Raw genomic sequence first — 57,671 nt, forward strand, 5'->3', positions numbered from 1 at the left:
TCGGTGCATCGTGGGTGAATTCCCGCTTCCGCCACTTCGCTACCGTTTTTGGATTAATCCCATGCCGCTTGGCCAGAACATTCAGACTCTCTTGACTATTTTGTATCGCTCGACGTACCGCCGCTGTCGTGCGGGCGCTTCCGTGTAATATCTGTCCCATAAATCATCCCTCCGTAGCTGGTTATATGTTACACCAGCACACCGTGGGACTAAACACCTAGGGAACAAGGTAAGTGGTAGTAGTTTTTGCTGTCAGCGTGTTGTGTCAGTAATAGCTAATGCTTGAATATGATAATAGAAATAGTTATAATTTATATGATTATTATCATATAAATTATAAAAATAAAAAGGAGTTAACTAAGGATGGATGATCGGGAAATTCTGCTTCAGGCACCAAACCCCAATTATCTTGCTGCGCGTCGCCGGACTTTGCGACAGCTTCTTGAATCCATGCTGTTCGAGAACATTCTTGAGTATTCGGAGAGGTTGCTTTCGATAGGTTGTTCCGAGTACGCCATTAAAGCGATAGATGCCAATGGAAAATCTGTCAGTTATTTAACCAAGGGAGTGAGGACTGTCAGTTACGGCAGAATCAGGTTACAAGATCCTGTCATCAGAATATCAGAACAATCGAGGGGTGAGGCGCTATCGATTGCCTTATTCCTTGGAGAGATCGCACCAGAAATTGATGGGGAAGAGAATAAATACAGCTTTTTTATCTCTGAATTGAACAATACAGTTGCAAAAAATGCGGAAGCATTAAGATTTAATTCAAATCTGAAGATTGCGGATTTGAATACATCAGATTCTGTTTTTGATGCTTATGAAACGGCGGTATTCAATGGGCATCTATATCACCCTTGCTACAAATCCAGAATGGGATTCAATCTGGAGGAGAATCAGGAATACACCAATGATTTTGGTAGTCTGATTAATTTGACATGGCTGGCGATCCGTAGAGATCGGGCAAAAATCTATACACTTGATGGATTGAACATTGACAAGTTGATTGCAGATGAATTGCAGCAAACATATCTGGATGAATTTGCCCGAATCATCATCAATGCTGGCAAGCGAGTAGAAGATTATATTTATCTACCAGTACATCCGTGGCAATGGAAGGAAAAGATTGTATTTGAATATGTAGATGATATTGCCAATGGAGATGTAATATTCCTGGGAAGTCATACAGATAAGTACAGTCCACAACAATCCCTAAGATCTCTCTCCAATCAGACCAGGAAGAGTGCCCATACAGTCAAGATTGCATTATCAATCATTAATACATCTGCTGATCGTCTGCTTTCCCCGCATAACGTTGCCAATAGCGCAATAATTTCCCAATGGCTTGCTTCCATACTGCAAAGCGATCTCTATCTGAAGGATGAATTGAGGTTTAATTTTATCAAAGAGGTGGCTGGTATTTATGATGACAAATCTCATCTGCCTGAAATAGTAGAAAGAAGAAAATTCGGGTTAATCGGTACGATATGGCGGGAAAGCATCCATACGTATCTCCAGCCGGAAGAATTTGCCATACCTGCTACGGCACTGTGTTTTCTGGATTCTCAGAACAAGTCCGTATCGGATGACTGGATTGCTGCATATGGATTGCAGGCATGGACAGAAAAGTTGCTCGATGTTTTGCTCAAGCCATTCATACATTTGCTGTATGCACACGGTATCGGGTTTGAGGCGCATGCGCAAAATACTATTCTGTTCTTCCGGGATGGATTGCCTGTCAGGGTGGCAGTTAGGGATCTGCCGGGAGGAATCAGATTTGCGCGTGATTATCTTCAGAAGCCGGCATCCTGCCCCATGTTGCTGGATGCTCCGAAATATCGGTTGACTCCCGGTGAAAGATCCGTACTGGATGCCACTCCGCAGGAGTTGGTTTGGTATCTGCATGATGCGATATTTTTTGTCCATCTGGCTGAAATTGCCCGTTTCCTGCATATGCATCAAGGGCTTGATGAATCCGAGTTCTGGAAAATGGCCTCTCGTGTCATTGAAGATTACCAGGACAAATTCCCTGAGTTGGATAAGCGATACAACGCGCTGGATTTATTTCAGACTCAAATCAGATTGAGCCAGTTTTCCAGAAAGAAAATATTTGCTGATACTAGCGAAAATGCTTATCAGCATGTGATGAATCCCCTGAAACGTAGCTTCTGATTCCAGCCTGACAATTGATTTGTCATGAAAGCAAGGAATGCTATGCGACGTAACGGGTATTTCCTAAAACTGGTGACCGCAGGCCATTTCTCGGCCATGTTTGCTGCATTCAGCATTCCGCCATTCTTATCCACGATTCTGACAGGCAGTTTCCCGGATGGCCTGTCATATCTGGGGATATGCTATGCAGCGCCAGTGCTTGCAGCATTCCTTGGTTACCCGTTGCGTATGGTGCTGACTACAAGAATCGGGGAAAGGAAAGCCCTTATTGCGAGTCATATCGCATTGGCAGTCATCATGTCAGGAATGTCAGTGGCTGATAGTCCTGCCATGTTTTTGTGCGGACTGATTCTGCAAGGTTTCGTGGCACCGACATTTGCTACTTCCAGCAGCTATTTGGCGTGTCGACTCAATCAAGATGAGCTTGTGACGGGAATCAGAGCGTTGCAGCTAATTACCAGGGTTGCTGCAGTGCTTGGGCCTTCACTACTGGGAGGTGTCATTCTTTATTTCAGCAGGCCATTACAGGTTTATCTGCTCTTGGCCCTTTTGCTGCTGATTACTGCTTTTCTGCTGACATTATCACTACCGAGCGAATCAGAAAATTCTCAAAAGAAAGCAACAGGAAAGGATCTGATGCGAAGTGGAAATGGATATCAGCTATGGAAGCCATATATTGCGCAGGTGCTGATTTTATTTTCAGCATCACTTTATGCACCCCATTTCATTACGTATTTGCAGACAGAAGTGAAGGTCATACCAGATTCGCTTTTGGGGACTGTGTTCTCAATACCCAGTATTGCGTATTTATGCAGCGTTCCTTTATTGCAGCCTATCAGGAAACTAAGAAATGTGACTCTGTTATGCACTGGATTCATGCTGGTGATGCTCGGACTGATAGGGCAATGGCAATGCCAGCAATGGATGATGGTGATTATTTGCCAAGCTGGCATCGGGATGGGCACTTTTATCTCTTTTACAGGAATCAATCTATATCTGGTCAGTGTGACGCAAATCCTGGGTGCTACCAAAACATTCTTTCGTTTCGAGTTGACTGGCCGGTGCGCCATGGCAGCAGGGGCGATTACAGGTGATTTTCTGGTAGGTATTGCAGGTATCAAAGCACCATTTCTGGTATCGAGCGCTTTGATGATCTGTGCCTTAGTATTTTTCTTCTCAATCTGTTCACGATCTGAGACTCAACAATCATTTTAAGGAGGCTTTATGGCAGTGCCTGCATATAAATTACCGCAAGTATCCGCTTCTTATGTCATCGCAGGGCAGCGTTGTGCAGAAACGCTATTGAATTGTTATTGCAGGGAAGTTGGAATGCCAGAGAAGGCAACCCGAATATGTAATCTTAGAGATATTGGCAGTTGGCCGGTTTCAATCAGGCTGGCTCTGGCGGGTAAGCAGGTGCTGGAAATATCCATGTCGAGAATAAAGGCTCGAATCATTGTGGCGGTCGAAAGATATTCTGATACGGCTAATTTTATATATCTTTCTTCGATATATTCCAAGAAAACGGGGGAATCATGGATGCACCAAGATTGGAAAGGTCTGGCGCACCTGATTATTCATGATCTGGCGATCAAGCATAATGAAAGTTTTAATGAAGAATTGCTGGATCAGATTGAAGATAGCGTCAGTGTTACTGCCGAGATTCTTGAAGATGATCGAAGAGATACATTGCCAGAGAATCCTCTGGAAGCATATCTCTGTTCTGAGCAATCCTTGATCTACGGTCATCCTTTCCATCCTGCACCAAAAAGCAGACAAGGCTTCAGCCAAAATGATCTCAGGAAATATTCTCCCGAGTTCGGTCAGGGATTTCCTTTGCATTATTTTGCTGTCCATGAAAATTTTGTTTATCAGAAAACGACCATAGAATCTGATTGTGCGGAAATCATTGCTCAAATGGCACCTTCCGAAATCAGGCCAAATCTTCCTTATATTCTGGTTCCTTGTCACCCATGGCAAGCCAAATGGTTATTGGACAATCCTCTTGTCCGGTCGGCGATCAGTCAAGGGAAGTTGAAAAATATTGGCTCAGCCGGAAAACATTTTTATCCTACATCATCAATACGTACTCTGTATCAACCGGAAAACCCCTATTTCTACAAATTCTCATTACACGTCAGATTGACCAACTGCATTCGCAAGAATGCAGTTTATGAGCTGGAGAGTGCGTTACAGATCAATAAAATCATGGCAGGGGTCATGGAGTCCATTTCTGAAAAATTCCCAGGCGTGTCTATTTTGGCAGAACCCGCATTCTTGTCTGTCGACTTGAAAGAGCCAGATGAGAATACGAGTAGGGAGGTTACAGAGGGGTTCGGAGTGATATTGCGTAAGAACTTCGATAAGCGACATCTGGATAACGGAGTTACGCCCTTATTGGCAGGGGCGCTGTTTGGGAATCATACACTTGGATGCGCTTATTTACGCGACATCATTTCCGCCCTGAGCGAGGCTGAGGGGCAGAATTCGGAAAGTACTCGTATCCGGTGGTTTTCTGCTTATGTACAGAAAGTCATGTATCCGATCCTCGAATGCTATTTTGCGCATGGCATAGTTTTTGAGCCGCATTTGCAGAATGTAGTGATCGGACTTTCTGATAACAGACCCACTCATGTCTATCTGAGGGATTTTGAAGGTGTCAAGCTGATTCTGGAATCATACCCGGAGGATAAGCTTTCCGGAGTCAGTGCGCGAACCCACGAAAGTCTTTGGTATTCCTCTGAACAAGGCTGGAATCGGATTTGTTATTGCCTATTCGTCAATAATTTTTGTGAGGCAATCCATCAGATCAGTCTGGGTGATGTGCATCTGGAACGCTTACTGTGGCAAGAGGTAAAGCATCATTTGAAGCATTATCAATCCCGTTACGGAACAGCGCTTTCAGAAGGGAGAATTGACGGGTTGATCAATGGCCATGCATTCCCGAGCAAGGCGAATCTGAGCAACCGATTCAGGATGCAGGCTGACAAATTGGCCGGATATATGCCTCTGATTAACCCGATGGGGAGGTTGTCATGATGTTTGATGCTGAAAAATTCATATCGGTCATCCATGATTTGGCTCATCCGGATAAATCGTTATGCGCCTATTTGTATGATCTTGGGGCACTTGCATCTCATGCGAGAAATATCAAGAGTAGCTTACCGGACAGAGTGAATTTCTTTTATGCGATCAAGGCTAATTCTGACCTGCCTATATTATCTGCGTTGGCAGAACATGTAGATGGTTTTGAAGCCTCTTCTGGGGGGGAGATTCAATGGGTGCGGCAGAATTTTCCAGATGTGCCTTTGATATTCAGCGGGCCTGGGAAGCTAGATACAGAACTCGAATTGGCCATCTTGAACAATGTGACTGTGCATATCGAGAGTCGGTTTGAATTAGAAAGATTGTTGCACATTGCAAGACACTATCAACAGCCAGCGGAAATCTTGTTGCGGGTGAATCCTCATTTTGAAGATTTACGAGCAACTTCTCTCATGATGGGGGGGAAACCGACTCAATTTGGCATCAGTGTGGAGCATTTGTCAGATTGCCTGAAAATGGTGAGGGATAACAGTGATTGTCTGTATTTCCAGGGGTTCCATTTTCACTTACTTTCACATCAATTAGATGCCGCTCAACATTTACGCCTGTTATCTGCCTATATCGAACAGGCAGTGAAATGGAAAGAGGAATTCAATCTTGTTATAGATCACATTAATGTAGGAGGTGGGATTGGTGTCAATTACAAAGACATCGATCAGCAGTTTGACTGGTGTCATTTTTCGCATGGCTTGAACAATCTGCTGATTGGAGCCGCTAAAAACATTCCAAAAATCCGGTTTGAGATGGGTCGGTATGTTTCTGCTTTCTGCGGCGTATATGTAGCAGAAGTGATCGACATCAAAACATCGGGGAATGGAACATATGTCGTAGTGAAAGGAGGTACGCATCATTTTCGTACACCTTATGCCCAAAATCATAGCCATCCATTCAAAGTTATTCCTGTCTCGACCTGGAAGAAACCATATTCCAGACCTGGTTTGAGGCATGGGAAGGTCAATATTGTGGGGCAATTGTGTACCCCTAAGGATTTATTGGCTTTTGATGAAATGGTGGGTGAAATTCGAGTGGGAGATATTGTTCTGTTTTCGCATGCAGGAGCATATGCCTGGCATATATCCCACCATGATTTTCTGCGTCATGCTCATCCCCAGCATATCTATTTGCCAGCTTAGGCTGGCGTACCCCCCATTTATTTCATTATTTTTCAACACTATCAAAAATTATAATATGTCGAACAATAAAATGTATGGAGTCAGCGTCATGGTCGGTGCCTTGCTAGGTACTATGCCGATGGAGGGATTGGCTATAGAGGATGAGAGTGAAAAGGCAGGAGCAGTGACGGAGTTGCCCGTGATCGAGGTGCAGGGAAGTACCAGGAGGGGACCAGATGAATTGCCTAGTATGTATACGGGAGGACAGCAGGCACGAGGGGCGCGCGTAGGATTACTGGGTAACAAAGATTTGATGGAAACCCCCTTCAGCATAACGAGTTATACGGCACAAACGATCAAAGATCAGCAAGCACGAACAGTGGCGGATGTGATGTTGAATGATGCTTCTGTCAGATCCGTCAATCCGTCTTCCGGGCGCTTTGAGCAATTCAGTATCCGTGGCTTTACGGTGCTCAATAGTGAGGTGGCATTTGGTGGATTGTATGGCATTGTGCCGACTTATTCCATACCGGTGGAAGCGACAGAGCGTGTGGAAATCATTAAAGGACCGAATGCTTTACTAAATGGTATGGCGCCAAGCGGTGGGGTTGGCGGAACAATCAATGTCGTGCCTAAGCGAGCAGTTGACAGGCCAGTAATCCAGCTTACCGGTTCTTATCTCTCCGATAGTCAATTTGGCGGTCATGTGGATATTGGGCGGCGTTTTGGCAAGGACAATCGTCTAGGTATCCGGCTTAACAGTGTTTATCAGAATGGTGATACCCCATTCAGACATCAATCCATACGGCGTAACATCCATACTCTGGCACTGGATTTCCGTGGAGAAGCGTTACGTTTGTTCGCAGATGTTGCCTATCAGGATCGCCGTGTAGAGGCCCCATTGGAGCGGGTTGGGGTGGTTAGTGGAGTGAAGCCTCCGTCAGCTAGACGTGTTGATTCTGGTATGACGCCATCGTGGACTGATGCGAATGTTCAAGATATTTATGGCGTATTTAGAGTGGAATACGATATCTCTCCGGTTTTCAATGCCTATGCAGCCATTGGTGCGAGGCGGGGAGACAACGATTTTATGCGGGCTACAGTGAGCGTAAAGAATGCCGGTGGGGATTTCATGACGCAACCCTTCCAGTATTTGTATAAGGAAAATGCGCTGTCGGCAGAAGCTGGCCTGCATGCCATGTTTGAAACTGGTGCTATCATGCATGCGATCAATTTGGGTATGAGTGATTTCCGATTGGAATATGGGAATGCGCGGCAGAGTTTTGACAGTATCCAATCCAATATTTTTAATCCAGTTGAACATCCTGAGCCAGTTACGGGCGGCTTGTCTCATCATTTACCAATTGTGAATAAAACGCATCTGTCGAGTATTGCGCTGACCGATACCCTATCCATACTGGATGAACAGATACAGTTGACTTTGGGAGCCCGCATACAGCAGGTGGAGGTGAATGGCTATAGTCCAGTCACCGGTGCCAGGACAAAACATTATAATAAAGATGCTGTAACACCTGCGGTGGGGCTGCTGGTCAAACCGTGGAAGAAAGTCTCGCTGTATGCCAACTACATCGAGGCGCTTACCCAAGGACCAACGCCTGCCGCCGGGGCTGTCAATATCAATGATATTTTTCCACCGTCCAGAACCAAGCAGGTGGAAGCAGGTATCAAGATGGATTTCGGCAAGCTGATGACGACGGTCAGCCTGTTCAAAATCAGGCAGCCCAGCGGATTCACCAATCCCGCAACCCTTATTTTTGCTGTGGATGGTAAGCAACAGAATCAAGGGGTGGAAATGAATGTGTTTGGTGAGCCATTTTCCGGTGTCCGTATCCAGGGAGGGGTAATGTATCTTGATGGTGAATTGACCAAGACAGCAGGGGGTCTCAATGATGGAAACACTGCGCCAGGCGTACCCAAGGTAGCTGCTAATCTGGGTGGTGAATGGGATATCAGAGTTATTCCCGGGTTGACACTGACAGCGCGCTCCATCTACACGAGTGCGCAATATCTGGATGCTGCGAATACCCAGAAAATTCCCTCATGGGTGCGGTTTGATCTGGGCGCGAGATATGCGATAAGGCATATTGCAACTCCTGTGACGATCCGTGCCAATATTCTGAATGCATTCGATAAACAATACTGGTCATCTGCAGCAGCCAGTGGTTTGACATTGGGAGATAGGCGCACGTTGATGTTGTCGGCAACGGTGGATTTCTGACTGCCATGACATCTACTATTCGTTCAGGTGTGCGATCCAGATCATTTTGGGTAAGGTTACATCGTTATGTCGGGCTGGTCATTGCCGTTTTTCTAATTGCGCTGGGATTGACTGGCAGTGTGATTGCTTTTGAGCGCGAACTAGATGCCTGGTTAAACCCAGAGTTGTTTCATGTGCCAGAGCGTGCTGTGCCAGTGTTGTCGCTGGATACACTGGCCAGACATGCGCAGCAGTTTGATCCTGAGGCTGAGATTATCACGATACGGATCAAGCGTGACCATGGAGAAAGTATCAGGGTTGACCTGAAAACGGAGCAGGGCACGATGCGGGAGCTGTTTTTGAATCCGTTTAGTGGTGAGGCACTGGGAGCGAGGGTGCGCGGCGCGTTTGTCATGGATCGAGCACATGTTATTCCCATGGTGTATAGGTTGCATACTAATCTTTACCTGCCGGGGCGCTGGGGTGTTTGGTTGCTGGGCGGCATTGCCCTTATCTGGATGGTGGATTGTCTCGTTGGTTTTTATCTGACACTCCCTCCGCCATTGAGATCAAAGGAAAAGAACAATTCTTGCAGAAACTGGTTGTCGCGCTGGAAACCATCGTGGAGCATCAAGAGACAGGCTGGTCAGGTCAGATTCAATTTTGATCTGCACCGAGCAAGTGGCCTGTGGTTGTGGCCTGTGCTCTTCATGATGGCAATGAGCGGCACGTATTTCAACCTGAATGCGGAGGTATTCAGGCCAATCGTAGGATTGTTCGGGGATTTGACACCTGATCCACGTAAAACGCTGCCCGGGACGTTGCAATCAGGTGTTGACCCAGTATTGGGTTTTTCAGATGCGGTATTGGTGGTGCATCAGTGGTTGCCGGCTGGAAATGATAATCTGGAATTGTCGTTTGTGAGGTATATGCCTGCCCTGAATGTATATCGCGTGGCTTTTGATCAGAAGGGGAGGGGAAGCGAAGTGTTTGCGATCAAAACGGAGCAGGTGTTCATTGACGGTAACGCCGGTACATTGACAGGGCGCCGAGGGTATGACAGTGGTACCAGAGCGGATCGTTTTCTTGCTTGGCAATTCCCAATACATAGTGGACAGATATTAGGTATATATGGACGTGTACTGATATGCATCACGGGAATATTGACCGCAATGCTAACCATGACGGGTGTTGTTATCTGGCGCAAGAAATGCAAGAGCAGGAGGATCAAGTAAATGCTATACAACCCGGGTTTTTCTGTCTGCATTCTCGGTAATATGGTTGGCAAGTTTAGCCAGGGTTTTAGTCGGGCTAATACCGATACAGGTGGACAGGCCCGTCCATTGTAGGATTTTAGCGCGAGTTTCACGCGCCCTGCGAGTCACATCAGGGTCCCCTGCAACCCGATAAAGCACTCTTCTGGGGCTTGCCATCCGTTAGAATAGCTGTATTCTCTTTCTTATCTCCTTGAGACGAATAACAGAAAGAAGTTGGGGGAAAATAAAATCGATGGATAACTTTTTTGATACGTTGGTAGGAGATGGATTCGCCTATCTGCTCAGAAGCGTTAATGAATCACACTTAAGAAAGCCGTGGCTTCCAACCTCGTGCTGATAGTGAACAACTCGTTGATATGTTTTTTTGTTGGACTGAGTGTTAAGTTATTTCACATTGGTTCGAAGTTTTGAGGCGCTCGCGCAGAATATAGTGATGAGGGCGGTGATCTTATCATGTATCTTCTTGGATTGGATTAAAAAGGTATAGAGTCGTAATACTCAAGAATCAAGGCATTTGATCTGCTTCATCAGATAAGAACCCATGGAACTTATTTACTCTACCGAGTATTTCTTGCTCAAGGGGCAGCCCTATCCTGGATTCCCCATTCTTCTGTATGACTTGATGGAAAGCTGCGTCCATGCGAATAGCTTCATGCGGCATTACCTCCTGCGCGGTGCAATTGGATCAAGGCACTCATGGTTAAGTACTGGAAGGGCCATGTATGATTACTTCAGCTTTCTCCAGGCTCATGAATTGAATTGGTGTGATGTTCAACGTGGAGAAGCACACAGCCTCGTTGCAGCATATCGGGACTACTGTCTGGATACGATTGGGTTCGCGCGCAGTACGGTGAACCAACGCTTGCTATATGTTTGTGAATTCTACAAATACGCCTTCAATGAGGATTGGGTAGATGCTCTTCCATTTGATTATGAAGAGCGCAACATCAATCGAACTGGTTATTTTGCCCACGCCGATGCCTCTGGCGGAAAAATCATGGTGAGGGATGTCAGCCTAAAAGAGCACCATACTCTTCCGAAATTTCTGTCCAAAGACGAGATTAAGACATTAATTAGTGCTGCAAACAGGTCTGCGTCGAGAAGAAATCGCTACATTCCCACTGGTGTATGTAATGGTGCCCAATCTCTCTGCGAACGGTGAGGCCAACATTCGCATTCGACTCGACCCCCGAGATGGACATGGAATCCGAACGAAGGGATCCAAACCTCGTGACATTTACGTCAGCCGAAGGTTTATGAGAGACCTGAATCACTACGCTATCCACGCGCGTGTCGACATCTAGGTTCATCCCCACATGCTGCGTCATACCTACGCCACTCATACACTTTGCGCCATGCAGCGGTCCAACTCGGGTATTGACCCATTGGTGTTTGTTCAACGTCAGCTTGGGCACTCTTCGATTCAGACGACCATGATTTATCTGCACTTGATCAACGAATGCGCGGAAGAAGCGATGTTGGCCTACAACGATGAACTCAACGACTGGATGGATGATTGATGGGGATAAAGAAAATCTTTGTTAAAGCGAATTTAACTATCCCAATGGTTGAACAGGTTCGTGACCATGTTGGTCAGAATGTGATTGTGCTAAGCTCGTCTGCCGCGACTCAAGATGTGCGGCAGGAAATCAGCGCCGCCGCCAGTACGATCAGCATCGACGTTGCGGAAATGAATTGCATGCTGGCGGTAAATGCGTGCCGTGAGGCAGTAAGCAACTCGATCCTTGCAGGTTCCAGTAATTTGTCAGCGATGGCGACCGCCGCGCTCAGGGAACCATTTGCATATGTGAGAGCATCTTCGGGCACGCCCGATAATGATTCAGGAGAAAACTCCATGCGGTAGATCAGGCTAGCGAGGCTGCCCAACAGGGCGATGCCCAGCGCACCACTGAGTTCGGAGCCTGTCTCGGACAATGCTGCCGCAGCCCCCGCCCGCTCCGAAGGGGCTTGAGCGATGATTAGCTCGACGCTGAAGGTGAACAGCGGTGTCAGCCCCAGCGCCAGCATCACTGTCCCGGTAATAATTACTTCCTTGTCAGACGAACCACCTACTTGCGTCAACAGGGCAAATCCCAATGCCGACAACAACAGGCCACAGGTGGTGATGCGGCAGGGATGCCAATAGCGTGCGATGCGCGGTGCCGTGGCGGAGCCAATCATGAAGGCACCCCCCCAGGGCGCAAGCCAGCAGGCGGCCTTGAATGGCGAAAGATCGAGCACTAGTTGCAGATACTGGGTCAGAAGGATTGAGAGTCCGAACAACACAAAGAAGCCGAATGCGTAGCTGAGCATGGCCGCGGAAAAGCCTGGCCTGCTGAACAGCTGCAGATCCACCATGGGATAGGCCAGTCGCGTCTGACGATGCAGAAATACTCCGGCCAGCGCCACACCAACGAGCAGCGATAAAACAGGCCACCAACTCAGCCCTTGTCCTGCCCCCTCTTTTATACCGTACACAACAGCCAATACGGCGCCTAGCGATAACAGTACGCTACACAGGTCGACACGGCCCGGGGCCGGATCGCGATATTCAGGCAGCAGCCAGGGACCCAGTGCCAACAACAGCAACATTGCAGGTACGGAGATGAGAAATATCGAGCTCCAATGAAAATGCGTAATCAGTATCCCGCCCAGCAAGGGGCCGACTACTGCTCCGGCCGAGAAGCTAGCCATCCAGATGCCGATAGCTGTCGTCCGTTCGTTCTTGTTGTGAAACATATTGCGAATCAGTGAGAGCGTGGACGGCGCCAACGTTGCGCCGGCCACTCCGAGCAAGGCGCGAAGAAGAATCAAGGTGCCGGCACTTTTGACCAGTGCAGCGAGGACCGAGACAATGCCAAAAGCCGCTGCACCAATCAATAACAGTCGCCGTCGCCCGATGCGGTCGCCGATAGTACCCATGGTGATCAGGAAGCCGGCAACCATGAAGCCATAGATATCCACCATCCATAACATCTGTGCGTTAGTGGCGTTCAGCGCTGCATTGATGGTCGGTAGTGCCAAGGTCATGATCGTCAGATCCATGGAGTACAGCAGACATGGCAGGGCGATTACTGCTAAGCCGATCCATTCGCGCCGCGTGGCCTTGGCCGCTATGCTGATCACGGAATAGCCAGCCTAGGCAGCCGTCTCTGGTAAAGTTGGATCGCCAGAGGTTCAGCCTCGACCTGCCGTCGGTGTCGTAATCCGCATAGGGATAACGTAGACATCACTGACATCAGATCGAGCTGGTCTTTCTGGGTGCCTCCATTTATGCTGAATTGAGCGGTATTTATCACTGGTATGCCGTCGGATCTTTGGGACTTAGGTAAGACGAGTGGCGGCGTGCGATGACATCCATACCGTGCAAGCGGTAGAAGATGTCATAGCCGCGGCTCCCTCGCTCGCGCCAAGCCCGTCGGAGATAGGCCATGTCAAACAGACCAAGCTTATCAAGGCCGCTATCCGGCTCCAGCGAACTCTCCATACGCGCCTCAAACTCGGGCGATGCATATACCATCTGCGGCACTGGAAAGCCAATCTTCTTTCGGCTCGAGATTGCGCTAGGGAGCCAGGGTGCCATCGCCTGCTTGAAGATCCATTTTTCTGAATCCTCATAGTGCTTGAGCCTCGGTAGAAAGGAAAACGCGCTTTGAATGACCTGCTGGTCGGCTAGTGGGATTCTGACTTCAATACTGTGCGCCATGCTGGCCATGTCTATCTGACGATATTCAGAGACTACGCACTCGCCGTGATAATCGAGCAGGCAAGTGAGCTGTTGGCTGTCCTGCGTATCATGCGCGTACAGATCGAGATAGGGCTGCACGGCGGAAATGAAGGCGGCGCGAGCATCGACCTCAAGCATCAGTTGCCCGAGGTCGATATCCCCCACCGCATTGAAATAATCGAAATAGGCACCCGCTACCAGCCTCGAGGGGGTGATTTTCAGCCTGTGTCCATGACTGTAACCATCGAATACCTCGTCCGGCCCGCTGCCACAAAACGCTACGCGATAACCGTCGGCGGCGATTTGCTCGAGCAGCAGGAACAGACAGACCGCCTCGGGTGCACCATTCGGTTCGCAGCACAGCGACCACCAACGGTCCATGGCCTCGCAATAGATCTGGCTCGTCACCTCAATTTCCCGGTGCTCCGTGCCGAAGGCTTCGGCCACCAGCCGAGAGTAGCTGAACTCGTTATGCATGATGGCACCTGCCCTCAACCCAGATTCGGGAAAACCGATAGCATAGGTGTGCAGTTCCAAGCCCTGGCTCCTAGCTCGGGCTACCACGCTGGACGAATCAATGCCGCCGCTTAATAAATAGGCATACGGAACCTCCAGGTCGAAACAGCGTGTGCAGCCTGCAGCCACTGCGTCCCGAATACGTTCGGTGATTGCGGTGACATCCTGTTGCAATTCATCACCGATGACGATCTTGTGATAGCGCCGATGACGCGGGCGTTCACCCTGTTCGACGACCAGGCAACATCCAGCCTCAAGCTTCTTGATCTCGCGGATATGAGTATGGGGGCCAAATACGAACATGATGCCCGCGGCCTGGGCCAAACCTTCGCGGTCCCAGCTGAAGTTGAGATGAGGGATACGCAAAATGGTCTCAATATCCGAGGCAAAATACAGTTCGTCCCCGTCCCCAAGCGTGTAGTACAGTGGCTTTTGTCCCGTTGGATCCACAGCCAGCAGCGTTCGTCTGGCCGACCGATCGTGCAGACAGAAGGCAAACATGCCCTCGAGCATGCTTAGCATGTCCAGGCCATGACGTTGGTAGATGGCAAGCAGGCTCTCGGTATCCGATTTGGTACGGAAGTGATAGTCCGGACACAAGCGCCGCAGATCGAGATGATTGTAGATTTCACCGTTGAAGGTCAGGGTCAGCATGCCGTCGGCACTCTGCATTGGCATGTCTGCCTCAGAATTGTGTATATCGGCCACGCGCAGACGAGTATTGCCCAGTACGACCCGTTCATCCGCGACCACCGTACCTCGGCTGTCCGGCCCGCGCCGTTGCATGGCATCGGTTCGCACCATGTCCTCGACTACCCTAATGCGCAAGGCCGCCGGAGTCTCGCGCCCAACGAACCCAGCGATTCCGCTCATCTCAAGCCCCCAGTGTCGCAGAGGTTGCAACGGTGGCGTGCTCTGCCTCGGGTGTCTCATAATCCTCGAACAGCGCGGGACGCATCTGCTCGATCCAACTCAGATACAGTTCCACCCGATCACAGACGATGATTACAGCGCTCTTGCGCTCTGTCTGTTTGGCATCAATGGCTCGCAGGTAGCGCAGTGCAGCTAGATAGGTGGCGCCACTGGAAGGGCCTGCCATCACTCCATAGTCACGGATTAGGGCGAGCATGCCATCAAGTGCCTCGCTCGCCGTGATGCCAACTAACTGGTCATACTTTTGTTCCTCAAAGGGGCCGACGTAGAACATCTCATCCATGTGACGGATGCCGGGAATGGCGCTGTCCTTGGTCGAAACGATACCGGACACTTTCAATTTCTCGTTCGCTTCCCGAAGGCGCCGGCCGATACCGATACTGGAACCCGCAGTGCCGACTGGTGCAAAAAAGTAGTCGACCGGCCCGAGATCCTCCAGGATCTCCTGCGCCGTGGTGGCGTAGTGGGTGCAGTCATTGTTGGGATTGCGGTATTGATCGGTATAGAGATAACGATCGCGCTGCTCGTATGCGCGCGCATCGACGTACAGCAAGGCTGCCATGGCATCGGTGGGGTCGACGTCTCCCGCCATCGGTGAAACCTTGGCGCCCTGTACTACCAGCATGCGGCGCATCTCCTGAATACGGATACGGTTGGTAATGGTCTCAAGGGCGCTGCCATAGATAGATGCCACTGCCTGAAGTGCACGCGCTGCATTGCCGCTCGATAGCTCCAACAACTGCTTGTTACTGGACTGCAGAGTACCCAAGTGCGGGCGTAGCATTGCCCATGCCGTCCGATCCTTGATCGAGCCAAACGGGTTGAGGTGCTCGAGCTTGGCATACAAGTCGATATTCGTCAGGCTAGTCTTGGCTGGATTCAATTTCAAGATCGGCGTATTACCGATCAGATCGGTGATCGAATCGACCACCAGTCGTTTCCTGCTAGTGGCCATCTTGGCTGGCTCGTCATCGGCACGACGGATGGTCTCTGTCGATTCGGTAGCTTCCGATTGACTCAGCAGGCTGAATATCAGCGAGATCAGGGAGAGGCCTGGTCGTTTCTCTGTCTGATATCGGAACCTGAAACCATGTTCGCACACACGATTGGGATCAATCATGTCATTGATAATGAAACCCAAGCTATTACGGGGCGCGCTGCGGAATATGAAGTACTGGATATTGGTGAACTTCCGCAGATGGCGTAACAAAGGTTGCTTGTTGGCGATCCAGTTCGACACGAATACCAAGTCGCAATCACTGAAATCGTACTTACTGCCATCGACACAAATCACACGGACCAGATGGTCCAACCCCACCTTGGCAATCAACTCCGTGGCAAAGGCGGCGGATCTGGTGTGAGGATCCAACACCACGACCTGATAGCCGAGTCGCTGCGCCAACAGCATGGCCGGAAGCGGCAGCGCGCCACCGCCTATGTAGCCGATGCGACAGCATTGAGTGGCAGCGGACGGATAAGTAGATTCAGTACAGGAGCGCAGCTGACCTTCACGTTCGAGCCAGGTCAGCTCGTCCTCCATCAGGCCCTGATAGATCTGTCCATGGTAGGCGCGATAGATCTTGCCGAAGGTCAGGTTAGATTCCCCTAATAAATTTTCTGCAATCCGACATTCTTCGAGAACACCGGCGTCGCAGGAGATAGGAAAGACGTCGCGGGCTAGAGCAAGAACGTCCGCATCAGCGGCGATCACGCTCGCGTCGCTAACCGACACGTCGGAGCTAGCGATGGAGTACAACTTGTAGCGGGCTTGATGAAACTGCGCATTCTCCGGGCCACAAGCACCGAATGCGAGTATGCGTTCTCCAGCTTCCAGGATGTGCCGTTTCAGATCGACGATGCTGTCAGATAGATAAATGTTTTTCATAGTCGGAAACTCTCTAATCTTGTTTAAGATGATGGGAGTGAAAATGGCACAAGAAGGTGGTCACTAAAGACCTCCGCAGTCTCTTTCATCGTACCTTCTCACAGCGGAAGGCATAGTTGTGGACATACTCCGCGTCGACATGGTTAATAACCTTCTGGTACCATGCGCTCGGTTTTGAGAGCGAGGTGTAGCCCTTGGGCACGATGCGCTTGATGCTGGTCTTGAAGCCGACCCCGATGAAGGCATCAGCGATATCATCCAAGGTGTGCTCCTTGACCTTGATGGCGGCGAAGCGATTGATTGCCGTTCGCAGTTCGGTACCAGCGTCGTCGTTCATGTAGTCCGGGTGTGTAGCGAAATAGATACCACCAGGCTTCAGTACTCGGTATATCTGCTGAGCATGGTCTCTCAGATCTTCTATCAGATAGATCACCGCCGTGCTGATGGCGATATCGAACCGGTTCTCAAAATCGGCCATAGTGTCGGTGGCAATGTATTCGATCGGGCGATCACCACATCTCGAACGGGCGACTTCGATCGAACTGCGGGCTAAATCGACGCCAACGGCCTGGCGGAATTTGTGTTCGTCGTACAGCTTGCGCAGGAATCCACCTTGGTTGCAACCAAAATCCAGCAGGATTTTGTCCGTAAGGCTGACATCAAAGGTCTGCGAGGCAACTCGCTCCCAGAACTCACCATGCTCGTCCTCCATCGACTGGTCACCAGTATCGGGTTCGGTCCACCACTGTTCAATCATTTTCATGAGTTATGCCTCCTTTGGCAGTTTTTGTGTACTCACCTGCTGTACTAAAATCCGAATCAAGGGATCGACTTTGATTGAATCCACCATGCTATTTGCACCACGAGATGAATGTGGAAGCAGAGCGATGCTGGTTTCATTCAGATCGTAATCGAGTAAACACCAGCATCCGACTCATAAGCGGTAAGATAGCGTTAGTAAAAATGTGCGCGGTGGATTGGGGATTAGGGTGTAGTTGTAGACACCACTCGCGCCGCCGTAGTAGTACTTGGTGTCGAACAGATTGTTGACGTTAAATTGGGCATGCCAGTTACCAGTGTCGTAGTAGGCGGTGGTATCCATGCGTACGTAGGCCCCCAGTTTGTGGGAATTCGGCAGAGTTGCCTGGCGCGATGAGGCAGCATAGATGCCACCGCCCACACCGAGGCCTTGCAGAACACCACCGGGTTCGTAGGTCGTCCACAGATTGCCGCTGTGCCGAGGGACATCGGGCAGCTTATCGCCGACCGGGAAGAAGCCATCCGCTTTCACTTCGGCGTGGGTATAGGCATAGCTGGCAATTACCTTCCAGCGCCGTGTCAACTCACCACTGACATCAAGTTCGAAGCCGTGGCTAGATTGACGTCCTGCAAGGATGTTTCGTAGAGGGTCGTTCGGATCGCTGGTAAGAATGTGACGACGGGTTAGCTTGTAGGCTGCTAGCGTAGCGTTCAGTCGCCGGTCAAAAAAGTTAAATTTGGCACCAATTTCTTTCTGGGTACCAACTTCGGCGTTAAACACGCTGGCATCGATACTGCGTGTAATATTTGGCGAGTGCGACCGACCCACACGGGTGAACAACGCAGCTGTCGGATTTAATTCCCACACCGCACCGACCTGCCAAGACAGCGCCATCTGGTTCGCGCTATTCGTATAATCACTGCTCTTGGCTTCGTTATGGAAACGATCCAGTCGAAGACCAGCTAACAACTTCACCGCAGATGTCAGTGTCAATAGGTCCTGTGCATAAATTCCAATATCGTCTCCCCGGCCCTCGTTATAACCTTCACCAGGAATGATGGGCTCGTGATGAGCAGAGCGCATGCCAGGATCAAACAGGTCGAGGACAAAACTCGTTTGGTCGGTATTGTTAAACCCGTTTACGATCTTTCTGTATTCCGTGCCGAACAGCAAGTTGTGCTCAAAGTTCCAGGTATAGACCTGTCCGCGCAACTCAGCTTGCACAGCGTGTCCGCGAGACCACTCATGGCCATTCATGTAATGGGTGAAGTGTAGCTTATTGTCGCCAGTGTACAGGTAGTTGTCAGGAAAGGACTGGGTCGAATCCTGAGTGGCTCTATGGTACTGTGTGGCGATCCGAAGGCCCCAGGTCTGGCTCAGCTGGTGATGGAGAATAGCAGTACCCACGTAAGTCTCGTTGAGTCCGCTATCGCCTGGAAGGTCAGGGTAGTCTCCTTTGCGCAGCCCGAAGTAACGGGTACGGGAGAGGTGACGGAAGTTCGGCAGATTAGGCAGGCCGAAGTCGAATAGATCCTGGTCGAAGCGATTGTATTCCGCTAATAACGTGACACTGGTTTTTTCCCCTTGCCAGGATATTGCCGGGGCTAGGGAATATGATTCGAATCCACCACCATCACGAAAGGTACCGTTGTTCTCGTACGCACCGTTCAATCTCACGGAAAAACCCTTACCCAGGACACGGTTGATGTCAAAGGTCGGTCGCCATTGCTGGTAATTCCCCCACAGCAGATTGATTGCACCATAATTGTAGTAGAGCGGTCGTTTTGAAACCGTGTTAACTTGGCCACCTAGCGAACCAACGCCGCCGTAGAGCGTACCGGACGGCCCTTTCATCACTTCGATCCGTTCGATGTTCTGCACATCGCGGGTAACCAGGTTGCCGTTGTATTGGAATCCATCGCGACTGCTGCTGTGGGTCGTGAAGCCACGTATATTGAAGAACATTCCGTGATTCCCACCGTAGCTGGCTTCGGTCTGCACACCGCTGACGTTTTCTAGCAGTTGGCCGGGCTGGGTCACTGCGCGGTCGCGCAACACTTCATGCGGTACCACCTGGATTGAGGCGGGGATGTCGCTCAGAGGCAGATCCGTCCTGGTGAGGCTGTTAGCGCGGTTAGTAGTGTAGCCACTCGATTCGGGATAAGCAGGGGCGCCAGTGACTGTCATCGCCGGCAACTGCGTGACATACCCAGTGGGTACTGCCACTTCTACATCACGAGCTACCTGCCCAGCATCCTTTCCCTCGGAACCATCTGCAGTCTCCTGTCCTTGCATTATGGAATCGGATCTCATCTTTATGCCCTGCGCCAGATGCGCCCGCCCTTGTTCTAAAGCAGACGTTTTCCTCATATCCTGCTCCTCTTTCACTACGCGGTTTTCTTCAGCCCCAAACAGTGGATTGCTTAGAGCCGTTCCTAAGAGAACCCACAGTAGGGTGATAGAGGATTCTTCCATTCTTTTTTCTCCTGATCATTTTGATTCCGGCTGGGTACTTACCTCGGTCGAGTCGGTCTGGATTTTAAGATCCGCTTTCGTCGTGATGTTGGCGATAAAATTGAGCACAATGTCGTGACTGACATTCATAATGGATATCGGCGATGTACAGCTAGCTGTATACTTAATGCGGGGAAGTTATACAGAATAAAAACAGGATTTGGAATGTGACATAACGTCGCACTCGATTCGATCCGAGCCCACAAGCTGATTTTGCCAGTTTGTCCGGTGTATCAGCCAGAACAGCTTGCAGGATTGAACAAAATCACTATCACCAGACGATACGGTCATGCTGGGTTTCGTATGATCATATACGCGGGTGTTCACAATGAGGCGTTTGCTGAGGATGGTTGTCGATCGTTCAAAAGCCGCCTTCCAGCGTCAGATAAAGAGTGATGCAGTTGTTGAGCAGTTGGCGTTGAACTGCCAGATTGGCGCTTTGTGCATTGAATGTACTGCGGTAACTGTCCAGCAATGTCAGGATCTGAATAAATCCCTGCCGATAGGCATACAGCGCTAGTTGTCAGCTATAGTTTCCGTCTGCTGCACAGCGGCGCGCAATTGGGTTTCCTGCGTACGCAGTCATTCTTCTGCTGCCAACGCCTGTTCAACTTCACGAACGCATTGAGCACAGTTTCCTTATAACGGTGCAGGGTTTCGGTTGCCCGTGCCTGAGCCAATGCGATGCCGCCGCGAACATGTCCACCGGTGAATAGCGGCTGGAACGCGCCGGCAAACAAATTCCAGACGAGCGAGTTCGGGTCAATCAGATTGGTCAGTGCCTGGTCGCGTGTGCCTCCAGCAGCAGTGAACATGATGGGAGGTAACGCGCTGTCCAGACAGGCATCGGTCGCGCGCAGTCGTGCAAATGAAGCCAGTAGATCAGGGCGCGGGGTCAGTAGTTCGGAAGGCAGTCCGGCCGGTAGTTGTGGCGGGAGTACGGGAAGCATCTGCTAGACAGTTGAAGCGGATAAGGTTACCACCGCCGTGTCGATGGCAGGAATCGCGCCTTCCGGATAACACCCAGCAGAATCTCCGGCTGACGGATAATAAGCTGCACCTGATTTTGAACCTGTGCCAGTTGTGAGCATGCCTGCGTCAGATCGGTCAGCACCAACCGTACATCCAGTACGCATGCAGCTCCCGTTCAAACCAGTCTCGCACCAGGCTGGCAATGGTGCCGCAATCGCTGACAGATTGCTCGGCCACCCGAATCTGCAGTCTGGCTTCCAGCAAGATGAAGTAATGCTGCGCCATCGCTGCTTCAACCCGTGCCGCAGCCGCTTTCAGGTCAAAATTATCCGTCAGTGCCTGATCGATGAGCTTGTGTAAACCGGTCATCAAAGGATCACGCCCAGCCCGATTACATGGCTTGATCGGATTCGTCCGCTGCAACCTGGGCGAACCATTGATCCGAAATGGACAAATCAATGTCGCTGAGCTCACGCGGCGGCGGTGTGGTGCAGCCATGAATGAACAACAGCAGACACAACACGATAACCGGCCACAATTACTTATGTTGGTGAATTCAATAAGACGATTCCTGTTGACGACTGCTCACACTGAAACGAGCCTGCCGCTTTTTCATCCAGATAATAATGCCGGTCACCGATAGCAGGACAATGACCAGACCGAGCACACAGACAAAAATCCGATAAGGCAGCCCAAATACATTGGCCATGTGCAGGGCTTTGAGCCAGGTGGTCACGGTGTTGCCGCTGTATTGGCCGCTTGGCAGCAGTGCCAGTTTGAGCTCACCTGAATTGGCATCGAAATATATACTCGTCCTTCCCTGCTTATCCTGTATCTCTTTGGAGCTGCGCACGGTGTAGACATACACCCCATTCATACGATTCAATGCCAGGGCAACCACCCGTTCAACCGCGAAATCATGTTGATCTGCCTGTTCAGCCATCAGTTTCTCTGCGATGGATTGTGCTTCCCGCCAGTTGATCTTGGGCGCAGCCAGCGGAATCTCCCGCTTTTCCAGTTCAGTCCAGGGAGCTTTGAATTCAAGCACTGCACGCGTCGTCCAGGTATAAACCGTATCCCACATATTCATGTAAACGCTGGACCAGGCGAAAGTCAGCAAAATCAGCCATAGCCACAGGCCGCTGGCACGATGCAGATCGAAATTGAGTTTGTAAGGGCTTGATCGCCAGCGGATTTTCCAGGCAGGCTGCCAGCGTTGCCACCAGGAAGAGTGAACAGAAGCCATTGACGTGGATTGGCGGCGGCGCTGCGGCAGGGTCAGATAAAACCCGACAAAACAGTCCAGCGTCCAGATCAGGGCACAAATGCCCAGCACCCACATGCCAAATGAACCCAACGCAAGGGCGTAATGTAGCTGGTAAATGAATGACATGAAATTGGTCATTCCTTCCGAAATTGCGCCGAATTGGCGCCGCACCAGTTCTTCACCGGTATAAGGATCAAGAATGATCTGATCGAATCCTAGTTCACCTGGCTGACCAGTTTTGTCCAGGCGTGTGCTCACGCCAGCCAGTGTGGCGCCCTGATTGCCTTCCAGTGCAATAACATCAACCTGGCCATGAGAAGCAATGCGCTGCTCGGTTAGTTCAGCCAGTGTGGCGACATCCAACTTGTGCGCCAGCGTTTGTTTGGGATAAAACTGGGGATTGATCAGCTGTTCCAGCTCAGGGTAAAACGCCAGCAGACTGCCGGTAATACCCACGATGATCAGAAAAGAGGCCATGACCAACCCCGCCCAGCGGTGCAGCCAAACCCAAAAAGAGCGTTTTAATGTCATCATGTATGATTAATTATTTAACTAACTTTAATTACAATGGTGCCCAAACACAGCACCAGTGTTTGTTATATACCGATTATCCTTTCAAATCCGTTAATTTAGAATGCGACAAATTGTCGCATTAGTGACTAATATTGACCTGTCTGGGCCTTTCGATTCAGGGTACCTTCAGACAACAGCTTCTTCGATAGCGAGAAGCAAACGAAGAAGACGTGATAGGGGTCGCCTAAGAAAATGGAAATAAAGCACGCTAAGGCCGGCATGCTACCTGCAGCACCCGCGCTGCTGTATCGGCGGACATGGCACCGATCCGAACGAGCAGAGCACGCGGCAGTAATAGTACGTTTCCACTTCAAGCAATTAGCTTTGATCTGGTTAGGTGTGTAACCAGGAGGGAAGGTATCATATTGCGGTAAAGAATCCGTAATCTCGTACCACGGTGCTTCTGAGTGAACAAACAGGTGGCAAGTAGGCCTGTTACCCGGATCATGATCAAGTATTCCAAGTGCAAGGCCTGGTTCTTATCGCTGTGAGGAATATTTGGTGAAGATATTCGAACCACAGACTGAGCAGAAGCCCCTGTGTTCACCTGGAAATGATTCGTAGAAGCGCAATCAGTTCCTCGCCTCGTACCCATCGAAGATTCGCTGTTTTTACTCGTCCTCGTGCTCTGAAGGCTGCTCCATGAGCTTTACGGCACATGGAACAGTGACAAAACAGCATGTCGTGAACAGGACCATCGATTTCAAGGATGATGCTTTGACATAGACAACTTGCACGAAGAATCACCGCGCCTCCTCGGATACTTAATAAGTTGCATATTGCGCGACGTCCTGAAACCGTTTAGCTGTCAGTCGCAGTTATTCCTGGTTTAGAAAGATTAAATGCAGGCTCGTTTGCAGTTATCTCTGGGTTGCGGGGGTGAATAGATGCGGCTATTGCTGGCTGAAAATTGCGCTGAATGCTAGTTTGACCCTGTTTCAAATGCAGGCTGTTACAGCTAGTTATGGCACATCGAGAAGGGATTTAACTTGTCCGACAGATGCGTTGGACAAATGACCACAAGTTCTTCAAAAAAGTTCGGAATTGTTAGTTACTGTAACTTATTGATTATACTGATAAATTTTAAAAATAACCGTTATAAAAGCCCCGGAAACGCTCATCAATGGAGTAGTGATTCCTGTGTGGTTCCCATCATGCCACGCGAGCCAGGCATGATGTCCGGCACCGGACACAATTATGTTAAACAAGCCTAACAGCAGTAGACAATATACCGTTTACATTACCGATCGACTGCACGTAGCGTAATTTGATGTTATCTGGAACGGTGAATGCAAAGGTCTGGTCAGACGCCAGCCCGTTAAGAAATGTCAGTGCTGCAGCAGAGAAGAACAGAGGATTATGCTCGTAGCCTCCTGGCATCAGTTGTAAAGGGATCGCAGGTGAATTAAAAGAGGCCGGCGTTGCCCTGACTGCAAGATCGTACAGCAGATTATTGGTGAGATTAAGCAGCACGATTTGATCAGTACCGACCAGATCGGATGGTCGGGTAAATTTTCGACACGCAGCAGCGTGGCCAATGCGCCATCTGGTGCCTGACTGTGCAAAGTATCAACATGACATCAGCAAGCACTGGACCGGTAACAATCTCAAACATATCTGGCTCGGTAAGGTCGATTATTGGAGCGGTAATCCTCGTTCATAGGTGCGCCAGGAGTAAAATCGGCCAAACTATCGGGAACATAATTATAGGGATTATGGATCCATGGACCGTCAGATTTTAATGGAGCAAAAGCTCTGCTGAAAAAATCTGAATTTCAGCATAAAATCATTGCCGAGAAGATGAAGAGTGATCTTAAAACTGAACGTAAACATGCTCGAATTAGAGAGCAACAACCCGTTTAGCTTCAACAAGAAAGGCAGGCGCGTAAAGGTTACGGCGTACTTTTAAACTGTCACCAAGCCCCGTTTGGCTTTTTACGGCAGCTTCTAATCTGAATTACGGAGACGAAGCGCGTTAAAGACTACTGAAGCAGAGCTCAAGCTCATCGCCAATGCGGCAAACATGGGGGAGAGTAAAAGGCCGACAAACGGGTACAGCACTCCAGCTGCCAACGGCACGCCCAGAGCGTTGTAGATAAACGCGAAGCCTAGGTTCTGCTTCATATTGGCAACTGTTTGCTCGGATAGGTGACGTGCAATCGAGATGCCGCGCAAATCTCCTTTGACCAGTGTTACCTGCGCACTGTTCATGGCTACATCCGTCCCAGTGCCCATCGCAATGCCCACGTTGGCTTTTGCTAGTGCCGGAGCATCGTTAATACCATCGCCAGCCATAGCAACAACCCGACCTTCAGACTGAAGTTTTGTCACCAGGTCAAGCTTGTCAGCTGGTTTGACCTCGCCATGCACCTCATCAATCCCTAATTGCTGCGCAACGGTTTTGGCCGTAGCCACGCCGTCTCCTGTTGCCATGATGATACGAATTCCGGCATCTTTGAGGTCTTGCACAGCCTCCGGTGTGCTCTGTTTAATCGGATCTGAGACGGCCAGTAAGCCTGCCAGTTGACCGTCTGTTGCCAAATACATGACGCTTGCCCCCTTTTCGCGCAAGGACTGGGCCGTACCGGCCATTGCTGTGACATCAACGTTTTCTTGCTGCATCAGCGCAGTATTGCCCAATACAAGGTGTTTTCCTTCGACTTGACCTCGAACGCCAATGCCGCTACTTGATTCAAAATCATTAGCGGTACTGAGTGCAAGATCCTTCTCGCGAGCAGCATTCACAATGGCATGTGCAAGCGGATGCTCGCTGCCCTGGTCCAAGCTCGCAGCGAGTCGCAACACTTCATCGGCTGTCGTATGACTGGCGGGTACAGCCTGCTCGAAAGTCGGCCGACCTTCTGTTAACGTGCCGGTTTTGTCGACAATCAAGGTATCGATCTTGCGGAAGTTCTCAATGGCAGCTGCGTCGCGAAACAGCACGCCTTGTGTCGCGCCCCGTCCGGTTGCTACCATAACGGACATTGGCGTGGCGAGTCCCAGTGCGCATGGACAAGCGATAATCAGCACGGAGACAGCATTGATCAAGCCATACACCCAGCTTGGCTGAGGGCCGAACAAACCCCAAATAATCAGCGTGGCCACGGCAATAACCACTACAGCCACCACAAAATAGCCGGCAACGAGATCAGCCATGCGTTGCATTGGCGCACGTGAACGTTGTGCCTGCGCAACGAGCTGCACAATTTGCGACAGCACAGTGGCAGAACCCACCTTCTCTGCGCGAATGACCAGAGCGCCAGAGGTGTTCATTGTCGCGCCAATCACCTTGTCACCGGCGCGTTTGCTCACGGGAAGTGATTCGCCCGTCAGCATGGACTCATCCAGAGAACTGCTGCCCTCTTCGACTATACCATCGACCGGTACTTTTTCGCCGGGACGCACCCGTAAACGGTCGCCCTCATGAACGTGGGTTAATGGCACATCTTCCTCTGTGCCGTTCGGGTTAATGCGCCGCGCCGTCTTCGGCGCCAAACCGAGTAGCGATTTGATTGCTGCTGACGTTTGTGATCGAGCCTGTAGCTCAAGGAGCTGACCCAGAAGCGTCAACGAAATAATCACTACCGCTGCTTCAAAATAAACGGCGATTCGCCCCATGGACATGAAGGTTTCAGGGAAAATTCCTGGCGCTAGCGTTGCCACAGTACTATAGACAAATGCAGCCGCCGTACCGAGACCAATCAGCGTCCACATATTGGGGCTGCGGTTGACAACCGATTGCCAGCCCCGTACAAAGAACGGCTGCCCTGCCCACAATACCACCGGGAGCGATAACACCAGCTCTACCCATGTTTGCGTAACCATGTTGAACCACCCTAGCTGGTGACCGAACATCGCAAGCACCGCGACGATGATAGTAAAGGGCAGCGTCCACCAGAATCTGCGCGTAAAGTCTTTTAGCTCGGGGTTGTCGTCTTCAAGGCTGGGCATCAAGGGTTCGAGCGCCATGCCACACTTCGGACAGCTCCCCGGATGATCCTGTTGTATTTCCGGATGCATGGGGCAGGTATATATCGCTCCTGCCGCTGGAAGCTCTGCTGCAGTATGAATTTCGAGTGGACCTAAATAGGTTTCGGGAGTGACCTTGAATTTTTCCATGCACTGGGTGCTACAAAAGAAGTAATCCTTGCCCTTATACTCCACGGTTTTTTGTGGATTGGTTTGTGACACCTCCATTCCACACACAGGGTCCGTAAATGGTTTTTCTGAGTTATCTTCGTGTGCTGTAGTGTCTGTGAATACGGCATGGGAACAGTGATCATCATGTTGATGGTCATGATGCTCGTGTTGAGGGGGGGTATCGGTACGCATATGCGACTCCTTATTTAGGGTCTGTTCCCATCACATGGGTAACCACAGAAAGGCACAGGCCATAGCCACGAGGCTTTCGTAGTTTTTTGAGTTTACCAAAGCGCGAGGCCACCGCCCAGAACTGATTCAATTGTGCAGAAAATATTTTCTACCAGGTGTCGGTATCGGTACAGTCCTCGGGCCGGATCTGCATTACCTGTTTTGGAGTTCCACTTCTCTGGAATGACTGTCTTGGCACCTTGTTGTTCGATTTGATCACGTATGGCCTGATTGTCATAGTCTTTGTCTGCAACAATGGATTGAGCTGCACCCACACTGGTGAGCCTTGATATCGCTACCATCGATGAAAACCCACTCCGTGTCCACCAGAGCCTGAAATACCTTGAGCCATTTTCCACTGGCAGATCAGGCGGTGAATCGTTTATAAACCTTGTTCCAGCTCCCGAATGCCTTGGGTAAATCTCTCCAGGAACAACCAGTGCGCATGCGGTACAGCATGCCTTCGACAGTCGTACGCAAATCTTGCTTGTTGTAGAGGTTATTGTGAAGCAAAATGGTCAGTGGCTTCGACCAGAACTCAGCATTGATCAGTAATTGGGGCATTGCAAGCTCGTATTACCGGTGAGAGCTACAACGACACGAGCTTGCTTCTTTAAATCAATATTGAGATTAAACAGGAATAGACCCTAGTGATTGGTCAAGTAATTTCAAACACTCAGGAGTGCCAAGATGCGAGGTTTTTTCGTAATGGTATTTTTATGCCAGCAAGTGACGACGAAGATTTTCTGAATTTAGCTCATTTTCTTCCTCTTTCACATCGACTAAATTCAGAAAATCTCCCTTCCAGAAAAAATCCGCAACTTATTATTTCTTAATGCCAAGTTAGATTTTCTGTCAAGTATTTATTTAGCTAATCTTTTCAAAGGCATCGAATTCAACCTCGTAGCGAGGTTCAGGACGCTTAAATAGATATTCGCCGTTGCGGATAGATGCCAATACGTCAGCCCGTTGGCGTACGGCCTCAAATGGCGATTTTGCATTCAAGACGATAAAGTTAGCCGGTTTACCCACCTCGATGCCATACTGATCTTCAACATTCAGCGTTTTGGCACCGTTGGATGTAATTAGATTGAGGCATCGATCTAATTCATCGAACGACATTGTCTGTGCCAGATGAATACCGTTATCCAGGATATTCATCATATTTCCATTACCTACCGGGTACCAAGGATCATTGATGGAATCCTGGCCAAAACAGACATTGATACCGCTCTCCCATAATTCTTTCACGCGGGTGAGACCACGACGCTTTGGGTAGGTATCTTGTCGGCCTTGCAGATAAGCATTTTCGGTTGGTAAAGAGATGAAATTCAGCCCTGACTTTTGGAATAATCTCATCATACGAAAAGCATAAGCATTATCTGCGGAGCCAAAAGAGCAAGTATGGCTGGCCGCTGTGCGGGAGCCAATACCTTCAGACATCACCAGTGCGTTGAGCAACTCAACAAAACGGCTCATAACATCATCGGTTTCATCGCAGTGAACATCGATCAGTTTGTTATATTTAACGGCTAACTCTACGGTTCGGTGGATGGATTTTTCGCCGATCTCGCGCGCCCATTCGAAATGCGGGATGGCCCCGACGCAGTCTGCGCCCATTTTCAACGCTTCTTCAACCATTTCTTCGCCGCCCTTATAGGCATACATCCCTTCTTGCGGAAAAGCTACAATCTGGATGGTAATACTGTCTTTGAGTTGCTCGCGTATTTCCAGCATAGCTTTCAAACCTGTCAGCTTGGGGTCATCTACGTCAATATGCGTGCGGATAAACTGGACACCCTTGGAGACCTCTTCATTAATACCTTTCAACGCGCGTTCCTTGGCCGCTTCGAAGGTTTGAGTTTTTTTCACATCATGCCAGCGTGCAATACCTTCAAACAGTGTGCCGCTTGAGTTCATGGCCCCATCGTTTTTGCCAGTGTATACATAATCCAAATGCAAATGGGCATCCACATAGGGCGGGATTACGAGTCGACCCTGAAGATCAATCTCCTCGTCGGCCTTGGGCAGGTTTTTTCCGATCTGCTTGATCACCCCTTTATCGACTGAAATCTCACTTGTTTCATCGTGCTGTCTATAGTGGACCCCTCCGTCAAGACAATAATGTATCGAGTTTAAGAGGGTAACCTTCTTCATGCAGCGGAACGGCGCTGCCCCGGTTTTCGGTTTCTTTTTTTGTTTCTACTTCTGTGTGAGATTTTTCTTTCTCACTATATTTGTCCACAATCCTTGCTCCGCCACCACTCGCTGTACGGTATACCTGATCTGGCGTGTCGTAGCCCAGCGATTGGTGCGGTCTTTCTGTGTTGTAAAGCACAAAGTATTCTGTCAGACCTATCAGCAATTCAGGCATCGTGACGTAACCTTTCAGATACACGTCCTCGTGTTTGACGCTGCGCCAGAGCCGTTCCACAAAGATGTTATCCAGGCCCGGCCACGCCCGTCCATGCTGATGGCGATTTCTTTTTTTAACAGCACGCCAGTAAAAGCTTCGCTGGTGAACTGGCAGCCCTGATCGGTGTTGAATATCTCGGGCGTTCCATATGTCTGCAATGCCTGCTCCAGGCAGTCCACACAGAATCCGCTATCCAGCGTATTCGATAACCGCCACGACAGCACTTTACGCGAGTACCAGTCGATCACGGCCACCAAGTACACGAACCCGCGTGCCAAGCGGATGTATGTGATGTCCGTACTCCATACCTGATTGGGGCGGATCACATTCACGCCTCTGAGCAGGTACGGATAAACTTTGTGCTGCGGGTGCGGGCGGCTGGTATTCGGCCCCGGCGCCATGCCGGCAAGGCCCAGTATGCCCATCAACCTCTGTACGCGCTTGCGGTTGATCTTGTAACCTAAACCACGCAGATAATGCTTGATCTTGCGGCTGCCGTAAAACGGATGACGTGTGTATTCGGCGTCAATCAGTCCCAGCAGTGCCAATTCCTGCTCGTCCGGTTTTGCGGCCATGTGCGGCGCATAGACCGTGGAGCGGTTAACTCCCGCCAGTTCGCATTGCCGGGTCAGCGCCAGTGGTTCGATGGCGCTGACCCATTGCTTGCGGTTTTCTACTGGCTGATCCCGGACTTTTTTTTGAGCCAGTCCAGTTCCATCTTCAACCGCCCGATCTCGGAATACAGGCGCTCCGGGCTAGCTGACGGGTCGGCAGGCTTTGGGCCGCGCTTGGAATCAAACAGGCTGGATGCCTGCTCTTGCAGCTCCTTCTTCCACATACCAACCTGTGTCGGATGAACCCCAAACTCCTGGCCAATTTCGTTAACCGTCTTGATGCCACGGACCGCTTCAAGTGCTACCTTGGCCTTGAACTCGCCACTAAAATTCTTGCGCTTCGTTTCGCTCATAACCTGCTCCTCAGTTGCAGCAGGTTACCACCTTAATTTATTGTCTGAAAATCGGGGGCCACTATACGGTGTGGGTGAATTGTTACCAGGTTTTTGACGTCGCAACTCCGTTTGGCGGGTTTAAACAATCTGGAATCGGCCGTGAATTGGGATCTTATGCCCTTGATAACTACACAGAAGTCAAAAGTGTTTATGTCTCGTTAGAATAACGAGCTGAGACTGTAAAATCTATTGTGTAAGCGTCCGAGCCTTCATCCCCTGTGAAGAAATTTTCCATGACTACTGACAAATGAATTAACTCGGCCTGAACCAGTTGCAAGTCCATATTGGCCGCTTGGCAAAAAATATCAAATCTGAAGCAGATCTGGGTAGCCTGCCCAGCAGCTAGTTAAAATGACCGTTGAAGCAGTCCTTGGAGCCGAGCTGGACGAGCATCTTGGGTTATGCCAGGCATGATCCTGCCGGGCGTGGTTCAGATAACCGCCGCAACGGCACATCATCCAAGCAACTGAAGGGCGCTCATGGCAAGGTTGGTATTGAGGTGCCCCGTGACCGGGCTGGTACTTTTGAGCCACAGATCGTGCGCAAGGGCCAGACGCGTCTAACGCAGATGGATGACCAGATTCTGGCGCTTTACGCCAAGGGCATGAGCACGCGCGACATCGTTGATGCGTTCAGGGAAATGTACGACGCTGATGTGTCGCCTACCCTGGTCTCCAAAGTGACAGAGCGCGTACTGGATGCTGTGACTGAGTGGCAGAATCGCGGGCTGCAAGATATCCTGATTGCCTGCGTGGACGGACTCAAGGGTTTCCCCGATGCTATCGCTGCTGAATACCCGCAGACACGCGTTCAACTGTGCATTGTGCAGCATGTGGTGCGCAACTCACTGAAATACGTATCCTGGAAGGATTACAAGGCCGTTACGACCGCTCTGAAGGAGGTTTGCCAGGAGCGCGCCCACCGAAGGGGCAGCGCAGCTTGCTCTGGAGCGTTTTGCCGAGTAGTGGGACAAGCAGTACCCGCAAATCAGAAAATCGTGGAACACCCACTGGCCCAACCTGATTGCCCTGTTTGATTATCCGCCTGAGATTCGTAAGGTGATCTATACGATCAATGCCATCGAGTCGCTCAACAGCGTCATCCGCAAGGCAACCAAACAGCGCAAGGTGTTTACACAAAAAGCTTTACAGGCTCTGCTTAACCGGGTTGTCCGGTTTTGCTTGACCAGGTCAAACTCGTTTCTTTCATCTGGATTTTGTTAATAAATTTTACAAGAGAGAAATCACCAATTTAAAAAACTAAACGCTACTGAGTTATACTTACAAGATGAACTATAAATAAGGCATCTGGGTCAATATAGCCTGCTATAACAAAAACAGCAGTAATTTGTATACTTATATTTGGAGATCATTAAAATGAATCGAAGCTATTCAACAGTTGCTCATAGCGCATCATCTGCTTTAACGACTAACAAGGTATTGCGTAACACTTACATGCTGTTATCGTTAACGCTATTGTTCAGCAGTCTAACTGCAGGGCTTTCAATGTTCTTAAATATGCCACCGATGACATATTTAATTTCTGTGATAGGTGCCATGCTGATTGCAATGTTTGTATTACCTCGTTTTGCCCAATCTGTAGCAGGAATCGGAATTGTTTTTCTGATTACAGGTTTATTGGGATTTGGATTAGGTCCCATGTTAACCATGTATGCTTCTCTGCCTAATGGTGGCGATATCATTACATTGTCACTAGCGGGCACGGGCACGATATTTATAGGATTATCTGCCTATGCTCTTTTCACACGAAAAGATTTTAGTTTCCTGGGTGGGTTTTTGATGGTAGGTTTTTTGTTAGTTTTACTTGCTGCTCTGGCAAATATTTTCTTACAAATACCTGCAATGTCATTAGCGATATCAACTGTAGTTATTCTCATCATGAGTGGTTTCATTTTATATGACACGAGTCGTATTATTCATGGTGGCGAAACTAATTATGTGTTAGCAACAATCGGGTTATATATGACCATTTTCAATATCTTTATCAGCTTGATGCAAATTTTAGGGATTATGGGTAATGATGATTAGTTGTCAGCTACTTTAGCTAAACAAAGCCCCGGTCAAGCCGGGGCTTTGTTTTTAGAGTGGAATAAGTGGAAGGAACAGAGGTTTGGGTATGGATTGGATGCAAATTGGCTCTGCGTTAGCGTTAATAATGTTCTTAATAATTTTATTTCCTAAAGCGCTGGAAATGATGAAGAACAGCCCTAAAGCGACTTCTTCGGATTGGAAGGCTGTTATCGTTCCTCTGATAATAATTATTTTATTTATTATGTTGTTAATTAAGTTAGTTTAAGTTAAGTTTTTCTGGTACTGGATAGTGTAGTCATGAGGCTAAAGATATGAAATCCTTTTATTTTTTAAAAGGATTTCATATGACGCCAGCCCATCGTAGGCATGATATTTCAGGTAAGGCATGGTCGCTACTTGAGGAGCATTTACCAGGTAGAGAAGGGGCATGGGGAGGGATAGCTACAGATAATCACCGGTTTATCAATGCTGTTTTATGGATTATGCGAACAGGAGCCCCATGGCGGGATTTACCCGGACTACGGGGGATGGAGCAATACCCACCGCCGTTTTATTCGCTGGCGTGACAAGGGTATCTGGGAAAAACTGCTGGAAATCCTGATGGATGATCCGGATTATGAATGGCTGATGATAGATACCAGTCACGGCAAGGTTCACCCACATGCCAGCGGGGCCAGAGGGGATAATCAGGAGATGAATCGGGCGAAAGGGGGCTCAACACCAAGATACATCTGGCCGTGGATGCGCATGGTATGCCGGTCAGAATCCTTGTTACACAAGGTACCACTGCTGATTGCCCGCAAGTTGGCCGCTTGATCGAAGGGATGGATGCAGATCATCTGTTGGCAGATCGTGGCATGACAGTAATGCCATTATTGAACAGGCGGAAAAACGGGGAGTGGAGGTTGTTATTCCTCCAAAGAAGAACCGGAGGACGCAAAGGCATTATGATCAAGTGCTGTATAAGCTGAGGTATTTCGCCGAAAATACTTTCCTTCATCTCAAAAAGTAGCGTTGCTACAGACACACCCAAAATACCTCTTCTTTCCTTGCCGCCGTACAAATTAGATGTCCGCCCTCTGGGCAGATATCTTGTGACTACATTATCTAATATATTTGTAACGCAGTAACATAAAGTATATTTACATTCAGGAGAATCACATGATCACTTTAATAATTCCTTTTATTTTTTCCTTGCGGCAACTGTATTGGATTGTTTTCCGTTGCGTAACAGGGTTGGTTTTTGCCGCCTTGATGATCAATACGGCCGATGCGGTTGAGCCTCATTCACTATTTCCCACTCCGGTTTACGTCACCTTGCAGACAGATGGTGTGGTGGAAAACCTACAGACAGGAACCACCTGGAGCGTGCCTGGCGCCCATTACCACGCTGTCAGTTCTGATGGCCGCCACCTGCTGGTCAGCGAAGCAGGTTCATCCAATGTTTATCTGCTGGATACAACCAGTGGCAAACTCCTGTCAACTTTTGACGTTGGTCCAATTGCACAGGGAGTGGCGGTTAGTCCGGATAACCAACAGGGCTTGGCTGTCGGAGCCGGAGATGGAACGGTCACTGTCATTGAGCTTGCCACGCAAAAAGTGGGTAAGGTCATTCCTGTTGGCAAAGCACCTCACAACGTACGTTTCACGCCCGATGGCACACGGGCGTATGTCACCCTGCAAGGCAGTGGCAGCATTGCTGTACTCGATATGCGGACCTTGGAAAAAACAGATGAATTTTCGCTACCTGGCATTGATCAGCCGCATAATCTTGATCTATCGGACGACGGGAAGACACTTTGGATTCGTGATTTCACTGGTCAAGTCGCCGCTGTTGATCTCTTGACGCAAAAAATACTGGCGGTAATTCCTGTTGGCCGGGGGCATGCCGGTATAGATGCCGTGACTGCCAGCCAGTATGTTTTTACCGGTGCAACGGCTGACCCTATGGTCGATGTCATTGATGCTATAACGTTCAAAGTTGTCAAACGGATTGATGTCGGACAGGGGTCACATGGCGTGCGTGCCAGCCATGACGGACGTCTGATTTATGTCGGCGTCACGAACCCCAGCCAGGTCGTAGTGATAGATACACAAACACTGGAAGTCGTGAAACAACTGCCGACGCAAGGCCAATCCCCATTTTGGCTTGCTGTATCCAGCAATCCATAAACGGCACACACTGTTTTTGCTATTCCGAGGGACGATGTGTGCGATGAAAGCGGCGAATATGCAGCGCATGCATCTGCTCAGCGAGCTCTGTTACAGGCCCTTCGACGATCAGACCCGGTACAATTTCCTGAATTGGAAACAGGCTGACAGGAGGCAGTGGTGCACCAAGCGCTGCCAACCAATCTGATAACTGTCGGGCTGAGCTGGCATACACAATCCGCCCCAATCCAACCCAGCCATGCGCGGCGGAACACATCGGACAATGTTCGCTAGAAGTGTAGACTGTCGCTTTGTTTCTTTCTTCCGGCGTCATATGTGTCGCTGCCCAGCGGCTAATTTCAAATTCCGGATGACGTGTCTGGTCTCCGCTACTTACCTGATTACGGGCTTCCAGGAGTACGACACCTTCACCGGAAACCAGCACAGAACCAAACGGCTCATCGCCGGCCTCAAGCGCTTCTTCCGCCAGTGCAATGCAGCGCCGTAAAAAATGTAAATCTGCTTCTTTTATTGCCATTAAGTATTATTTCTTTGTTTCGTCACAGCTGGCTTATCCAATCCGAACAACAATTTCACTTGCGTCTGCGCCACCAGCGTAACGAAGCATAAACCCGCTATGCTGATTTGGTATACAGCACCACAGCAAAGTCAACGCTTGCGGTAATTTCAGCCCGTATCGCTGGTGTAGTACGAGCATTCTTATGCAAAACTATTATCATTTCATGGCTCTCTCGGATGGTTTGAGGAAATCAGCGCTCTCGTGACAGCTCGCGCCATGAACAGCGGATAACAAGTTTTATCTATACAATCATCCGGGACTGAACACGCAGTTCTACCGCATACCGGGGAGCATTCCCTTGACTGCTCTCATCATTTTTGCCATTCCTCCCTTATTCATCATTTTCATCATCTTGCGTGCCTGCTCAAACTGCGTAAGTAAACGATTGACTTCCTGTACAGAAGCACCGGAACCTGCAGCAATACGGCGTTTACGGGAGGCTTTGATGATTTCCGGTTTGGCTCGTTCCTGAGGCGTCATGGAGTTGATAATGCCTTCGGTACGATTGATAACTTTCTCATCCACATTCATGTTCTGGGCGGCTTGACTGAGTTGGTGCGGCAATTTATCCAGCATGGCACTCATGCCCCCCATTTTTTTCATTTGCTGAAATTGCTGCTGGAAATCATTCAGATCGAAGCCTTTGCCTGATTTCATTTTTTTCATCAAGCGTTCTGCTTCTTGCTGATCAGTGGTGCGTTGTGCTTCCTCGATTAATCCGAGCACATCCCCCATGCCCAGGATACGCGAGGCCATGCGATCAGGATAAAACGGCTCCAATCCGGTAAGTTTTTCAGCAACACCAGCAAATTTAATCGGCTTACCAGTGATGTGCCGGACGGACAGTGCCGCCCCTCCGCGTGCGTCACCATCAAGTTTGGTAAGAATCACCCCGGTCAGTGGCAACACTTCCGCAAAAGCCCGGGCGGTATTGACTGCATCCTGTCCCTGCATGGCATCGACAACAAACAGTGTCTCAACCGGATTCAGCAATTGTTCCAGCTGGCTGATTTCTTGCATCATGGCTTCGTCGATACCCAGTCGCCCAGCGGTATCAACGATTACTACATCATGATGATGCTTGCGTGCGAAGTCTAGAGCAGCAGTACTGATTTCGGCTGGTTGCTGGCCGGTTTTTACCGGAAAAAAATCAGCTCCAGTTTGCTCGGCCAGAAGTGCCAGTTGTTCAATTGCGGCTGGGCGGTAAATGTCACAGGATACCAGCAGCACTTTCTTTTTTTTCTGTTCCATCAGCCACTTTGCCAGCTTGCCGCTGCTGGTGGTCTTGCCGGCACCCTGTAGGCCTGCCATTAAAATGACGGCAGGTGGAGCAACATTTAGATTGATATCCGCTTTGTCTCCACCCATGATGGCCATCAGCTCTTCATGGACAACGCCGATGAAAGCCTGTCCGGGAGAGAGTTTACCCAGTACTTCGTGACCAATGGCGCGTTGTTTGACCTGTTCAATAAATACTTTAATTGCAGGCAGGGCGACATCGGCCTCAATCAGGGCTATGCGCACCTCACGCAGGGCTTCCTGAATATTGCTTTCGGTCAGGCGTGCTTCACCACGCAGAGTTTTGATGACGCCGGAAAGTCGTTCGGTTAAATTGTTAAACATGTAGGCTCCTGTTGAAACGGTATCCGCCGGTGAGAGTTGTTCCCTATGCTAAACTTCATGGAAACTGTCAAACAGCACTTCAGCTTTATCCGGACGAAGGGTAGACTGGTTGTTTTCCACCAATTGTTCAGATAGATTGCCAATGCCCAGTATTCTAACTTATCTCAGTACTTCATTGCTTTACGGGATTGCCGGATGGTATTTCTGGCAAACCTTGCGTACAGTTGCGCCAGTGTTGCAGGCGAATGCTGCAGGAACGGTTCCGAATGTGAAGTTACAGCAGTTTATGATGCTCATTCCTCTGGTAATGCATGGCGTGGTGCTTTACCGTTCGGTATTTATGGATGATATGCTGAGCTTTGGTGTCGGCAATGCCATTTCAGCTATTGTATGGCTGACTGCCTTGATTTATTGGGTATCAGGTTTTTTATCCTCGCTGCAGGGATTACAAAATCTCATCGCGCCGATTTCTGCCATAGCGGCGATCGCTGTTCTGATTCCGCTGTTACTGCCCTCCGTCCATCCGCTAGCACATGCCGGGATGACGGCTTTCAAGGCGCATTTGCTGACAGCAATGCTCGCTTACAGTCTGTTCACGATTGCTGCCCTGCATGCAGCTCTTATGACGCTTCTTGAGCGTCGCCTGCATCATTCTGTTGTGTCCTCGCTCTTTGTACAGTTGCCACCGCTGCTGGTGATGGATAAAATGCTTTTCCGCCTGGTATGGATCGGGTTTATTCTACTTAGTCTCACTTTGCTTAGCGGTATCGTGTTTTCAGAGGAGCTGTTTGGCAAATCGGTACCGTTTACGCACAAGTCATTATTTGGTTTCATTTCCTGGGGAATATTCGCAGCCCTGCTCGCTGGTAGACATCTGTACGGATGGCGTGGACGTACTGCCATCCGCTGGATGCTGGCTGGATTTGTTGCGCTTGTTCTATCCTATATTGGTAGCAAGTTTGTACTGGAAATTATCCTCAATCGCTGATCGGATTTGTGGAATAGTTTGAAAATTCCTGCTCTGCCATTATTGATAGGAATTATCAATTAACCGAACTTGCTCGTACCCATAACTATGGGTTTCCTGTCAATAAAACACCTTGTAATTGATGAATACCTTTGAAGCCAATATCCGGATGCTGGATGAGTTTACGGATGTCTTGTGGCTGGAAGATGGTTTGTCCCGTAATACACTAGCCAGTTATCGGGCTGATCTGATGCAGCTGGTTGAATGGCTCAGTCGGCGGGAACAGACAAATGGGTTATTGAATGACGTAACGCAGGCTGATTTATTGGCATTTCTGTCCGACAGGATTGCGCAAGGGGCGAAAGCAAGCACTGCCAGCAGGGCATTAGCCTGTATCAGACGGTTTTACCGGTATCTGCTGCGCCAGGGAAAGATTCTTATCGATCCTGCTGTAAATATAGATAGCCCGAAAGTTTCTCGTCATCTCCCCGTGAGCCTGGCTGAATCTGAAGTAGAAGCGCTATTGGCAGTCTCGGATATCAAGCAACCACTCGGATTGCGAGATCGTGCCATGCTGGAGATACTTTATGCTGCAGGGTTGCGTGTTTCCGAGCTGGTTAGTTTGGCCATTTCTCAAGTCCGCCAGGATATGGGGGTGGTGCGTATTTTGGGTAAAGGCAACAAGGAACGCCTGATTCCTTTGGGAGATGAGGCACTGTACTGGCTGGATTTATATCTGCGAGAAGCGCGTCCGATACTGCTGGCTGGTAAGCACAGCAATATGTTGTTTGTTACAACCCGGGGAGATGCCATGACTCGCCAGGCGTTCTGGTATCTGATCAAGCGCCATGCGCGACAGGCAGGGATTGTAAAACAACTGTCGCCACATACGTTGCGTCATGCATTTGCTACCCATTTACTGAATCATGGTGCTGATTTGCGAGTGGTCCAGCTGTTGTTAGGTCACAGCGATATTTCTACTACACAAATTTATACGCATGTTGCACGTGAACGACTCAGGCAATTGCATGCCCGCCATCATCCAAGGGGAAAATTGTAGCGGCAACGGCGCCCTACAGTGGACCCATCAGTCTTATGGGCCGCACAATGACGGACACGCTAACTATTACAGTCGGCGCGTTCGTCATCATAGACACACTTATTTTAAAAGTGCCATTTAGCTGTTGCGTATCAATCTCTGGTTTCTATTTGTACCAGAGGTTCAGAACTTGTTGTATCCGGTTCCGCTAAGTAGCTGGGTCTGATACGCGGCCTTTTGACTGGTGCCAAGGCTTCCTCTGGTACTTCGGCTATTTTATCCGGGGCTGTTTCTATCATGACCAGTCCACTTTGGGTGAGATCAGGTAGTTCGATTGGCTGACGGGATTCCGAAGCAGCCTGTGATCCAGTATTTGATTCAGCATCGGTATTTATTGGCTCGATTACCTTGGCAGAGGCCACTTCCTGCTCTGCTGTAATATCGTCGACTGATGCTATCGACGTAATATGCTGAGTCGGTTCTGTGGGGGGCAGGAATGAAAGCTCCCTATCTTCCTTGCCATCAGCAGAAGGTACAACTGGCTCATTATTTTCACTGCTTGTAATCTGGGTTACCTCTCCCTGTTCAGTGGTTTTATTTGCATCTGTCCGCTCTTCCCGATCACGATGCAGACCTCCACGACGACGGCGTGAACGGCCTCTCCTATCTGTTTTTCTTTCACTGACAGAATCCCCTGCAGGCGTTGTGCCTTCTCCGGTTGTCGTTGCATCAGGCAGATTACTTTCCGCTCCCGATTCTTGTAACTGATCTTGCCCTTGCCGGCTGGCTTTATGATGATGATCATCGTTGCTCGTGCTTTCAACGGGATGTCCAGTTGATTGTTCAAGTGACGGCAGATTGCCTGCCTCCTGTAATGTCTCGCTTGCTGTTGTTCCCGGAATATTGTTTTTTGTACGCTTGTTGCGACCTCGATCGCGCCTGTTTCGGCCTCGTTCGCTACGGAGAGGTCTAGCTTGGGACTCCTCTGCTGTCTGTTCAGGTTCTACCCGACTGCTGCTTGCCGGTCTGAACAGACTGAAAAATTTGTCCAGGAATGAAAGTTGTTCCCGGGGTTTTTCTTCTGGGACTGGTGCGGGTTGTTCGGGTTTGATACCAGTTACGGCAGCTTTTGGCCGGATTGCCTTGAGTTCTTGTGAAGTAGATGGCAGTGTGATTTCTTCAGTGGTTTTCTCCACCATTCCATAGCTTGGCGGCAATTCTGTTGATTTGACATCCTCATGACGCAGCCGGTTAATCGTGTAGTTGGGTGTCTCCATGTAGATATTGGGGATCAGGATGATGCCAACTTTCAGGCGTGCTTCAAGCCGGTATATTTCTGATCGTTTTTCATTCAGCAGGAATGTGGCGACATCAACCGGCAACTGCACCTGCAGCATGCTAGTCTGCTCCTTCATGGCTTCTTCTTGGATAATTCTGAGTATGTGCAGCGCAGATGAATCTGTTCCCCGGATATGGCCGGTACCATGACAGCGAGGGCAGGGGATGTAGTTGCCTTCCCCGAGAGAAGGCCGCAGACGCTGACGGGATAATTCCAGCAATCCGAAACGGGAAATTTTGCCGATCTGGACGCGCGCACGATCCAGGCGCAATGCCTTCAGCAGGTTGGTTTCCACTTCCCGCTGATTGCGGGTGACTTCCATATCGATAAAATCAACGACCACCAAGCCTCCCAGGTCGCGCAAACGCAATTGCCGGGCGATTTCGTCAGCAGCCTCCAGATTGGTGTTGAGTGCAGTGTTTTCTATATCAGAGCCACGTATGGCGCGCGCCGAGTTAACGTCAATTGAAACCAGTGCCTCGGTATGATCAATCACAATCGAGCCACCGGAAGGCAGTGTGACCTGGCGAGAATAGGCTGTTTCAATCTGGTGCTCAATCTGAAAACGAGAAAACAGAGGAATATCGTCCTGGTAGAGCTTTAGCCGGTCAACGTTTGCCGGCATGACATTGGCCATGAACTGGTATGCCTGCTCATATATTTCAGGGTTATCAATCAGAATTTCGCCGATTTCCGCATGGAAATAATCACGAATGGCGCGAATTACGAGACTGCTTTCCTGATAAATCAGAAAGACACCACGCTCACTACTGGCTGCTCCCTCGATTGCACGCCAGAGTTGCACCAGATAGTTCAAATCCCACTGCAATTCCTCTTCGTTGCGCCCAATACCAGCGGTACGCGCAATGATACTCATGCCATCGGGCACCTGAAGATGGTTGATTACTTCACGCAGTTCTGCCCGTTCTTCCGCACTGACACGGCGTGAAATACCTCCCCCTTGCGGGTTGTTGGGCATCAGAACAAGGTAACGACCAGCCAGTGAGATATAGGTGGTGAGCGCAGCACCTTTATTTCCGCGTTCATCCTTGTCAACCTGTACAATCAGCTCCTGGCCTTCGCGCAGTAGTTCACCGATACGGTGACTGGATCGTTCGGTATTTTTGTCAAAACAGGTGGGAGCGATCTCCTTATAGGGTAAAAAACCATGGCGCCCGGCGCCATAATCAACAAAAGCCGCTTCAAGGCTTGGTTCAAGGCGGGTAACAGCAGCTTTATAAATATTGCTTTTGCGTTGTTCCTTGCCCAGGGTTTCAATATCAATATCAATGAGCTTCTGCCCATCTACAATAGCAACACGCAGCTCTTCGGGCTGGGTCGCGTTGAATAACATGCGTTTCATTTAGTGTCTCCCGCGCTCGGTGTACGGGTAAACCTTTCGTTCACTGTCAGTGTGGCATCCTGGTATTTTTGCACAGATTTGTCTGTGGCCAGAGTGTTGGACATGGTACAGATAATGGTTTCGATATCCTGTTGAAATAGATCAATCGATAACTGTCACTCGGCATTTTGATCCCCGGCTGGCCGGGTCAAAAATGAGTGAGACACAGGGCCGGCAGAGAACATACCTTGTATGGTTGGGTATGGGATCAGGAACTTGAATCTATGTATATGTCGAGCGCGTAAATTAATTACCATCGCTACTTTTAAATATGGTGAGCGACATTAACCAGCCGGAAACTGGATTCATCCAGCGTATGAAAACGAAACTCCGGGTATATGACTTCTTAATAGACCACGCAATCGCTTCATGGTGAAAAAACAGATTTACAGGAATTTGAGTTTGAAAAGTATAGGTAAAAGTGGGGCGCCCGGTAAAGAGAAAATTATGCCGGGCATTATATCGGAACATGCGGTTGTTAAACAGGTTGATGAAACAGCCGAAGGCCAACGTATTGACAATTTTCTCATCAAAGCTCTCAAGGATATACCCAGACGTCATATTTATCAATTGCTGCGCAGCGGGCAGGTGCGTGTTAACAGCAAGCGCATTGATGCAGGCTATCGTTTGCTGCTGAATGACAAGGTGCGCATTCCACCCGTTCTCAAGCTGGCAAAGCCAATATCCCGGCAGGCGCCTTACCGGGCAGAACAATTTGATACTCTGTATCAGGATGATTATCTGCTAGTGATCAATAAACCGGCCGGAACCGCAGTTCATGGAGGCAGTGGCATCAGCTATGGTGTGATCGAGCAGTTGCGCAAACAGCGCCCGGACTGGAAATTTCTGGAACTGGTACACCGCCTTGATCGTGAAACGTCAGGTGTGCTGTTGCTTGCCCGGAAACGGCAAACTTTGCTGGAGCTGCATAAACAGATCCGCGAAGGGACAGTCCGTAAACATTACCTGACACTGGTTCGTGGGAAATGGAAAAATTCGCTACAAAATGTCCGCTTACCTTTGTATAAATATTTGACTGCAGAAGGAGAGCGGCGTGTGGCAATAGCTACCGGCAGGAATGATCATGACAAAGTGCAGCAGGCTTATACGCTATTTGCTCTACAAAAAAACTGGGAAGCTTTCAGTCTGCTGGATGCCGAACTTAAAACCGGACGCACCCACCAGATTCGGGTGCATCTGGCGCATCTCGGTTTTCCCATCGCCGGGGATGATAAATATGGTGATTTCGGGTTGAACAGGCAATTACAGAAGGATGATGGAAGCGGTCTGGTATTAAAGCGTATGTTTCTGCATGCTTCGGTATTTGTCTGCACACACCCGGTAACCGGCGAACTTTTGCGCCTGGAAGCACCCCTTCCGGATGAGTTACGGGTATTTTTGAGAAATCTGGATCCGTATTTCAAGATACCTTGATGTTTTTATCAAGAAATTGGGGGTTATCTCTATACAAATTTAGTGCAGCAATCCGGTTGTTGTATCAGTTCCATCAATCAGATTTTTGCTGGCAGTGGATGTCTGTGTTTGTTGTGACTTCAACACGGAAACCAGTGCAGGCCAGATATTATCAAGCATTTTTTCCTGCGCCTGGGCAGTGGGGTGTATGCCGTCCGCCTGAAAAAATCCGGTTTGATCGCCAAAACCTTCCATCAGGAATGGAGCCAGTTGTAATTGCTGATTCTTTGCCAGGCGCGGGTAGATATCACGAAACTTTTGCGTATAACTTATGCCATAATTGGGCGGTAATTGCATGCTGATCAAGAGTGGGGTGGCGTTGTACTGTTTGCAGGTCAGGATAATCGCTTCCAGATTCTCGTAAATGGATGAGATTGAACGGCCTTGCAAACCGTCATTTGCTCCCAGTGCAACGATGACGATATCCGGTTTATTGTTTTTAAGTGCCTGTTCTATCCGTTTGCGCCCGCCTAAGGTGATTTCCCCGCTGATACTGGCGTTTATCACCTTGTAACCAGCGGATTGGCTTTGTAATCGCCGTTCCAGCAGATTTACCCATCCGGATTGCGGTGGCAGCCCATATCCTGCGGACAGGCTGTCCCCCAGCACCATGATTTTGGTGTTTGTTCCCGACCAGGCTGAATTGAATGGAAAGGTACCGAATAAACATAATATGACAAACAATAGTTTTTTCATGGCTAGAAAGTTGATTGTTGAACAATTGGTTCCTGTAAATGGTAATAATCAGCCTATCATACAGGCTAGCAATTTAACTAAAGAGGTTGAAACAGGGGGAGAGCGGCTGATTATTCTGCAGGATATCAATCTGCAAGTCAGTGCGGGAGAATCAATTGCTGTGGTTGGCGCTTCCGGCTCGGGAAAGTCGACCTTGCTGGGTTTGCTGGCAGGGCTGGATGTACCAACCCATGGTACTGTTTTTCTGGATGGAGAAGATATTTTCAAGCTGGACGAAGATGAACGCGCCAGTTTGCGTGGCAGGCTACTGGGATTCATGTTTCAATCATTCCAGTTGCTGCCGTCACTGATTGCGCTTGAAAATGTCATGTTGCCACTGGAGCTATCAGGTGCTGACAATGCCCGTGATATCGCACATGACTGGCTGGTGCGGGTAGGGTTGGAAGAAAGAGTTGGCCATTATCCCAGACAGCTTTCTGGAGGGGAGCAACAACGTGTGGCGATTGCACGGGCTTTTGTCACTCATCCTAAAATGTTGTTTGCCGATGAGCCGACTGGTAATCTGGATGTGGCAACTGGAGCCCAGATTATTGATCTGATGTTCCAGATTAATCGAGAACAGGGAACCACACTTGTTCTGGTGACGCATGACAAAAATCTCTCTGCCCGGTGCTCCCGGGTTATCGAACTGGTCGCCGGTCGGGCAGTTGATTGATGGGTACCATGCAACACCACGATTTTCCTGAAAGACTGCTTTTTAGAAGTATCCTGATGTGAATCAGCTACCCTGGCTTCCAGTCATTCTTGTTTTGAATTATCTGTCCGAGGTCACCCTGAAATGAACATGATCAGGCTTTCTTTGCGCATGCTGCTGCGGGACTGGCGAGCGGGAGAGTTGTATATCCTTACGCTTGCACTCGTTATAGCGGTGAGCAGTGTAGCAACCGTCAGTTTTTTTTCAGATCGGGTGCAAAAAGCACTGGTGCTGGAAAGTAATCAGTTATTGGGCGGAGATCTGTTGGTAACTTCCGATAGTCCTGTACCACCCTCTTATGCTGAGCACGCAAAGCAGATCGGGTTAAGGACTACTCATCTGGTCAGATTCCCCAGTATGGTCAGTTTTGGTGACAATAGCCTTCTGACAAGTATCAAGGCAGTCGCGCCAGGTTATCCGCTGCGGGGGGAACTGAAGCTGGCCAATCCACCGACAGAAGAAAATATTGCCCAATCCATCAGGATTGCCCAGGGAATCCCTAAACCTGGAACAGTTTGGGTGGATGAGAAGGTGGTTAATGCATTAAAAGTGACTTTGGGTGACAAGATTGAGGTAGGGGCTGCTGAAATGACAGTGATGTCCATGGTAGAAAGTGAGCCGGATCATTCTGTCGGTTTTGTCAGCATGAATCCCAGATTGCTGATGAATGAGAAAGATCTGGCTATCACCCAGCTGATCCAGCCTGGTAGCCGGATTAACTATCAGCTTTTAGTAGCAGGAGATGAGACGCAGGTAAGAGAATTCAGGCACTGGGTCAAAGACAGGTTGTCTCCAGGCGAACGTATAGTGAGTATTCAGGAAGCGCGTCCAGAAATCCGTTCGGCGCTTGATCGCGCTGGCAAATTTCTCAATTTGGCAGCCCTGGCCAGCGTGGTAGTAGCAGCAGCTGCTATTGCCCTGGCTATTCGCCGTTTCATTCAACGTCATCTGGATGGCTGTGCGGTCATGCGTTGTCTGGGTGCGACTGAATCTGATCTGCTACGCTTGTATTCTTACTACTTCATTATGCTGGGTTTGGCTGCAAGCCTGTTGGGATGCATATTTGCCGTGCTTACCCAGGAATTTTTGTCATACTGGTTGGAGGAGTTGATCGGGGTTACATTGCCATTACCGAGTACGTTGCCTGCTATCCAGGGGATGTTGACTGGTATGGTGTTGTTGCTGGGTTTTGCTTTACCGCCACTCCTGAATTTGCGACAAGTACCTGCATTACGCGTGATCCGGCGTGATCTGGAACTGGCCAATATGCACAGTCTGGCTGGCTATGGGTTCGGGATAGTCATACTGTCCATATTGTTCATCTGGAAGGCTGGATCATTCAAGCTGGGAATCATGATCATGCTGGGCTTCCTGCTGGCGGTCATATTCTTTGGCCTGTTCGGCTGGCTACTGATCAGACTGTTTCTGCTGACCCGCCCGCCGGGTTCTAGCCCGTGGAGTTACGGGCTGGCCAATATTCGAAGGCGGGCTATTCCCAGTCTGGTACAAGCTACTGCACTGGGGCTGGGGCTAATGGCATTACTGACATTGACGCTAACGCGCAATGATCTACTCCAGGACTGGCAAGCACGTCTGCCAGAGAATGCACCCAATCGGTTCTTGGTTAATGTTCAGCCGGATCAGCAGGAGAGGTTGATGGTATTTTTCGATGAACATGCTATTCCACGACCGAAAGTTTTTCCGATGGTACGTGGTCGGTTGTTAGAGATCAATGATCGAGCAGTAAATCTCGAAGATTATCCTGATCCACGGGCAAAGCAGCTAATCAATCGTGAATTCAATTTATCCTGGACAGATACGTTGCAACCGGATAATGAAATTGTGGCTGGACACTGGTGGAGCGAGGAAGTGATCCCTTCTGAACACGAGTTATCAATGGAGGAAGGGTTTGCCGAGACACTTGGCCTCAAACTGGGAGATCGTCTGAGTTTTTATACGGGGGGCGGGGATTTCTCGGCAACAATTACGAGTTTGCGCAAGGTGGACTGGGATACATTCCAGGTGAATTTTTTTGCTGTAGTTCGTCCGGGATTGCTCGACAATTACCCTGCAAGTTACGTCACCAGTTTTTATTTGCCCCCTGATAAGATCCAAATCATGCAGGAGCTGACTCGTATTTTTCCAAATTTCCTGATTATTGATGTGGCAAGTGTGATTGAACGAGTACAAAATATGATTGGGCAAGTAACGCACGCAATTGAATTTGTATTTCTATTTACTCTGCTAGCGGGGTTTGCTGTGATGTATGCTGCGATTGCTTCAACTCAGGATGAAAGAATTTATGAAGCCGCAATTTTTCGCACACTCGGAGCAAGAAAGCAGCAGCTTGCGCGTGCGTGGGCAGTGGAATTTGCAGTACTCGGGGCGCTGGCAGGTTTTTTTGCGGCAGCAGGGGCTAGTGTACTTGGTTACCTGATTGGCAAATATGCATTACACATTACTTATTCACCCAGCCCATGGATTTGGGTAATCGGCGTACTGGTCAGTATAATCAGCGTGACAGCATTTGGCGTGATTGGAACACGTACAACCTTATCCCAGCCACCGTTACAGGTCCTGAGAAAATAGTGTAGTTATTCGACATCTGGATTTTGAATTGGGTAGTGGCTGCCAAAGTCAGAGGACGTAACGAAGCTTCTATTCTATAAAAAGAGCCAAGAGCAGCCTATGCAAATAACCCGCACAAAACTCCCGTAACAAATCGATGGAAAGCGGTATTGCGTAATTACTTCTCTATGGTGTGAGTGTTATTGTGAGAATCAGCTGATTCTTTCTCCGTGCTTGATACTTCGGATGGATTATTGGGTGGTTCCAGGAGGGGAATATCAGGACCGTTTTCTGCACGATCGCGATACAGTGCGGCGCGGCTCAGTAATATAAGCGTTACCGGCGTAGTTACGGTTACAAATGCGCCGATCAGCAGGTGGTGCAGAATGAGCCGTGATTCCACTACACTGAAATAGACAATCGAAGCGATAACAATACCAGCTGTCCCCCAGCTTGTTCCCAGTGTGGGCGCATGAATACGGTCGTAGAAGCTGCGCAAACGATAGAGCCCGAAAGAACCAATCAGAGTTAATCCGGCGCCAATAAGCAGAAAGATGGCAATGAGTAACGCGGCCCATAGGGGCAAATCGCTGGCTTGATTCATTCAATTACCTCTCCGCGCATTATGAATTTAGCAAGTGCCACTGTTGCCACAAAACCCAGAGTTCCGATAATCAGTGAAATTTCAAAATATAGTGGATTTCCAGTACGTATGCTAAAAACGAGCAGCAGCAACATCGAGTTGCTATAGAGTGCATCCAATCCCAGTACGCGATCCTGGGCACGCGGCCCTCTGATCATGCGAACTGATGCTAGCACCATGGCAATTGCCAGCGCGATCTGTGCGATAGTGGCGGCCCAGAAGAGTATAGTGGCACTCATTCAAATATCTCCCGTAACAGGTATTCATAGCGATTTTTGATCAGATTTAACCAGGCGGTTTTATCGACCAGATCAAAGATGTGCAGTATCAGGATGCTGCGCGTGGAGTTGTAGTCGATCCAGGCTGTGCCGGGGGTGCTTGTTATAATGACAGCCAGGATAGCCAATCCGGTAGGGTCGCGCAGATCAAGCGGAATAGCCATGAAACTTGATTTCCCGATCCGTTTACCACCATGCAGAATAATGCCGGCGACAGCAATATTGGAACGCACAATATCATAAAACACAATTGCAAATAGCTTGGGGAGTAGATCCCATCGCCTGAATCGTGGTTTTACTGGGCTCAGTGCCGCCAACCCCAGCGCAGCAATAAGGGCGGTTATCAAACCCAGTAAAAACTGATTGAGTGAGAAGCCAGCCAGCATCAGCCATGTGATAACCAACGAAACAACAAGCAGTGGATAAGGGAATAGTCTGCTCATTCTACTACCTCCATTGGCGGTGGCAGCATGGTTGGCGCATTCATTACACCTTCAATATAAGGCTGAGGTGCATGCAGGCTGATTGCTGTTGCTTCCATGAAACGCATTACCGGCCCTGCTTGTATAGTCAATACAAGCGTTGTACATAGCAACACAGCAACCGGTATGATTTCGATAAACAGTACCCGTGGCAGCGTGGTGTCGACCGAGGGTGCCCAGAAAGCATGGATGCCAGAGCGACTCATGGCAATCAGTGTAGCTAATCCGGAAAGAATCAGTAGTGCCATGAACCACCAGGACGTTGCCGGGATAATATCTATCTGGCTTGCTATATCAGGGCTAAATATAGCGGAGAGGATGACGAATTTGGCAATGAAACCCGAAAGAGGGGGGAGGCCAACTAGCAAAATGGCACAAGCTGCAAAGCAAGTGCCGAGAACAGCTATCGTTCGAGGGATAGCCACTCCTACAATTTCCTCATTCTCTATTTCCTCATCCTGATAACCGAAAGCTTCCATGGTAACGGCCAGCACGCTAGCTGCCAGGTTTTGCCCTCTTTCAACCAGTTCGATGAGCATGAATAATGCGCTGATTGCCAACGTGGAGCTCACGAGATAAAACAGAGCGCCGGCAGTCACCTCGGCTTGTACCAGACCCATGCTTGCTAGCAATGTGCCAGATGAGATCAGCACTGAGAAACCAGCAAATCGTCCCAGAGTCTGTGAAGCGAGGACACCGACGGTGCCAAAGCCAATGGTTGCTAGACCACCATACAAAAGTATCTGTGCTCCTGGCCCTTCTGAAAAACCGGGATCACTTCCAAAAAAAAGTAGTGCCAAGCGTAACAACACATAAATACCAACTTTACTCATGATGGCAAAGATGGCAGCTGATGGTGCCGGCGCTACGGCGTAGGTTTCGGGCAACCAGAAACTCAATGGCCACATGCCCGCTTTAATCAGGAAGGCCACACTCAGAATGGCTGCCCCGGATTCCAGCATCGTTTGGTTTGTTTCATTGATCTGTGGGATGCGTATGGCGAGATCAGCCATGTTGAGGGTGCCGGTAACACCATAAATCAGAGCGACCCCGATCAGGAACAGGAGTGAAGCGACGAGGTTGATGGCGATGTAGTGTAACCCCGCCTTTACCCGGAGCAAGCCCGATCCATGTAATACTAATCCGTAGGATGCAGCCAGCATGACTTCAAAAAATACAAAGAGATTGAACAAGTCCCCGGTCAGGAATGCACCATTCAACCCCATCAACAGTAATAGGAACAACGTATGAAAATGCACTCCAGCCTTGTGCCAACGCCCCATTGAAAATATTAAAGTGGGCAGAGCAAGCGTGGCAGTCAGGGCCAGCATCATGGCGGACAAGCGATCCAGTACCAGATTGATAGCGAATGGAGGCGGCCAGTTACCGAGCAGATAGACAGCAATTTTACCCCCACTTGCTTCATCATCCGTGTGAGTAAAACGTAGCAGCAGAACCGAGATTGCCAGCAGAGCAACAGTTGACAGAATGGATAGGGAAGCCTTCAGCTTACGTCCGCGATCATCAAGAAAAAGTTGTAATGCACCAGCGATGAGTGGAATCAGAATAGGTGCGATAACAAGATGTTCTGGAGACAGTTTCATCGGTCCGATTCCTCGCCATCTACATGATCGGTACCTGTCAGGCCGCGCGAAGCTAGCAGAATAACCAGAAACAGCGCTGTTGTAGCAAAGCCAATGACAATCGCCGTCAAAATCAGTGCTTGGGGCACTGGATCAGCGAAGGTGGCCGGATCAACCCGGACACCGGTCTGTGTAACGGGTGGCCTGCCCACTATCAGCCGACCGGCGCTGAAAATGAACAGATTGACGGCATAAGAGAGCAATCCTAGCCCGATAATGATCTGATAAGTGCGCGGACGCAGCAGTAGCCAGACACCTGATCCAACCAGTATTCCGATACCAAGCGATAGAATTAGCTCCATCAGTTGTCCTCTCCGGTTTTGGCAGATTCAATGGCACGCGCACGGTAACTACGGATCGACTGGTGTGCAATAGCGATTAACATCAGGGCGGTTGCGCCGACCACCAGCAAAAGAACACCCAGATCAAAGAACAATGCAGTAGCAATAGGTATTTTGCCGATCAGTGGTATCTCCAGATAAGTGGAATGAGAAGTCAGAAAGGGGAATCCAAACAACCAGGATCCCATCCCAGTCAATGCCGCCAGCAGCAAGCCAAGGCCAATCCAGCGGATTGGCAGGATGTGCAAACGATCTTCCACCCAGCGGGTACCACTGGCGAGATATTGCAGCAGGAGACCGATAGCTAGGGTGATGCCAGCGGCGAACCCACCTCCCGGCAGATCATGGCCACGCAGAAATAAATAGATAGCCAGCAGGATAATGAACGGGAACATCCATTGCATGAGCACGGTGGGTACCATCAGGTAATCGTACACAGTCTCACCAACCTTGCGATCAGGCTGACGATCATCAAAGTCATTTTGCATACGTTGTTGCTCCGGAATTTCAATACTGTCCGGTGCAGGGCGGAAGCGCCGCAGCAGCGCATAAACAGTAAGTGCCACAATACCTAGTACCGTAATTTCTCCAAACGTATCAAAGCCACGAAAATCAACCAGAATAACATTGACAACATTGTTGCCGCCGCCTTCTGAATAGGCCCGTTCCAGAAAGAATCCAGCAATGGTTTCCGGCAGTTCGACGTTGGTCGTTATTTTATAGGCAATTAGTGTCATTCCTCCTCCACAGCTGGCGGCGAGTACAAAATCACGCAATCTGCGTGTCCGCGCAATCAGTGTTGTCGCATTGTCAATTTGTTCCATCCTTTTTGGTAGCCAGCGTAAGCCAAGCAGGATCAGCACAGTGGTAACGATTTCAACCAGCAGTTGAGTAACCGCCAGATCAGGTGCGGAAAACCAGACAAAAGTGATACAGGTGGCAAGGCCCGCCCCCCCCATCAGGATCAGTGCAGCCAGCCGGTGATATTTGGCCTGATACGCGGCTCCGAGTGCACAAGCGATTCCAATTCCCCAGAGTATTGCAAAAGCGGGATCAATCCCGGCAACCGCTATCAGGCTGAAATCAGGATCTGTTTCGAGGAATGGCCAGCATCCCGCAATTAACGCGATGAAAATAACCAGAAACAGTTGTGGCTGCAAACGTTGTGTGCCGAATGTTTCCTCCATCCAGCGTGCCCAACGCCAGGAGAGTGCAACCAGTGATCGCTCAAAAATTCGCTGGCCCTTGAATTGCCGTATGCCAGGCGGGCCATCTTCGCTTTGGGCGAGGTAATTTTGTAGAGCCCGGTAGAGCAGTGTGCCACTGACAAGCGCCGTTATGCTCATGATCAGAGGCGTGTTGATACCGTGCCACACGGCGAGGCTATAGAGTGGCGTGTATTCGCGCAATACCGAAGTCACAGCGGTATGCAGATAAGGGCCGATGGCTATGCTAGGGATTATGCCAATAATGAGACAGGCGAGTACCAGAAATTCAATTGGTCGCCGCATCCAGTGGGGAGGTTCATGAGGTTCTCGGGGAAGCTCCGAAGGTTTGGGACCAAAGAAGACAGTATGAATAAAGCGTACGGAATAGGTGACCGAAAAGGCACCGGCAATCGTGGCTGCATAGGGGAGTACGCTATCCAGTACAGAGCCGGAATGTTGCCCGAGTGTTGCAGAAAAAAACATTTCCTTCGATAAAAAACCATTGAGAAGTGGTACTCCTGCCATGGCTGCACTGGCCACCATAGCGAGCGTAGCTGTAATCGGCATGTAGCTGAAAAGCCCATTCAGTTTGCGCATATCACGCGTGCCCGCTTCATGATCAATGATGCCGGCAGCCATAAACAGAGAAGCCTTGAAAATAGCATGGTTCATCATATGAAAAATTGCAGCCACCGCAGCCAACGGGCTGCCAAAACTGAGCAAGGCCGTAATCAGGCCGAGATGACTGATGGTCGAATAGGCAAGCAACCCTTTGAGATCTTGCTGGAAGATAGCGAAGTAGGCGCCGAGCAGAAACGAACCCATACCAGCCAGCCCCAGTATAAAAAACCATTCATCGGTGCCGGATAATACCGGCCATAACCGAGTAAGCAAAAACACACCCGCTTTTACCATGGTTGCTGAATGCAGGTAGGCGGATACTGGTGTTGGTGCTGCCATTGCATTAGGTAGCCAGAAATGAAATGGGAACTGTGCACTTTTGGTCAGTGCACCCAGCAGGATGAGTACCAACACAGGAACATAGAGCGTATGCTCCCGGATTGTGTTGCCAGAGGCCAGTACATTGTCGAGATCGTGACTGCCAGTGATGTAACCGATGAGAATCAGCCCGGCAAGCAGACAGAGCCCGCCGGTTCCGGTGATGATCAGTGACATGCGTGCGCCATCACGCGCTGCTGCATTGTGATGCCAATAACCGATCAGTAGAAATGAAAAAATACTGGTGAGTTCCCAGAAGATCGCCAACAGGATTAAATTTCCCGCGATGACGATCCCCTGCATGGCACCGGCAAAAGCCAGTAGAAAGGAGAAAAAACGCGGAACCGGATCTTCGGGAGACATGTAATAGCGTGCGTAGAGCACCACGAGAAAACCAATACCAGTAATTAGAATCGAAAACATCCAGGCGAAACCATCCATCCTGAGTGTGAAATTCAGATCCGATCCGGGCAGCCATTCGATTTCGTTACGGAGTATTTCTCCCGTTGAAATAGATGGATAGAGGTAAGCAACGATTGCAAATGAGGCGATCGTTACGCACCCTGATAACCATGCTTCCGTATTACGGGCATTGGCTGGCAACAGGGCTGCCAGAGCGCTTCCGGCAAAGGGCAACAGTATCAGGAGAAAAAGGAGGTTCTCGCTGTTCATCTTTAGGTAAACAATGTAAATGGCACTGCCGGGAATACTAGCAGAATTAAATATGGCTATCAGTTACCGCATGGTGCATAGAGCGGTATCCAATAAAACAACCGTATGTAGCAACCGGAACAAACATCAGACATGCTGGAAATTGTTAGCAGTATCGCAGATAGAGACTTCGTGATGGCTACAAATTTCCGGAAATTATACTAATGATAATCTGATAACAGCTGCCAGATTAAAAATAACTTCCCGATTCAGTTTTATTTTTATCTGGCCAGTTTATGCAGAAAGCATCAATGCTGTGGCACAAAAAATAAAATTGGAAGGTGAACTACAAGTAGAAAGACTCCTGCACCACCTCCCCACGTTAGCCAAATAAACAACTAAAATGGCGAAAGGTAAAAGGTGAGAGGAATAGAAGATGCAGATGAGTTTTGGATTCCTGAAACTGGCGTAACGTCTGAAACAAAACAACGTGCTGATGAAGATTGGCGCGTTGACTGACTGGGGAGCGTTACGTCCGATGCTTACTGGTTTATACAAGCGCGAGCTATCAAATGGTGGAGGGCAGAAACCATTTGGCATGCTGATGATGTTGAAGGCGATTCTGCTTGGTCAGTGGCATAGTTTGTCGGATGCGATACCGGATGAAACCGCTCTGTGTCGGTTTCGCAACCGCCTGGTGGTCAACGACAGGCTGGATGGTCTTCTGGCCTCTATCAATGAACAGATTCAATCACACGGTTTGATGGTCGTTTGATGGTCAAGGGTACGACGGGTGCGGTGATTGATGCCACACTCATTGAGTCAGCGGCGGGTCCTAAAAAGATCATCACAATCACACTGGAGGTGGATGCCGAAGGTAAGACTGTTCAGTTTGAGGATGGTAGCCAGCCGGAAATCACCTATATCGAAGAACAGAGTGCGGATGCGACCTGGCTCAAAAAAGGTAAAAAATCGCATTTTGGCTACCGCAGTTACATGGTGGTGCTACGTGCGCGGGGTGCATACCGCTCCTGCCAACCAGAGCGAAATGGTACATTTCGAAACAATCATCGTTGGCGCGCACATCGAGGCGAATCGAGTGTATGTGGATAAAGGTTCAGTAAGCCAACGCCAATCGGCAGTTTCTGAAAGAATACAAAATCAAAAGCGCGATTATGCACTGGGCATACAAGAACAAACCACTCTCGGCACGACAGAAGCTGGTAAACAAATTGATCAGTAAAAAAACGCTATATCGTCAAACAGTGTTTTGGCACAGCCAAACGCCTATTTGGAATGGGGGCGCGCCAGCTACTTCGGCACGATAAAAGTCAATGCCCAAGTCGTGCTGAAAAGCATCTGCATGAATCTGAAAAAAGCTGCCAACAAAATTTTTGTGGATGAGCCATTCAAAAGGGGAGTAGTCCGCCTCAATGCAGCATAAGGGTGAAAAACTCCTTTGAAGAATGAATAAAACTTCATTTTTCTGTTAAAAGCGCACAAGAGTATCATTTGGAAATCCCCTTCGCTACTACAACAAAATTATCAGAGTTATGCAGAGGTCTTGAGATGTAAATGAGCAGAACCCGCGTGCAGCAGCATTTTATTTATCCAATGGGTCTGTTATCTGGTTGCTCACTAACTGATTCTCAAGGAATGCCTTTCCCGCTGCTACATTTGAGTGAGGGTAGCCAGAGTGCAGCCTAATAATTCGGTCAACGGGGTTCTATCCCGATTTTACGGACACTTCAGAATAGCCTTTTCGAACTCGGTACGGGGTACGGCCTTCATGTTTTTCTTGAGGGGAGTGATGAGTTGAAGGTCTTGTTGGGCCAGTGTTTCAGTGAGCTAAATTTCAGTGTACCATCTCCCACAGCTAATTCAGGTGCATTCTGCAGACCCCGCTGTGCGAGGCCTCAGATTATTGAGTCATGGTGCACACAAGCAGAATAGTTATGTTCGCGTAGCGCACTGTTGGGCGGAGATGTTCTTGCGGATACTCTCCCAAATCAGGTCTTTCTTTTGGTCAACATTCCAGGTTAATCAATATTTCTAGTGAAGGACTTGGATGAAGATGAATTCCGGGATTCTGTTGTGGCTGCGGTCTCGGGACCCTGCCAGAGCGCATGAATGAAAATTACTAAATAGCTTTTATCAATCAGTGCCCCGGCTCGCTCAATTTCAGGAAGCAGCAATGCGTGTAATTTTTGCAAGTTGTACCAAGGTACACCAGGGCGGGCATGATGTCCGATGTGATAATTGATGTTATTCCAAAAAAATGAATTCAATTGATTACTGATGATCGTCCGAGTTCCTACCAATGGTCCAGCATCCCAAGGACAGCCATAATGTTCAGCGATGAATCGCATGCTGTTAAAAAAACCAAAAAAAATAAGTGGCCAAAACCACACATTAAATACTTGATTTGTAATACTTTGGGAGGCTGCCCAATCAAATACGGCCCACATTACAACTATGTGAAGCGCTATCTCACTCCAATGGATCAACGCTTTCTTCCCACGCAAAATCTTTAGTGGAAAAATTAATGTAAACTGAATTGCAGTCAAGAACACACCAATGATTGCGTAAGCATAGAAAAGTATGAAATCGCCTACTCCACGTTTTCCCATCGTGAATGCATCCGGATCTTTCGAAGTGCGATTATGTCTATGATGAATAAGATGGTCTTCCTTAAAGGAAGTAAATGAAATAATGAGTGGAATCATTGCGAAAATTCCGAATGCCTGATTTTTCCAGCGAACTTTAAACAAAGTGCTGTGTGTACAGTCGTGCATAAAAGTCACAATCCCCATCTGTATGTAGCCCATTCCCAAGTAGCATACCCAGGTCGACGCCCAATAGCTTGAATTCCAGGCGATGATTCCTAGTGCAATCCAAATCCCGTAGAAAAGAGGAATTTTCAGATTTGGTACCCAACGATGCAGATAGAGTTGCTTTAATTCCACGGAATTATTGAAAGTGAGTGGGAGCTTATTTTGCTCATGCGAGGGTCTAAATATTTCTGACCTTTTTGTTTTGTGGGCTGGCACGGGTGCTCTCTTGGAGGTGAAATTCCTCCCGTAAGTTGACTACAACGAAGCTACGAGGATAGATTCGACTGTGGAAACTGAGCCGCTCCGGGCACTCGGTAGTTTGAGTCAGTCAATTCTGACTGACCTTTCCAGTTGATGATAATACGCTTTTCCTAATTCAGCTGGGAACTATGATCAAATCTGGTGTATGACAAAGAAAAAGGAAGTGGTGTAACCTGTTGGTAAAGATCTGGCGGATCAACTACTGGAAAGGAAACACCATAATGACAGATGATACTGTTTTAGAACTGAACGATCCAGAACAAAATGACTCGCTGCGGGTAGTTTTGCGGGAAGGCGCGCGCAAGTTGCTGGCAGCAATGATTGAATCGGAAGTGGCTGCTTTTATCAAACAGCAGGGTGGTTTAGATCTGCCTGATACTGCGCGACCCAACGACGAATCGCCGTTTCCCCCACCCCCATCGTTTTGGAGACCTCGCTCACACTAAGGTTGTGATCCTTGATCATGTGAACAACTTTCAATTTAAATTGAGTGTCAAATTTCCTGCGTGCTTTCATTAGTATGTCCTCTTAAAGTGAATTTTATCCACCTATCGAGGTGTCTGTTTAAATTAGATCACTACAAATTAACTTAGATTAAGCTTGTCATGCAGCGTATTAGGCTGGATCAGCCGGTCTGTCCGGGGGAGGTGTTATCGCATCTGACTAAACCGGGAGGAGATGATTAAGTCGAGATGAGAGATTTTCTGATGGCGGCGCTTGCGGCACGGACAGGCATTATCAATTTATCTTACTGTTGAAAAATACCCATTATCAATCAAGGATAGAAAATAAGGATGCAAAACTTTACCGATGTTTTTTCTAATTGCATGCAGCATGTTCGCTGTTTCCAGGTTGCGG

Annotated in this window: 49 protein-coding genes and 6 pseudogenes (1 of these 55 running past the window's edge); 25 read left to right on the plus strand and 30 right to left on the minus strand. The window is 49.1% G+C overall.

Features of this window, described 5'->3' with window-relative positions:
* Window positions 1–160: pseudogene (locus C8R14_RS05495) on the minus strand (IS481 family transposase); the annotation flags it as partial.
* Between the two features lie 203 nt (window positions 161–363).
* Between C8R14_RS05495 and C8R14_RS05500 the strand changes: the two are divergent.
* The 6 genes from C8R14_RS05500 to C8R14_RS05525 are packed head-to-tail and all read left to right on the plus strand — an operon-like array spanning window position 364 to window position 9,845.
* Window positions 364–2,175: an IucA/IucC family protein gene (locus C8R14_RS05500; protein WP_011634786.1), complete on the plus strand. Its 1,812-nt coding sequence runs from the start codon at window positions 364–366 to the stop codon at window positions 2,173–2,175.
* 24 nt (window positions 2,176–2,199) lie between these two features.
* A complete protein-coding gene (locus tag C8R14_RS05505; protein ID WP_082211260.1) occupies window positions 2,200–3,390 on the plus strand; it encodes an MFS transporter in 1,191 nt (396 codons plus the stop codon).
* Between the two features lie 9 nt (window positions 3,391–3,399).
* Window positions 3,400–5,214, plus strand: a complete 1,815-nt coding sequence (locus C8R14_RS05510; RefSeq protein ID WP_011634784.1) for an IucA/IucC family protein — start codon at window positions 3,400–3,402, stop codon at window positions 5,212–5,214.
* The gene (locus C8R14_RS05515; protein ID WP_011634783.1) at window positions 5,211–6,413 is read left to right on the plus strand and encodes a type III PLP-dependent enzyme; all 1,203 of its coding nucleotides are present in this window, start codon (window positions 5,211–5,213) and stop codon (window positions 6,411–6,413) included. Before C8R14_RS05510 ends, C8R14_RS05515 begins: the two co-directional genes overlap by 4 nt.
* 55 nt (window positions 6,414–6,468) lie before the next feature.
* Window positions 6,469–8,631 (plus strand): TonB-dependent receptor, encoded by a 2,163-nt coding sequence (locus C8R14_RS05520; RefSeq protein WP_258332601.1) that lies wholly within the window; start codon window positions 6,469–6,471, stop codon window positions 8,629–8,631.
* Between the two features lie 5 nt (window positions 8,632–8,636).
* Window positions 8,637–9,845, plus strand: a complete 1,209-nt coding sequence (locus C8R14_RS05525; RefSeq protein WP_011634781.1) for a PepSY-associated TM helix domain-containing protein — start codon at window positions 8,637–8,639, stop codon at window positions 9,843–9,845.
* A gap of 3 nt (window positions 9,846–9,848) precedes the next feature.
* On the opposite strand, the gene C8R14_RS05530 is transcribed toward C8R14_RS05525, so the two are convergent.
* Window positions 9,849–10,043 (minus strand): Y-family DNA polymerase, encoded by a 195-nt coding sequence (locus tag C8R14_RS05530; RefSeq protein WP_011634780.1) that lies wholly within the window; start codon window positions 10,041–10,043, stop codon window positions 9,849–9,851.
* 385 nt (window positions 10,044–10,428) lie between these two features.
* On the opposite strand from C8R14_RS05530, the gene C8R14_RS13715 reads away from it, so the two are divergent.
* On the plus strand, window positions 10,429–11,049 hold the full coding sequence (locus tag C8R14_RS13715; protein ID WP_204987601.1) for a site-specific integrase: 621 nt from the start codon (window positions 10,429–10,431) through the stop codon (window positions 11,047–11,049).
* Between the two features lie 154 nt (window positions 11,050–11,203).
* Window positions 11,204–11,407, plus strand: coding sequence for a tyrosine-type recombinase/integrase (locus tag C8R14_RS13720; protein WP_204987602.1), 204 nt, complete (start codon window positions 11,204–11,206; stop codon window positions 11,405–11,407).
* 109 nt (window positions 11,408–11,516) lie between these two features.
* On the opposite strand, the gene C8R14_RS05540 is transcribed toward C8R14_RS13720, so the two are convergent.
* From C8R14_RS05540 to C8R14_RS05560, 5 genes are all read right to left on the minus strand, one after another.
* Window positions 11,517–13,013 carry an MFS transporter gene (locus C8R14_RS05540; protein WP_011634779.1) on the minus strand — a complete coding sequence of 499 codons (1,497 nt, stop codon included), beginning with the start codon at window positions 13,011–13,013 and terminating at the stop codon, window positions 11,517–11,519.
* 169 nt (window positions 13,014–13,182) lie between these two features.
* Entirely contained in the window at window positions 13,183–15,003 is a 1,821-nt protein-coding gene (gene asnB / locus C8R14_RS05545; protein WP_011634778.1) for an asparagine synthase (glutamine-hydrolyzing), read from the minus strand.
* Window position 15,004: 1 nt separating this feature from the next.
* On the minus strand, window positions 15,005–16,948 hold the full coding sequence (locus C8R14_RS05550; RefSeq protein WP_011634777.1) for a pyridoxal-phosphate dependent enzyme: 1,944 nt from the start codon (window positions 16,946–16,948) through the stop codon (window positions 15,005–15,007).
* 85 nt (window positions 16,949–17,033) lie between these two features.
* Window positions 17,034–17,711, minus strand: coding sequence for a class I SAM-dependent methyltransferase (locus C8R14_RS05555; RefSeq protein ID WP_011634776.1), 678 nt, complete (start codon window positions 17,709–17,711; stop codon window positions 17,034–17,036).
* A gap of 171 nt (window positions 17,712–17,882) precedes the next feature.
* The gene (locus C8R14_RS05560) at window positions 17,883–20,183 is read right to left on the minus strand and encodes a TonB-dependent siderophore receptor (RefSeq protein ID WP_041353532.1); all 2,301 of its coding nucleotides are present in this window, start codon (window positions 20,181–20,183) and stop codon (window positions 17,883–17,885) included.
* Window positions 20,184–20,550: 367 nt separating this feature from the next.
* Between C8R14_RS05560 and C8R14_RS13345 the strand changes: the two genes are divergently transcribed.
* The gene (locus C8R14_RS13345) at window positions 20,551–20,742 is read left to right on the plus strand and encodes a hypothetical protein (RefSeq protein ID WP_143000387.1); all 192 of its coding nucleotides are present in this window, start codon (window positions 20,551–20,553) and stop codon (window positions 20,740–20,742) included.
* Between the two features lie 7 nt (window positions 20,743–20,749).
* Here C8R14_RS13345 and C8R14_RS05565 read toward each other — a convergent pair whose 3' ends face one another.
* The 10 genes and pseudogenes from C8R14_RS05565 to C8R14_RS05605 all read right to left on the minus strand — a co-directional run.
* A complete protein-coding gene (locus C8R14_RS05565) occupies window positions 20,750–21,172 on the minus strand; it encodes a TolC family protein (protein WP_011634773.1) in 423 nt (140 codons plus the stop codon).
* 26 nt (window positions 21,173–21,198) lie between these two features.
* Entirely contained in the window at window positions 21,199–21,336 is a 138-nt protein-coding gene (locus C8R14_RS13350; protein ID WP_160803617.1) for a hypothetical protein, read from the minus strand.
* Window positions 21,330–21,692 carry a hypothetical protein gene (locus C8R14_RS13355; RefSeq protein ID WP_143000386.1) on the minus strand — a complete coding sequence of 121 codons (363 nt, stop codon included), beginning with the start codon at window positions 21,690–21,692 and terminating at the stop codon, window positions 21,330–21,332. Before C8R14_RS13355 ends, C8R14_RS13350 begins: the two co-directional genes overlap by 7 nt.
* A 58-nt stretch (window positions 21,693–21,750) precedes the next feature.
* Window positions 21,751–22,995 carry a PepSY-associated TM helix domain-containing protein gene (locus C8R14_RS05575; RefSeq protein ID WP_011634770.1) on the minus strand — a complete coding sequence of 415 codons (1,245 nt, stop codon included), beginning with the start codon at window positions 22,993–22,995 and terminating at the stop codon, window positions 21,751–21,753.
* Between the two features lie 582 nt (window positions 22,996–23,577).
* A complete protein-coding gene (locus tag C8R14_RS14365; protein WP_074456288.1) occupies window positions 23,578–23,781 on the minus strand; it encodes a GFA family protein in 204 nt (67 codons plus the stop codon).
* A 453-nt stretch (window positions 23,782–24,234) separates the two neighbouring features.
* Window positions 24,235–24,507 carry a hypothetical protein gene (locus C8R14_RS05585; protein WP_011634769.1) on the minus strand — a complete coding sequence of 91 codons (273 nt, stop codon included), beginning with the start codon at window positions 24,505–24,507 and terminating at the stop codon, window positions 24,235–24,237.
* A 474-nt stretch (window positions 24,508–24,981) separates the two neighbouring features.
* Window positions 24,982–27,366, minus strand: a complete 2,385-nt coding sequence (locus tag C8R14_RS05590; protein WP_011634768.1) for a heavy metal translocating P-type ATPase — start codon at window positions 27,364–27,366, stop codon at window positions 24,982–24,984.
* Window positions 27,367–27,396: 30 nt separating this feature from the next.
* Window positions 27,397–27,969: pseudogene (locus C8R14_RS05595) on the minus strand (transposase).
* A 303-nt stretch (window positions 27,970–28,272) separates the two neighbouring features.
* Complete coding sequence (gene codA / locus C8R14_RS05600) at window positions 28,273–29,562, minus strand: cytosine deaminase (RefSeq protein ID WP_041353531.1); 1,290 nt, start codon at window positions 29,560–29,562, stop codon at window positions 28,273–28,275.
* Between the two features lie 76 nt (window positions 29,563–29,638).
* Window positions 29,639–30,788, minus strand: a pseudogene (locus C8R14_RS05605) (IS3 family transposase); the annotation flags it as partial.
* Between the two features lie 74 nt (window positions 30,789–30,862).
* Between C8R14_RS05605 and C8R14_RS05610 the strand changes: the two are divergent.
* The 6 genes and pseudogenes from C8R14_RS05610 (at window position 30,863) to C8R14_RS05635 (ending at window position 35,053) form a co-directional block, all read left to right on the plus strand.
* A complete protein-coding gene (locus C8R14_RS05610; protein WP_277985858.1) occupies window positions 30,863–30,997 on the plus strand; it encodes an aldehyde dehydrogenase family protein in 135 nt (44 codons plus the stop codon).
* Window positions 30,998–31,092: 95 nt separating this feature from the next.
* Window positions 31,093–31,963: pseudogene (locus C8R14_RS05615) on the plus strand (IS256 family transposase); the annotation flags it as partial.
* A 243-nt stretch (window positions 31,964–32,206) separates the two neighbouring features.
* Window positions 32,207–32,878, plus strand: coding sequence for a Bax inhibitor-1/YccA family protein (locus C8R14_RS05620; protein WP_011634760.1), 672 nt, complete (start codon window positions 32,207–32,209; stop codon window positions 32,876–32,878).
* Window positions 32,879–32,966: 88 nt separating this feature from the next.
* Window positions 32,967–33,146 carry a hypothetical protein gene (locus C8R14_RS05625; protein WP_041353530.1) on the plus strand — a complete coding sequence of 60 codons (180 nt, stop codon included), beginning with the start codon at window positions 32,967–32,969 and terminating at the stop codon, window positions 33,144–33,146.
* A gap of 79 nt (window positions 33,147–33,225) precedes the next feature.
* Window positions 33,226–33,979 (plus strand): annotated as a pseudogene (locus C8R14_RS05630) (IS5 family transposase).
* 63 nt (window positions 33,980–34,042) lie between these two features.
* On the plus strand, window positions 34,043–35,053 hold the full coding sequence (locus tag C8R14_RS05635; RefSeq protein WP_011634759.1) for a YncE family protein: 1,011 nt from the start codon (window positions 34,043–34,045) through the stop codon (window positions 35,051–35,053).
* Window positions 35,054–35,072: 19 nt separating this feature from the next.
* Here the strand turns inward: C8R14_RS05635 and C8R14_RS05640 are convergent, their stop codons facing one another.
* On the minus strand, window positions 35,073–35,570 hold the full coding sequence (locus C8R14_RS05640) for a nucleoside deaminase (RefSeq protein ID WP_011634758.1): 498 nt from the start codon (window positions 35,568–35,570) through the stop codon (window positions 35,073–35,075).
* 315 nt (window positions 35,571–35,885) lie between these two features.
* Complete coding sequence (ffh, locus tag C8R14_RS05645) at window positions 35,886–37,235, minus strand: signal recognition particle protein (protein ID WP_011634757.1); 1,350 nt, start codon at window positions 37,233–37,235, stop codon at window positions 35,886–35,888.
* A gap of 142 nt (window positions 37,236–37,377) precedes the next feature.
* On the opposite strand from ffh, the gene C8R14_RS05650 reads away from it, so the two are divergent.
* Together C8R14_RS05650 and xerD are read left to right on the plus strand one after the other, a co-directional pair.
* Window positions 37,378–38,223: a cytochrome C assembly family protein gene (locus C8R14_RS05650; RefSeq protein WP_011634756.1), complete on the plus strand. Its 846-nt coding sequence runs from the start codon at window positions 37,378–37,380 to the stop codon at window positions 38,221–38,223.
* 121 nt (window positions 38,224–38,344) lie between these two features.
* Window positions 38,345–39,262, plus strand: a complete 918-nt coding sequence (gene xerD, locus C8R14_RS05655) for a site-specific tyrosine recombinase XerD (RefSeq protein ID WP_011634755.1) — start codon at window positions 38,345–38,347, stop codon at window positions 39,260–39,262.
* Between the two features lie 131 nt (window positions 39,263–39,393).
* Here xerD and C8R14_RS05660 read toward each other — a convergent pair whose 3' ends face one another.
* Window positions 39,394–41,943, minus strand: a complete 2,550-nt coding sequence (locus C8R14_RS05660) for an Rne/Rng family ribonuclease (RefSeq protein WP_011634754.1) — start codon at window positions 41,941–41,943, stop codon at window positions 39,394–39,396.
* 486 nt (window positions 41,944–42,429) lie between these two features.
* Here C8R14_RS05660 and C8R14_RS05665 point away from each other — a divergent pair, with 486 nt between their 5' ends.
* Window positions 42,430–43,416 carry an RluA family pseudouridine synthase gene (locus tag C8R14_RS05665; protein ID WP_041353803.1) on the plus strand — a complete coding sequence of 329 codons (987 nt, stop codon included), beginning with the start codon at window positions 42,430–42,432 and terminating at the stop codon, window positions 43,414–43,416.
* 39 nt (window positions 43,417–43,455) lie between these two features.
* Here C8R14_RS05665 and C8R14_RS05670 read toward each other — a convergent pair whose 3' ends face one another.
* Window positions 43,456–44,151 carry an arylesterase gene (locus tag C8R14_RS05670; protein WP_110332572.1) on the minus strand — a complete coding sequence of 232 codons (696 nt, stop codon included), beginning with the start codon at window positions 44,149–44,151 and terminating at the stop codon, window positions 43,456–43,458.
* Here C8R14_RS05670 and C8R14_RS05675 point away from each other — a divergent pair.
* Both C8R14_RS05675 and C8R14_RS05680 read left to right on the plus strand, forming a co-directional pair.
* Window positions 44,150–44,866 carry an ABC transporter ATP-binding protein gene (locus tag C8R14_RS05675; protein WP_011634751.1) on the plus strand — a complete coding sequence of 239 codons (717 nt, stop codon included), beginning with the start codon at window positions 44,150–44,152 and terminating at the stop codon, window positions 44,864–44,866. The two genes, C8R14_RS05670 and C8R14_RS05675, sit on opposite strands and share 2 nt — an antisense overlap.
* Before the next feature lie 129 nt (window positions 44,867–44,995).
* Window positions 44,996–47,494, plus strand: coding sequence for an ABC transporter permease (locus tag C8R14_RS05680; protein ID WP_258332623.1), 2,499 nt, complete (start codon window positions 44,996–44,998; stop codon window positions 47,492–47,494).
* Window positions 47,495–47,651: 157 nt separating this feature from the next.
* Here the strand turns inward: C8R14_RS05680 and mnhG are convergent, their stop codons facing one another.
* Genes mnhG through C8R14_RS05710 form a run of 6 tightly spaced genes read right to left on the minus strand, consistent with a single transcriptional unit; the run spans window position 47,652 to window position 53,739 of the window.
* Complete coding sequence (gene mnhG / locus C8R14_RS05685; RefSeq protein WP_011634749.1) at window positions 47,652–48,077, minus strand: monovalent cation/H(+) antiporter subunit G; 426 nt, start codon at window positions 48,075–48,077, stop codon at window positions 47,652–47,654.
* Window positions 48,074–48,355, minus strand: coding sequence for a K+/H+ antiporter subunit F (locus C8R14_RS05690; protein ID WP_011634748.1), 282 nt, complete (start codon window positions 48,353–48,355; stop codon window positions 48,074–48,076). Before C8R14_RS05690 ends, mnhG begins: the two co-directional genes overlap by 4 nt.
* A complete protein-coding gene (locus tag C8R14_RS05695; protein WP_011634747.1) occupies window positions 48,352–48,837 on the minus strand; it encodes a Na+/H+ antiporter subunit E in 486 nt (161 codons plus the stop codon). Before C8R14_RS05695 ends, C8R14_RS05690 begins: the two co-directional genes overlap by 4 nt.
* Window positions 48,834–50,480, minus strand: a complete 1,647-nt coding sequence (locus tag C8R14_RS05700) for a monovalent cation/H+ antiporter subunit D (protein WP_011634746.1) — start codon at window positions 50,478–50,480, stop codon at window positions 48,834–48,836. Before C8R14_RS05700 ends, C8R14_RS05695 begins: the two co-directional genes overlap by 4 nt.
* Entirely contained in the window at window positions 50,477–50,821 is a 345-nt protein-coding gene (locus C8R14_RS05705) for a Na+/H+ antiporter subunit C (protein WP_011634745.1), read from the minus strand. The genes C8R14_RS05700 and C8R14_RS05705 overlap by 4 nt, the downstream gene beginning before the upstream one ends.
* Window positions 50,821–53,739, minus strand: coding sequence for a monovalent cation/H+ antiporter subunit A (locus C8R14_RS05710; RefSeq protein ID WP_011634744.1), 2,919 nt, complete (start codon window positions 53,737–53,739; stop codon window positions 50,821–50,823). Before C8R14_RS05710 ends, C8R14_RS05705 begins: the two co-directional genes overlap by 1 nt.
* Window positions 53,740–54,193: 454 nt before the next feature.
* Here C8R14_RS05710 and C8R14_RS14015 point away from each other — a divergent pair, with 454 nt between their 5' ends.
* The 4 genes from C8R14_RS14015 to C8R14_RS14030 are packed head-to-tail and all read left to right on the plus strand — an operon-like array spanning window position 54,194 to window position 55,162.
* On the plus strand, window positions 54,194–54,493 hold the full coding sequence (locus tag C8R14_RS14015) for a transposase (RefSeq protein WP_464557727.1): 300 nt from the start codon (window positions 54,194–54,196) through the stop codon (window positions 54,491–54,493).
* A complete protein-coding gene (locus C8R14_RS14020; protein ID WP_011634742.1) occupies window positions 54,493–54,831 on the plus strand; it encodes a hypothetical protein in 339 nt (112 codons plus the stop codon). Before C8R14_RS14015 ends, C8R14_RS14020 begins: the two co-directional genes overlap by 1 nt.
* Complete coding sequence (locus C8R14_RS14025) at window positions 54,824–54,961, plus strand: hypothetical protein (RefSeq protein WP_242500164.1); 138 nt, start codon at window positions 54,824–54,826, stop codon at window positions 54,959–54,961. Before C8R14_RS14020 ends, C8R14_RS14025 begins: the two co-directional genes overlap by 8 nt.
* A gap of 27 nt (window positions 54,962–54,988) precedes the next feature.
* On the plus strand, window positions 54,989–55,162 hold the full coding sequence (locus C8R14_RS14030) for a hypothetical protein (protein ID WP_242500163.1): 174 nt from the start codon (window positions 54,989–54,991) through the stop codon (window positions 55,160–55,162).
* Window positions 55,163–55,464: 302 nt separating this feature from the next.
* Here the strand turns inward: C8R14_RS14030 and C8R14_RS05720 are convergent.
* The 3 genes and pseudogenes from C8R14_RS05720 to C8R14_RS14370 all read right to left on the minus strand — a co-directional run.
* Window positions 55,465–55,566, minus strand: a pseudogene (locus C8R14_RS05720) (IS982 family transposase); the annotation flags it as partial.
* Between the two features lie 191 nt (window positions 55,567–55,757).
* Entirely contained in the window at window positions 55,758–56,768 is a 1,011-nt protein-coding gene (locus C8R14_RS05725; protein ID WP_011634741.1) for a fatty acid desaturase family protein, read from the minus strand.
* Window positions 56,769–57,158: 390 nt separating this feature from the next.
* Complete coding sequence (locus C8R14_RS14370; RefSeq protein ID WP_011634740.1) at window positions 57,159–57,329, minus strand: transposase; 171 nt, start codon at window positions 57,327–57,329, stop codon at window positions 57,159–57,161.
* A 278-nt stretch (window positions 57,330–57,607) separates the two neighbouring features.
* Between C8R14_RS14370 and C8R14_RS05735 the strand changes: the two genes are divergently transcribed.
* Window positions 57,608–57,671, plus strand: partial view of an amidohydrolase family protein gene (locus C8R14_RS05735; RefSeq protein WP_011634739.1) — the beginning only. 1,217 nt of this gene lie beyond the right edge of the window; only the first 64 of its 1,281 coding nucleotides appear in the window; its start codon is at window positions 57,608–57,610; its stop codon lies off the right edge, out of view.

This window comes from Nitrosomonas eutropha (genome assembly GCF_003201195.1).
In the GTDB taxonomy this organism is placed as follows: Bacteria; Pseudomonadota; Gammaproteobacteria; order Burkholderiales; family Nitrosomonadaceae; genus Nitrosomonas; species Nitrosomonas eutropha.

Coding starts and splice junctions, on each gene's coding strand:
- C8R14_RS05500 (WP_011634786.1), top strand. CDS start 364: ATGGATGATCGGGAAATTCTGCTTCAGGCACCAAACCCCAATTATCTT.
- C8R14_RS05505 (WP_082211260.1), top strand. CDS start 2,200: ATGAAAGCAAGGAATGCTATGCGACGTAACGGGTATTTCCTAAAACTG.
- C8R14_RS05510 (WP_011634784.1), top strand. CDS start 3,400: ATGGCAGTGCCTGCATATAAATTACCGCAAGTATCCGCTTCTTATGTC.
- C8R14_RS05515 (WP_011634783.1), top strand. CDS start 5,211: ATGATGTTTGATGCTGAAAAATTCATATCGGTCATCCATGATTTGGCT.
- C8R14_RS05520 (WP_258332601.1), top strand. CDS start 6,469: ATGTCGAACAATAAAATGTATGGAGTCAGCGTCATGGTCGGTGCCTTG.
- C8R14_RS05525 (WP_011634781.1), top strand. CDS start 8,637: ATGACATCTACTATTCGTTCAGGTGTGCGATCCAGATCATTTTGGGTA.
- C8R14_RS05530 (WP_011634780.1), bottom strand. CDS start 10,043: ATGGCAAGCCCCAGAAGAGTGCTTTATCGGGTTGCAGGGGACCCTGAT.
- C8R14_RS13715 (WP_204987601.1), top strand. CDS start 10,429: ATGGAACTTATTTACTCTACCGAGTATTTCTTGCTCAAGGGGCAGCCC.
- C8R14_RS13720 (WP_204987602.1), top strand. CDS start 11,204: ATGCTGCGTCATACCTACGCCACTCATACACTTTGCGCCATGCAGCGG.
- asnB (WP_011634778.1), bottom strand. CDS start 15,003: ATGAGCGGAATCGCTGGGTTCGTTGGGCGCGAGACTCCGGCGGCCTTG.
- C8R14_RS05550 (WP_011634777.1), bottom strand. CDS start 16,948: ATGAAAAACATTTATCTATCTGACAGCATCGTCGATCTGAAACGGCAC.
- C8R14_RS05555 (WP_011634776.1), bottom strand. CDS start 17,711: ATGAAAATGATTGAACAGTGGTGGACCGAACCCGATACTGGTGACCAG.
- C8R14_RS05560 (WP_041353532.1), bottom strand. CDS start 20,183: ATGGAAGAATCCTCTATCACCCTACTGTGGGTTCTCTTAGGAACGGCT.
- C8R14_RS13345 (WP_143000387.1), top strand. CDS start 20,551: ATGAGGCGTTTGCTGAGGATGGTTGTCGATCGTTCAAAAGCCGCCTTC.
- C8R14_RS05565 (WP_011634773.1), bottom strand. CDS start 21,172: ATGCTTCCCGTACTCCCGCCACAACTACCGGCCGGACTGCCTTCCGAA.
- C8R14_RS13355 (WP_143000386.1), bottom strand. CDS start 21,692: ATGGCTGCACCACACCGCCGCCGCGTGAGCTCAGCGACATTGATTTGT.
- C8R14_RS05575 (WP_011634770.1), bottom strand. CDS start 22,995: ATGATGACATTAAAACGCTCTTTTTGGGTTTGGCTGCACCGCTGGGCG.
- C8R14_RS05590 (WP_011634768.1), bottom strand. CDS start 27,366: ATGCGTACCGATACCCCCCCTCAACACGAGCATCATGACCATCAACAT.
- codA (WP_041353531.1), bottom strand. CDS start 29,562: ATGAAGAAGGTTACCCTCTTAAACTCGATACATTATTGTCTTGACGGA.
- C8R14_RS05620 (WP_011634760.1), top strand. CDS start 32,207: ATGAATCGAAGCTATTCAACAGTTGCTCATAGCGCATCATCTGCTTTA.
- C8R14_RS05625 (WP_041353530.1), top strand. CDS start 32,967: ATGGATTGGATGCAAATTGGCTCTGCGTTAGCGTTAATAATGTTCTTA.
- C8R14_RS05635 (WP_011634759.1), top strand. CDS start 34,043: ATGATCACTTTAATAATTCCTTTTATTTTTTCCTTGCGGCAACTGTAT.
- C8R14_RS05640 (WP_011634758.1), bottom strand. CDS start 35,570: ATGGCAATAAAAGAAGCAGATTTACATTTTTTACGGCGCTGCATTGCA.
- ffh (WP_011634757.1), bottom strand. CDS start 37,235: ATGTTTAACAATTTAACCGAACGACTTTCCGGCGTCATCAAAACTCTG.
- C8R14_RS05650 (WP_011634756.1), top strand. CDS start 37,378: ATGCCCAGTATTCTAACTTATCTCAGTACTTCATTGCTTTACGGGATT.
- xerD (WP_011634755.1), top strand. CDS start 38,345: ATGAATACCTTTGAAGCCAATATCCGGATGCTGGATGAGTTTACGGAT.
- C8R14_RS05660 (WP_011634754.1), bottom strand. CDS start 41,943: ATGAAACGCATGTTATTCAACGCGACCCAGCCCGAAGAGCTGCGTGTT.
- C8R14_RS05665 (WP_041353803.1), top strand. CDS start 42,430: ATGCCGGGCATTATATCGGAACATGCGGTTGTTAAACAGGTTGATGAA.
- C8R14_RS05675 (WP_011634751.1), top strand. CDS start 44,150: ATGGCTAGAAAGTTGATTGTTGAACAATTGGTTCCTGTAAATGGTAAT.
- C8R14_RS05670 (WP_110332572.1), bottom strand. CDS start 44,151: ATGAAAAAACTATTGTTTGTCATATTATGTTTATTCGGTACCTTTCCA.
- C8R14_RS05680 (WP_258332623.1), top strand. CDS start 44,996: ATGATCAGGCTTTCTTTGCGCATGCTGCTGCGGGACTGGCGAGCGGGA.
- mnhG (WP_011634749.1), bottom strand. CDS start 48,077: ATGAATCAAGCCAGCGATTTGCCCCTATGGGCCGCGTTACTCATTGCC.
- C8R14_RS05690 (WP_011634748.1), bottom strand. CDS start 48,355: ATGAGTGCCACTATACTCTTCTGGGCCGCCACTATCGCACAGATCGCG.
- C8R14_RS05695 (WP_011634747.1), bottom strand. CDS start 48,837: ATGAGCAGACTATTCCCTTATCCACTGCTTGTTGTTTCGTTGGTTATC.
- C8R14_RS05700 (WP_011634746.1), bottom strand. CDS start 50,480: ATGAAACTGTCTCCAGAACATCTTGTTATCGCACCTATTCTGATTCCA.
- C8R14_RS05705 (WP_011634745.1), bottom strand. CDS start 50,821: ATGGAGCTAATTCTATCGCTTGGTATCGGAATACTGGTTGGATCAGGT.
- C8R14_RS05710 (WP_011634744.1), bottom strand. CDS start 53,739: ATGAACAGCGAGAACCTCCTTTTTCTCCTGATACTGTTGCCCTTTGCC.
- C8R14_RS14020 (WP_011634742.1), top strand. CDS start 54,493: ATGGTCAAGGGTACGACGGGTGCGGTGATTGATGCCACACTCATTGAG.
- C8R14_RS14370 (WP_011634740.1), bottom strand. CDS start 57,329: ATGAAAGCACGCAGGAAATTTGACACTCAATTTAAATTGAAAGTTGTT.